The following is a 57,671-nucleotide window of genomic DNA, read 5'->3' on the forward strand; positions in this document are numbered from 1 at the left end:
TTTTGGGTTAAGTGTTTCATAGCGATCTAAATCACTTCCCAAAAGCCATTTGACTATACTTTGGCGATTGGCAACACTTTGTTCTGGACATTCCATAGCCAGCTGCTTTTGCCAATATTGCGCCAGTTTTTCCGCCGACAAAACCATAGTGAGATTGCGCTCCTCGAAGCCCTGTTTTAAAGTTTGCATCACAACCCCCTTTTATCCCTGTTTATTTTTTCACTAGCAGCTGCACCTGATTTGATGATGTCCATGATGACATTTGATGTGTTTCCACTTTTATTACGTTTTGGCTCACTAGATTTATGCAGGAAATTCTAAGTTTTGATGCATCCACACAATCAAAGAACTACAGAAAATTAATCTTTGTGAGCTATTCTCGCCACTCTCCCTAAATTTAAACTTTTGTAAACTAGGAGACGTTGTGTTAACGAGGTCAAAAGCGATTTCCCTTAAATTTACGGAGATGCTGGGTATTCTGGTCACAGGTTAGGAAAAACTAACATTTTGCACCTGATACCTGCTGGCTAATTTGATTCACCTGTTTAGACGTTGTTTTGCAAATGTATGTTTCACCCTCTAGAATTCCCTATCCGAAGTATACAGCATTGCAATTTTTGATACTAATACTTAAACGCTTACGTATATTTATGATCACTTGTCGCTGATAACTGGACTTTTGTCTTGACAAAAATTTCATGATATGCATTTTTCTTGACTCGATTTGCTGAAAGTCAGTTAAGCTTGGAAGCTAACCTTTGTGTATTCTTAAATAGATATAAGCAAAATCAACTTATGCACTTTTGGGATGTCTAAACGAAACAATGGCTACAAATCTCTCACAGACTCAAATCACGGTTCAGCCAACAAATATTGCGCCTTCAGTATCGTTTGACCAGACAACGACCGTGTAAAGTGCTTAAGTCTTAGGGGTCTACCATTTCGATGTTCAAACGCGGAGCAGATTTTCTTCTATAGGTTTTTATCCGCTTGTATCCGCATTGGAAATACTGGGTTGAAAGATTTACTAGTGCAGCACGGCAAAAATTGACTTATAAGGGTTTGTTGTCAGAATGAGTTTGCAAAGCACCACTTGTAGGAGTTTGGCAAATCCATCATCATAAAATCTCATGGTAAGTGTGGAAACTCAGTCACTTTTAGTGCTGAGAGGAAACACGACTCAAGCGACTTTAGTCGCAGTCAATATTTACCATTACCGCCTTGGGGCGTTGCCCTGAGCTTGTCGAAGGGTTACTCAATACCGTGTAGTATTGCAATCTACTTTCGTTCGGGCAATTACGAACTGACATTTTTCACCCTGTACGCATAACGGTTTTGCTCCGTAGAGCCTCCCTTTCGGGGTAATTGTAGCCACGAATGTTAACGGTCGGTAACTATATCAAGAACACGGGCTTAACCCAATAAACCTGTTTAATCCTTGATTTCTAGAGCTACAGACTGGCCAGAGCGTATCTGTAGGTAGGAACTTAAACACTTGCCGTTAACGTAGTCAGTTAAGACTTAGTCGGGTCAACTATGGTTTGAATGCTTAGGCGCTTAAGCCCAGTGTCTTCAGACCTGGGTTGTTGACATCAAACAAAATGGTATTGGTGAAAAATAAGAAAATGCAATAGACTTTATCATTTATTGATTTTTTTGTAAATGTAAAATATATGATTCCTCTTCACATTAGAAACAACAGTATACTATATTATTTTGAAAAAGCGACGAAAAATTTAGAAGTACCCATGAGGGTACTCTTATAATCTGCTGGATGTTGAAAAAGCTAGGTTAAGAGCGAACATCCTCATAAAACTGCTTCAGGTATTGTGGCGAAACGCCCAAACCCCAAAGAAAGCCAATATAAAGATATATGGCTGTGGCTTTCAGGAAACCCCAGTGTGCCACACGGCGATCGCTACTTAGGACAATGCGGTTCACCAGGTGAATTCGCCCCTGCTGCACCAGCTTCAGGCATAAGTCAGCCTCTTCCATGATTGGAAGATTGCTGTCAAAACCTCCAGATTTCCAAAAATCGGCACGGCGTGCAAAAATGACTTGATCCCCAAATAACAAGCGTAGTCCTTTAAAAAACAGGTGTGGGCGAAAAAGCAATGGCGCGTAATAACTTTTTACAAAGTTGTGCAGTGACACTCCCCAACGCGTGATTTGATCACCTGTCATTAAAGAAATAAAACCTCCAGCAGCAACAGTTTTGTCTACTAGTGTTTGTTCAATAATTGCCACAAGGTCATCTGGAACCAAGGTGTCTGCATGCAAAAAGCAGAGAATTTCTCCCGTTGCAACCTCCGCCCCTTGGTTCATTTGTGCAGCGCGTCCGCATTTTTTGGCAGCAATGACGGAAACTCGTGCTTTCTGGGCTATAGCGACAGTTTCGTCAGAACTGCCACCATCTATAACCAGCACCTCACGAGCAGGGGGTACCAGTATACTGAGATGGCGTAGTGTGCGTCCGAGACATTGAGCTTCATTGAGGGTGGGGATAATAATCGAGACACTAGACATAAATTAGTCACTAGTCATTAGTCATTAGTAAACATTAAAAAAAGTTGGTTATCATGTCCTTTTGACTGTGAACTACCGACTATTGACTAAACTACTAACTACCTGCGTACGATAGGATTTTCCACCGCTTGTCTGTACTCTTGCACTTGGTCTGTGTAACCGATAGGCAGAACGGCTTCGACGTTTTCGTGGGGACGAGGAATAATGACCCAAGATTCCAAGGTACCGCCATGAACTTGTTCTACTGCCGCAATACCAGCTTGCATGGCGGTTTTTACCTCAGATACATCTCCACGAATATTAACTGTAAAACGAGCGCTACCCACTCTTATATAACCTACGAGGGTGACTCGACCAGCTTTGACCATCGCATCTGCCGCTGCAAGCACGGCAGGAAATCCCTTTGTTTCTATCGATCCAACTGCCTGTAGTGACATTGCTTATCTCCTAAATAAATAATCAAGTAAGTAGATCGGGTAAGACAGGGATATCGCTCCCCCCTTCCCTATTAAATTTGAGGGTACAACTTTAAGAGCACTCGACTCAAGCAAGTCACTATGCTTACTGAAGAAGTAGCTTTATAGAAGGTGTCGCACCCATCGTAAGCGTATATTTTTTTTGATGGCAGTACAAGTAGCTCAATAAGTTGCTTCATAGTTGCTTGTGAATTGTCAGGACTCAAAGGCAGGTAAGAAATTAAGAAGAACGCAGAACACAGTAATCAGAATATCCCCATAAGGAGAATCCGGGGGATTTCATAAGGAAAGACTTTCTTTGTCTCTACAAGAAGAATCCGCTTTCTTGAGACCAAGACTCAGGTTGAGAACTCTTAATTCATGTAAGGGAGACCGCCTTGAATATTCTGACTCCGCGCGTTGCTACCCACATCTTCTTTTTTGGTCAAAGTATAAAAGCCTTCTAAGAAATGCTTTCCCATTCTTCCTGAGTTTATCAAATAAATAATATTGGCAATAGGTGTCGTTTTTGTCAAAAAATTTTACCTACGTAATTATCCGTATGTATCATGTTGTTAACTTAAGTTTAATCTTATCATCCTTGACAACCTAAATCATAAATTTTTAGACTAAATAAGTGTTTAATAAGTATATATTTATTAAAAGTAAAAAAAAATAAACCTAAAAAAATTGAAAATTGCAACTAGCACATCATCCGAAAGTTAAGTGCTGTGGCTGATATAATTTTGTGTTTTTACCTGCTTTGCACTAAGGTGATTTTCCTCTAATTAAAAGCAGTTATAAAAACTATAGCTAATATGAATTTCGCACTTGACTAATTTATTGATTTTGCTATTTATAGTGCGAAATTTTTGACAAATAACTGAGCGTAAGTTTTATTTTTGTTTGATATTATTAATGAAAAGATGCAATAACTAGATTTCTACTATTAGTAGGAGTCAATATCACTCGACAATAGTTCAGTAAAGTGGCAGAGCTTTGTCATTCAAATTCCTAACATAATTCTGGTATCAATGAGTGGAATTAAAGGGACAATTGAAGAGTTATTCTTAGGGGTTTGTGCTTGGTTGTTATAAGTTGAACACCACTTTCAGGTGTAAGTGGTGTGAGTGTTGCGGATTGATTAGTTTTGTCTGCTTAGTTGGCACGGTAGAGAGAAATTATCAGATTCATTGATTTGGCTCTATTGAAGTAATAGTAGTTGTTTCACTATTAATGCATATGATTTTTCATCATCCACTAGTTTCAGTCATTATTCCTGCATATAACGCAGAAAAATTTATTGCTGAAACACTAAATTCTGTGCTTTCTCAAACGTATAAAAATATTGAGGTATTAGTTGTTGATGATGGCTCCCAAGACCGAACTGCTGAAATTGTAGAATCTTTTGCCCAAAAAGACCACCGGATTATTTTTTTAAAACAAGTAAATGCTGGAGTGGCTGCTGCGCGGAATTTAGCCATTCAAAAGTCTAGTGGAGAATACATTGCACCGATAGATGCTGATGATATTTGGGATACTCTAAAAATAGAAAAACAACTGAAATTGATGTTGGAATCGGAATCATCAGTAGGGTTAGTTTATGCAAGATCAGTGTTTATCAATGAACACGGTTCAGTGATTGGTAAATACCACAAAGCTGATGATTTTTTCGAGAGTCAAATTGTAGAGGGAGAGGTTTACACAGCTTTGTTGTACTCCAACTTTATGGCAAATGCCAGTGTACCTTTGATCCGCCGTGCTTGTTTCGAGCGAGTTGGTTATTATAACTGCAAATTAAGAGAAAAGAATGCTCAAGGTTGTGAAGACTGGGATATGTACCTACGGATTGCTGAATTTTATCAGTTCCGAGTCGTGCCAGAGTTTTTAGTCGGATACCGTCAAGTAGTTGGAAGTATGTCTGCCAACTATTTGACAATGGCAAAGTCTTATGAACTAGTTTGGGCAGATGTCAAGCAACGACATCCAGAAATTCCCAATTATATTTATCAATGGTCTGCCAGTAATTTTTATATATTCTTGTCAAATAAAAGCTACACTTGCGGTAACAACTTAAGTTGTATCATATGGCTGCATAAAGCAATAACCAAAGATTCTATGCAGCTTCTCAATACGGGATTATATAGGGTATTGATTCCTTGTATTATAAAAATTTTCTTGAAACCAGTGACATCTTTAATCTGGAAAGACCATAAAGCTTGGTTGAATTTTAAGCAACAGTTTAAGCAGAAACAGCAAGGAATTAAAGTACTAGCAATTTCAGATATGAACGGGCAAATAAATATAGAAAGCCGACAAAGTAAGAAATTGTATGATACAGTTTTGCAGCACAGATGGTCTCAAGTCTTTCAGACTTGTCAGACTGTATTAACTCCAAAGACAACGATAAAACAAGCTTGAGGATTTCCTGCCAATATGTTTGCACCAGAGCAAAAGACAATGACAGAAGCAAAGGCAATGAAAAGTCTATTGCCACTGCTTCAACTGTATCCTTGGGCAATTCCAGCAACGATCGCTTTAGGAATTTTAGCCTCTTTGTCTGAAGGATTAGGAATTAGTTTATTTATACCTTTTCTCCAAAGTTTGCATACAACAAACTCGCAAGGGGGTAGTAACTTCTTAGTAGGTTTTTTGAATAGACTATTTATTAACGTTCCCCAGGACAATCGTCTAGTCATTATTCCGCTCTGTATTCTAGGATTAGTTTTCCTAAAAAATTGCCTTTCATATCTTAGCGGGCTTCTCAATTATTGGCTCTACTGGCATATCGGTCATCAGTTACTCTCGAGGGTTTTTCAGCAGTTTTTGAGCGTTAGTTACAGCTTTTTGGACTCTCATCAATCAGGTAAATTATTCAATACGCTAGATGTCGAGACTTGGCGAACCTGCGACGCTATATTTCTCATAGTTAATATTGCTATTAGTCTCTGTACAGTTTTTGTATTTGTGATTCTGCTTATGCTGACATCTTGGCAACTCAGTTTGTTAGTTGCTGTTGCCTTGGTGCTGATTTCATTGAGTATTCAACAAGTGACGCGCAAAGCAAAAAATTTGGGGAGACAGGCGGTAGAGGCAAATAATAAACTTGCCAACCGGGTGATGGAAGGGTTTTATGGTATGAGAGAGATTCGTGCCTTTGGTCATGAAGATTACGAACTACAGCGTTTTAAGCAGGCATCAACTCATCTACGTAGTATTTCTATAAAACTATCTAACTTCTATGCAATTACGGGTCCGCTGTCGGAATTTTTATCAGTTGCTTTATTAGTTTGTATTTTAATTATAGCTCTGCATTATCAATCTGATATTTCTACTTTATTAACATTTATTTTTATGCTTTATCGCCTCCAGCCAGTTGTGAGGCGGTTAGATAGTGATCGTGTTAATTTTCTTGGTTTATTAGGTGCTGTAGAGAATGTCATGTCCTTCTTGAACCGTTCTGATAAACAGTACATTGAATCAGGTGATATTCAGTTTCAAGGTTTACAGCGAGGAATCACTTTTGAGTCTGTTGATTTTCGCTACAACGCTTCAGAAAAACCTGCACTTGCAGATGTTTCGATTTATATTCCAAAAGGTAAAACAACTGCGATTGTTGGACCATCAGGTGGAGGTAAATCAACACTCATTCGCTTGATTTGCCGCTTTTATGACATTACAGAGGGAGAGATTTATGTTGACGCTCGCCCTCTAAAAAATTTGAATTTATCTTCTTGGCGTAGTCGAATTGCGATTGTTAGTCAAGATGTACACATATTTAGTACAACAGTAGGGGAAAACATAGCTTATGGTCGATTAGATGCTACAAAAGCCGAAATTATTGCTGCTGCTAAAAAAGCTAATGCTCATGAATTTATTAGTAAATTACCTGAAGGCTACGATACTGTAGTTGGCGATCGCGGAATTCGGCTCTCAGGAGGACAAAGGCAGCGTATCGCTTTAGCTCGTGCGATCGTTCGTGAACCAGAGATTTTGATTCTGGATGAAGCGACTAATGCTTTAGATAGTTTATCTGAAAATCTCATTCAGGAAGCTCTTAATTCCTTTAGTCAAAATCGTACAGTGATTGTGATTGCTCACCGTTTATCTACTATTGAGCAGGCAGACCAAATTATTGTAGTGCAAGAAGGACGGGTTATAGAACAAGGCAATCTCCAGTATTTACTCAAACTTAATGGATTATTTGCCAAGCTCTACAATCTGCAATCTGGTGGCGCTCAAGTTTAAATATTAAGACCTAATAAAATTAAAAAAATTGTAGAAAATGATGAAGAATCAGCCTCTAGTTTCTGTGATTACTCCCTTCTTAAATGCTGAAAAATTCATCCAAGAAGCAATAGAAAGTGTACTCGCTCAATCCTATGAAAATTGGGAACTATTGTTAGTAGATGACGGTTCAACTGATAAAAGTAGCGCGCTCGCCCAGCAGTATGCTTCCCTGTACCCACATAAAATATATTATTTCGAGCATGAGGCTCACCAAAATCGCGGCAAAAGTACTTCTCGCAACTTGGGGATCAGCAAAGCTCAAGGCGAGTACATTGCTCTTCTAGATGCTGATGACGTCTACTTACCACAAAAACTAGAACACCAGGTGGCAATTTTGTCATCTCAGCCTGAAACTGGTATGGTCTACGGACCTACTCAACATTGGCACAGTTGGACAGGTAAACAGGAAGATTACCAACGTGATAATATCAGACCACTTGGCGTTCAGCCGAATACTTTGTTTTATCCGCCAAGCTTGCTGACTCAGTATTTAAACATTGATGGGATCGTACCCTGTACCTGTGGGTTGCTGGCGCGAAAGAAAGTCATAGAAGCTGTAGGGGGATACGACGACACAATTCAGCATATGTTCGAGGATCAGGTGTTGCTGGCAAAAATTTGCCTACACGCACCCGTGTTTGTGGACGGGAACTGCTGGGATCGCTATCGCCAACACCCAGATTCTAGTTGTTCTCAGGCAATGCAAGCAGGAGAGTATCATTATTCAAAACCCAATCGACCACATCAGTTTTATTTGAACTGGCTGGAGAAGTACATAACTGCACAGGGAGTTAAAGACGCCGAACTTTGGAAGGGGCTGCACAAGGCTTCGTTCCCCTATCGCCATCCTGTGTTGTACTTCCTGTCGCGAGTCCAAAAGAAACTCAAGCAAATTGCACGCAAAAGATTACCCGGTTCCATCCACCGCTTTGTAGGAACGCGATTGCTTCGTGATAAATATATCCCCCCTACGGGAGATGTGGATTTTGGTAGTTTGCGGCGAGTTACGCCCATGAGTTACGTGTTTGGCTATGACAGAGGTCAGCCTGTTGACCGCTACTATATTGAAAACTTCCTGACGCTTTATCAAGATGATATTCGCGGGCGCGTGTTGGAAATTGGCGATGATGGCTATACAAGGCAGTTTGGTGGCGATCGCCTGACTCAAAGCGACGTCCTTCATGTCACAAAAGGCAACCCCAAGGCGACTATCATCGGGGATCTTACCGTTGGCGACAATATTCCATCAAATAGCTTTGATTGCTTTATTCTGACGCATACAATACAACTCATTTACGATGTCCGGGCAGCGCTTGCGACAGTCCACCGCATCCTCAAGCCTGGAGGAGTCGCCCTGGTGACAGTTCCCGGCATTAGTCACATTGGCGACTACCAATGGGCTGATTACTGGTGTTGGAGTTTTACTGCTTTATCAGTACAAAAGCTGTTCGAGGAGTTCTTTCCAAAAGAAAATATTGAGATTGAGACTCATGGAAATGTGCTAGTTGCTACTGCATTTCTTTATGGGCTGGCAACAGAAGAACTGAAGAGGGAAGAATTAGACTACCGCGATCGCAATTATCAAGTCACAATTACTATCAGGGCGGTCAAGCCACAGACACCATGAAAATACCAGGAGTAGGCAAACTGAAGCGAGTGGCTAAACGCGTGCGGGGGCGTTTCGCACCGGGAGGTCTGATTTTGATGTACCACCGCATTATTAAGCTGGAATCTGACCCTTGGTCAATCTGCGTCAGTCCCCGCAACTTTGCCCAACAGATGGAAGTGTTACGCAAGTTTGGCAAAGTTGTTTCGTTACAGCAATTAAACCAGACATTGCAACAGGGCAAAACTCCGCATTGGCAGATAGCTGTGACCTTTGATGATGGTTACACAGATAATCTGTATAATGCCAAACCTGTGTTAGAGCGTTACGACATTCCCGCCACCATGTTTCTCACCACTGGATATATGGAGCAAAAACGTGATTTGTGGTGGGATGAACTCTCTAGGTTGTTGCTAGAACCTGGGACTTTACCAGAAGTCCTGTGTTTAGAGATTAACGGGACTACCCATCGCTGGGAATTAGGTACAGCCGCCCATTACAGCGAGGAGCAATATCAGCAATATTGTTCTTGGAAAGCAATGGGGGAAGATAACCCCACCCCTCGCCATGCTCTTTACCGCACACTTTACTGGCTGCTATCGTCTTTGCTCCCAGAAGCACGACAAAACGTTATGGATGAACTACTGGCGTGGGCTGGTTCTGTCCCAATACTGCGCCCGAATCACCGCATTGTGAATTTAGAGGAAGTGTCTGCTTTAGCAAAGGGCGGATTGATTGAAATTGGTGCTCATTCTGTGACACACCCATTTTTATCTTTTCTACCTACCGCCAGACAGAGGGAAGAGATTCAAGAGAGCAAAACTCATCTTGAGGAGATTATAGGACAACCAGTGGTGAGTTTTGCATATCCCCACGGGAATTATTCAGAGGAAACAACAGCTTTAGTGCGGAAAGCCGGATTTACCAGTGCTTGCACGACTTATCCTCGTACTGTACGGCGGTGGGGTTGGGCAAGGAAGAGTGCCGGGAGCGATCGCTTTAAATTACCTCGCGTCGTTGTCGAGGATTGGGATGGAGAAGAGTTTGGCAAACAGTTGTTTGAGTGGAGAGCAAGCTGAATTAGGAATAATGTACGGAAAATTTCTATCAAGACATAGTGGGAGCGTGAGAACCCCTCTTATCATTACCTGAGTAACCCCACCCCGGTAAAGCTGCGCTTCACCTCCCCTCCCCGCAAGCGGGGAGGGGATTGAGGGGTGGGGTGCAGTTAACGTGGAAATCATAACTAATTAGCCGGACATGATATTACTGAGAGTCATTAACGAGTGTGAGCAAGATCTCGAACAAGGGGCGGTTGTGACAGTCGAACCAAGTCGAATTCGCGTCCGTCGGCTCCCGTTAGTAAATGAGGTATAACACTTTGTTCCACATACAGAAAGTTAGCTCGTTAACTTCATCGCCGTAAGTCCCCCACTATAACGGTAATCCGTTTAGTGGCGGGATATAAGGCGGGAGGCGACGAATCGCCCCTAAACGTCAACAACCGTAGGTTGTTCAGTACTAGGGGTGATGGAGGAGTCTCCACTCTCCAGGCTTGGTAACCTATCAACCCAATCTTCTATTAGTTGTGTCATTGTCTTTTCTTTTTTAGCCGCATACAGCTTCAGCTTATTGTATCGACGTTCAGACATCCTAAAACGCAAAGATTTTTCTTTCATTATGTGTACACAATGTGCCACATAAATGTTATCATAATGGTATCAGCTAACCACTGACCACTCGACACAAACGTACTAGAAACGCTAGGTGAACAGTGCGAACGTTGGGAACGGTCTTGAACCATGACAATTGGTATGGGGTTGCATTGAGAAAGATTGCGTATGCATGAAACCATCAATGCGTAAAACCAGTATGTAGGGTAGTACAGAACTTTGGTTCTTTGTACAACTCTCCGTGGGGCGTCAGGAGAGGATAAACTGCCTGTGGAGGTATCGTTCTCGGGGACAAGCATTCGCTCGTATTGTAAGTCTAGATGCGACCAATGAAGCAGGAAATTTCTGCGAGGCGACTTGTAGAAGCCCCCACCATAACGGTACTCCGTTTGGTGGTGGGAGAACGTCACGGTAATACGCTTGGTGATAAGACCAAAACCCTTATCAAAACGTCAATGTAGAGACGTTGCATCCGAAAGTTCTACACGTGTGCTCAAAACCTCACCCTCGCTTTTAGCATAGCTAAAATCTTTCCCTCTCCTTTATAAGGAGAGGGATGCCCGACAGAGCAGGGTGAGGTTCGGTGCGCGTACAAAAGGAATTTTGAGTCATTCGATGACTTGTGCGTACACCGTAGCCTTTTTAGGGGAGGGGAGATCAACCCTTATCTGAACCCGTATTGGCTTTTAATTTCCAATTGGTGGTGCTAAAGGTTGGCGTGGTGTACCGCCCCCACCAACGCTGTTCGATCCGTTGTTGTCCACAACCTTCACGGCACCAATGATTTTGGCGAAGTCAGCTTGGAGGGCTGCATCTCCATGAAGTTGATGCCCGGTGACTTGCTCGTACTCTTGCTCGGCGCTGCGCTCAAGGCAGAGGTAATTGTAGTCCCATCCGGAATCGTCAACAACGTAAGCACCATAATTTTGCATTGCTTCAAAGATTTTCTTGCCTGCTTTACTAGTCAGTCCGAGGCTTTGTGCTGTGACATTAGGCGGAATTGCTAGCAACGAACCCATAACCAGCGCCGGATTGGAGCCATGGTATTGGTTTGGTGCACCACCATCAGCCAGACGGGCAGGCCAGCGGCGACCGGGGGTTGACGATGAAGCATTGTAGTGCAACCATTTGCCCCAGATAACAATCTTGAGTGCATGACGAATAGGCTCGTCGTTGAACAACTCACCTTTGCGAATGCTACCGCCAATGCTCGACATTCCTGAGCCACCATGTCCACCGTCAATGCCATCGCCGTAAATATCCTGCTCTCCAAACCAAACGCCGTAAAGCGGGGCACCCTCTTGACAACGGGTGGTGACGTTATAAGACACCAAAGTTCTACCATCTGGCTTCAAAAACGCTGAGGAGTTGTTTGGAGTAAATCCTGGCTTTGCATCCTGAATGACAAGATCGTAAGGAACCTTCAACAATTGACCCGCTTCCGGATGCCATTGTGCTTGCTGCTGTGGGGTAGAGCCGGTGCAGCGACCTTCACCCCAGGCACCAGGCATATAAGTGGACACACCCGGATCGCTTTCCTTGCTTATGATGAACCAGTCGGTGTCAACTCCAACGCTCTTTGAGCCAATATAGGCATCAACATATTGGGCGTTTGATCCAATCGGCATATTCCAAATGCTGTCGCAGGCGAACGGCTGCGTGTACTTATCACGTGCTTGACCAGAACCGCATTTGCTAGTATCTGAACTGAATGTTGGAGTGCTAGCTTCAGCTATGAAAGTGGGAGTAGTAGGAGTTTGATGTGAAAGCCTTTTTGAGCTATTTGCTAGCTGCGAATCTGTTTGTTTACTCAGACTCAAGCTTGATTGATTTTTAATGCTAACGCCAATTACAGAAGCAGCATTGAGGGCATGGCTAATAGAACTCAAGGTACTAGGTTCAGAAATTATCATTTGCCTCTTCTCTCCTTATCAAGGTTGGCTAAAGCTCACATTTAATGAGTCTTCTTGCTCCAAGTTGGTAGAGGCAAAACCCTGAGAAACTGAAATTTTATTCCAAGGGATTTGACGCCCTGATCGGATTTGAGCTTACATAAACCCAGAGTGGAATTTAGCTTGCTTACGCAAGTAAGGGTTGCTCAAACTTTTCTAATGGTCATTTAATCAACGCAAACTTGTTAACAATATGTCAAAACCTATAAATATGTCAATCCGTAAGTTTTAGGATTGATATTTTATTGTCACTTAGTTATCTAATATCTTGCTCCTATCCGTAGAAACCATGAGAAAGCAAAAAGCCCCGAAATAAAGTTACATTTTTTCTGTTCCTTTTATCGAAAATAAGGCACTTTACGCTTAGTATTTAGTGCTTAAATAACATTCATAGGACTTACGCAAAAATCGCCAAAAAGCTTAATTTATCGAACCACCAAGCCTGCCCTCGAGCGAAGCGAAGGGACGCCAAGAACGCGCCCGAATTTGTAGACTATGCGTAAGTCCTAATTCATTTTTTCAGGTGCAAGATGCGAGCGCCTAACTAGCCGCGAAAATCGCCGCTAGCAATAAATGAAACATGCACCTGCATTCTTCACTTTCTAAAAGCCTTGCTATGTAAGCGTTATAAAATGTCCATCTTAGCAGGATATCCATAAAAATATCGCTAAACCACTGGTAGCGGTTTAAAAGTTACACGTAGTGATACTTTGCACATTTATGCACATTTATAAGTGTATAAGTAGATTTTTACAGAGTTTGCACGAAACTTCGGTATAACCCGTGTTGACATCAGATAACAGCTTCTCTAGCATTAGGCGAAGAAACGGTGTGGCTGGTAGTATAATCTGCTGCTTTGAAAAATGTAATAATATCTACTTTGCGCTTTTGAATTTCTGCACGCAGTTCTGGTGTCAGGATTCCTTCTGGGGCATTACAGCGAAGGCGATCGCCCTGAACAAAAATTTGAATATCTAAGCGGCGAAGATAAGATAAAAACTCAACTGTGTTCAAAATTACGCCCCTTCGCAACAGTTGTTAGTTGCTAGTTGTCAGTTGACCCAAGATGTTTGAACACACTAAGAACCCCATACAAATCATTCTCAAGGTTGAAAATATCAAACATTATTACTGTGAGCGTAGGGCTTGGACTGGGTCGATCTGGCTGGCTCGCAGGGCGGGAGGCAAACCAGCACCCACCCCCACCAGTAGCGCTGATCCCAACGCGAGCATTGCGATAGAAGTGTCAAACTCGTAGGGCAATTTAAAGGTATCAGTGACTACAACCGTCAATCCATGCACCACGCCAAGACCAACTGTTCCTCCTAGTACACTTAAAAGCGCAGCTTCCAGAATAAACTGCACTATAACCTGTTCGCCTGCATGCAAACCAGAGGTCACTTCTACGGTCACTAATCCCTCCAATCCTAAGTTAATGGTTCGTTTTTGTGCCTTATGTTGACTATCCTGAACCCAGACAAAGGGCTGGGGTCCAGAGCGTTGAATAGCTTCTGTATTCAAAAGGACTATGTTTTGCCGTTGTTCGATCGAACACAACAAGGCGACTGTTGTGCAAAATGCAGCGGAAATTTGAATTGAGATAATTTCTGAACTGAGAGTAGTAATCAAGCCACCAGAAGGCTGGCCAGCCAATGACCATAAAGCTTGCTCCGCAGTCGCGCATTCGTTCAAGTTCCCGGATGGCGGTTTCGTCATCAGATGGCGCTCCCCAGTACTGACCTTCATGTTCGAGGAAAGGAAGGGCATCGAATTCTGGAAAAATTTCTGCACCCCATTGATTTTCATCAACCAAAATAAAACGCTTCCCTGTAGGAATCACGGCTGCAATCTCCCGAATGGCAATTTCCAGCCGTTCTGACCAGTTCAGATTGAGTTTTGGTACAAGCTTATACGTAAATTCACTGCGGCGCATACTTATGTGCAACAGCCGCTCTGCCAGCCAGCGACGATAGGATGCATCTTCTGCACGCGGCGACTGTAGCAAATAAGCGATCGCATCAGTACGTTCTGCCATCACAGCAAGCGCTCCTGTTCCACTAAGAGAGTGAAAGCTAACCTGGGAATCCTGTTCAACGTGAAACCGGACTTGAGCCAACTGTTTGGCAATAAAAAAGAAATCGAATTGCGTCGCCATGCGCAAGTATAAGTTCAAGTCTAGCAAGTACTTTGAGTGCGTTATGTCGAATCCCCCAACCGCCCTGAGGGCAGAAGCGCGAAACATCACCGCACTGGTGCGCAAAATCCATTTCCGTCTATCAACAATTTGGTGGATGAACTCTAGACCGTCGATCAGCCCTTATGGCAAGTTGTCTGAAAATTCTGTGCCTTTGACCTGTAGTACAACACCGTTAGTGTCGATAAATTCAGCTTGGGCAGCCGATAGACCAGCATGAGGATGGTTGTCCAATCCTAAGACAGACTCGCGGATGAAGTTGGGCAGCAGTATGTCATCGTCCGATAAGATGCTCAGATAGGAGCTAGAATTTATCTCGATGGTTCGCTGCCAATTGCCAAATATTCCTATATTAGCATTATTGCGTACATAAGTGATTTTCTGTATCCTTGCCCGAAAGCGCAAGTTCGAGTTTCTGGGCACAGTAGCTTGGGAGTTCCAGCAGCGTCCGAAAATTTGCAAAGCGCTGTGCGTCCGGCTTTCCATCGCGTTAACATAAAGCCAGAGCCAATGTAAGAATCGGGGTTGGAAGTAGTTGCTGATAGCAACTATCCATGAAAATGTTGATAACTAGTTCATAGCTGACCTCAGATTCACAAAATTGATAAAAATGGCAACACTAATGCACCAATTCTTAACCTGACTAATCCACAAATAGTAAGAATTACTTGTTCATAAGCTCGGGACTGAAGTGGAAATCTTTGTTGAGCAACCCGGAATATTTTTACGAGTCTAATGACGTGTTCGATAAAAATACGCTTGCTGGAAAACTCTTTGTTTCGTGTCTTTTGTTCTTCGGTTAATTCTCCTTTACGTGGTTTCTTCTGAGGGGTGCTAATATTCTTTCCTCCTTGATATGCTTTATCCCCTTCAAACATTTGGTTGGTATCGAACTTTTCTTGTTGCTCTCGAAATAAGCTAACATCACTGGTCGGACCTTTTTCTCCTACTTCTACATCGACAATACCTTTGCCTTTTGGTAAGGTGACAAACTGGTTCTTAAATGTGTGCTGCCTCTTCTTACCTGAAAAATACTCTTTTTGCTCCTTCTGGTCTGAAGGTCTTTCCCGTGGCTGTTCCATGCTATCCACTATTAACTGAAATTCCGTCAATAGTTCTATAGCGATCGCATGCTCGCTATCATGTTCTTTAACTTGTTCGAGGAGACTCGCAGGTAAAATTTTACGTAATATCCTTAACCAATAATGAAACGTATCATTTGCCTCCGTTTTGGAAATGCCAAAATGTAGTCCTAAAACCTCAAATGTTGGCATTTGTCTCAAATCAAATAGGCTTAAACATATCTCCTCTATTATTTGTAGTTTTGGTTTACGCCCTCCCCCTTTCTGATTTCTACGTATTTTATTAGCTTCTATCTCTGCTTGGAGATGCTGATGATGCATTTCGGCTTGTCTCAACAAGTCTCGGAACTGGTCGTTGGTAATTCCCAGTATTTGCTTTGTGCGATGTGGTTTCTCTTGAATATAATGAAGTGGATTTTTCATTTTGGTAGACGGTCAAAATTCCGTTCTACCATTTTTTTTATACCCTGATAATATTCCGGACTGGTCTAATGGACTAGAGGTATTGCGATCGCTGCATTGTCAAATGTATGACGTGGTATTTATAGACCCGTCCTAAAACTTGTAACCCAGGATTTACAAGGCTTTGAGACCAATCCTTGCAGATTCTCTTTCAACGTAATAATTAGGGTTTGATACCGTTACTGATAGTTTAGACCAGAAAAATACAGTTTTACAATTCTAGGCGCTCGCTACTATTTTCTACTTTAATTCACAGCTAAAACCAAACTACCTATTCTCAGTCTCACCAACCCACAGACTGTTAAAATTATATCGTTGTAAACATCGCTGTGTTTAAGAATCGCTTTTGCTGTTAGCGAGCGCCATTGCTCGTAGCTAATCCCTAATACCTGCTTTGTACGTAGCGGATATTTTTCGATATAATCAGTCACTATACACATTTTAGTCTAAGTGGTAGATGTTACTTTTTCTCTTCTACCACTTTTTTGTGCCTAATTTATATTTCGGACGGGTCTATTGCCGACCGCATCGGCTCGGTACCCGAGCTTCTTCAAGATGAGCAGGGCAACCTGCTGGTTCACTTGATTGTCTTCAGCCAACAGAATCCGTAGGGGTAACTGTTCAGCTATTTGAGGTATCGCAACTCTTGACTCCACCTTAGGGGTATCCAGTTGGATGGGACTGGATTGGGCAATTAACGTGAAATAAAAGGAGGAGCCTTGACCCAGCGTACTCTCCACCCAGATCCGTCCTCCCATGATTTGGCTTAGCTGTTTACAGATGGCAAGACCCAGCTCCGTGCCTCCATAGCGACGGCTGATCGAAGAATCGACTTGGCTTACTTATTGCAATATTTTCTTGCCAAAGGAATTAATGTTCTGGGCATAGAACCAGCAGCTAATGTCGCTAAGGTAGCTATAAAAAAAGGCATTCCCACAGTTGTAAAGTTCTTTGGAAAAAACACAGCGAATGAATTAGCTGCTGATGGTACGCAAGCCGATTTATTAGTGGCTAATAATGTACTTGCTCACGTACCTGATATCAACGATTTTGTAGCAGGCGCTAAAATTTTACTCAAACCTCAAGGTGTCATTACTATGGAGTTTCCTCATTTAATGCGACTGATGGAGGGGAACCAGTTTGACACCATTTATCACGAACACTTTTCTTACTTGTCGTTGCTCACAGTAGAGAAACTTTTTGCAGAGCACGGTTTAACAATCTTTGATGTAGAAGAACTGTCAACTCATGGTGGTTCTCTAAGAATTTATGCAAGACAAGCAGAAGATACTTCTAAACCTATTAGTCAGCAGGTAAAGGAACTAAGAGCAAGGGGAAGAAGCTGCTGGATTTAGCAATCTAAAACATTATTTTTCCTTTGGTGAAAATTGGAATTGAAATTAAAGAATTTTTTGAGCAATTGAAGCAAGATTATAATCCCGATTTAATTTTTACTCATTCTCGTCACGATTTGCATCAAGACCATCGCTTAATTTATGATTTTACTTGGAATACATTTAGGAATCATTTAATTCTAGAGTATGAAATACCTAAATATGATGGAGATTTAGGAAACCCTAATTTCTTTGTGCATTTAGACGAGGAAACTTGTCAAGACAAAATTAAGAATATTATTGATAGCTTTCCCTCGCAAAAAGGCAAACAATGGTTTACACAAGAAACATTTTTATCAATTCTAAGACTGCGAGGAATTGAATCCAATGCACCCAATAAGTATGCTGAAGCTTTTTATTGCCGCAAAGTCGTTTTTTAGCTCGACTACTAAACTAGCAAGATGATGAGATGACAGCGCTTATTCTTATGATTATACTACAAATCGTAGGGTGGGCATTGCTCATAAAAGTTTCTGTGATGAACATTTGAAATATTCTGGGGCAATGCCCACCCTATAGAAAACTTTGCGTCTAGAGCGTAGAGCGCGAGCCTAAATTAATCTAATTCCTGAATTTGCAGACAGAACCTTGATTCAGCAATTAACTATTATCATAAAAGGTGAAAAACGTGAATCTTACTGATATTAAAGAGAGGCTTAACGCAAATGAAGTTAGCCAAGAAATGTACCAGTTTATATCACAATTGTATCCTATTTGCCGCTCTATTACTGGCAATGGTTTTCGAGAAACGCTGCATTGGATTAAAAAACATATTGAATTAACTCAGCATGAAGTTCCAACTGGTACTCAAGTCTTTGATTGGACAGTGCCTAAAGAGTGGAATATCAAAGATGCGTATGTAAAAAATTCCAAAGGAGAAAGAATTATAGATTTTAATAAATCAAACTTGCATGTTGTCAATTACAGCGTGCCCGTTAAGCAAAAGATACATTTAAAGGAATTAAAGAAACATTTGTTTACACTAAGCGATCGCCCTGATTGGATTCCTTATCGGACTTCATATTACAAAGAAAGCTGGGGCTTTTGTCTGAGTCACAAACAATTCTTGGAACTACAGGACGAAGAGTATGAGGTGTGCATCGATTCTTCCCTGGAGGACGGTCATCTAACGTATGGCGAGTATTACCTTAAAGGAGAGAAACCAGACGAAGTCCTCATATCATGCCATGCCTGTCATCCATCACTTTGTAATGATAATCTCTCTGGTATAGCGATCGCAACATTCCTGGCAAAATATTTGAGTCAAATAAATCTTTCGTACTCTTATCGATTTATCTTCATTCCTGGAACTATCGGTTCCATCACTTGGCTTTCTTTAAATGAAAATCAGGTTCACAAGATTAAACACGGTTTAGTTTTAACTTGTCTAGGCGATCCGGGGAAGTCTACTTATAAAAAAAGCCGTCGAGGTGATGCCGAAATCGACAAAGCCGTGACTCATGTCTTAAAGCATTCTGGTAAAGATTCTGAAATCATAGATTTCTTTCCTTATGGCTATGACGAACGGCAGTTTTGTTCACCAGGATTTAACTTACCTGTGGGTTGTTTCATGAGAACACCGCACAGTTGTTATCCAGAATATCATACATCTGCAGACAATTTGGATCTGGTACAAACCGAGTACCTTGCCGATTCATTCTCCAAGTGTTTGTCAGTTCTGCATATACTAGAAAACAACAAAAAATATCTAAACCAAAATCCAAAATGTGAGCCGCAGTTGGGTAAAAGGGGTCTATACGGCGCAATCGGTGGACAGACGGATACAAAAATGAGAGAAATGGCAATGTTGTGGGTTCTGAATTTGTCTAACGGGAACTATACTTTGCTGGATATTGCAGATAGATCCGGTATGAGTTTTGATTCTATCAATCAGGCAGCAGATGCGCTGCTGAAACATGATTTATTACAAGAGAAACCTGAGTAGTCTTTGAGTGCTAGTGTTGTGGAGTTAGTTGTAGAGACGCGCCATGGCGCGTCTCTACATTAGTTGTTGGTTATTCCACTAACCACTAACCACTCTCTACTAACCACTAACCAGTTCTGGGTATCACTAAATCAAAAAGTTATTAGACACGAAGTTGCCCACATTTGTGCCTACTTGCACCCCATCTACAGCGGCTGTGTCAATATGGATTCCACCGTAAATCCGGCTATCGGCATCTTCCCGGGCGAACTGCGTAAAGCTGCCGTATGAGCGATAAACACCAGGTAATTCCTGTGAAGGAATGTCAAAACTGATGTTGTCCGTGCCGTAGAATTTTCTGAGAACTTCGGCTGTTGCACCAGCAAATACGGAATGCCCTGATATGTAGTCAGGGAAGTTCGGCGTCGTTAGCAGTGGGTTCCAATTTGGATCGGCAATCGTGTCTGGATTGTTGTCCTGAGCGGCATTCTGGATTGCAGTAATTGGGCGCAATTCCTCGTAGGTGTACTTGGCATCCCACGCAGCAATGCCCGCATCAGCTTGAGCAATGCTATGCAGCGCAAACAAACGGGCGTTCTGTTCTAGCGTATTGCCCTTAGCTAATGCTACTTCTTCCACAGCCTCGAGCAACTGACCGGGTGGTCTGAAGGTGTCAGGGCGATCGTAAGCCCAGAATTGAGCGATTTCCGTCTGGTCTGCGTTGCGGACAGTGCTATTATCTTGACCAAGCGACTTGACTTGGTTAAAATCTCTCGCGTACCGAGGGCTAGCATACTCAGGGATAGTATCCGGGCGGAACTGGTTACCACTCGATAGACCAAAGGGAGTAACATTGCCCCACTGCGGCAATAATGCTGGCAAATTCTTGGGGGGAGTTGGCTGCCAATCGCCAAAGCCCTTTCCTGGTGTGTAGGGCACTTGAGCAGTAGCTGCACCATCATTTACCCGGTTAGCCAGTATTTCCTGGGCAACCTTTCCTCCTATAGCAATGCCCTTGGTTTTAGCATCGCCATTAGGGATTGCTGCGAGAGACCTGTTGAGTTGTTCGTCAAATGTGGCTTTTAATGTGTTTATTGTGTCTGAGCGTAGTCTATTTCCCTGTGGGTCTGGTGGGGAATATCGTGGGTCTGTGAACACAGCGACTAGTGTATCGTGTGCTGCTTGAACTGCCGCAGCTTCTTTCGACGCGCCAAGAGCTTCAGATGCGCTGATATCGTTCACTAGGTAAGGCTTGTGCGTCCGGTCAATTGCGTTGACGGCATCATAAATTGCCGTGTTCATTATCGCCAGATCGCGTGTTTGTAGTGGAGGTGATGTACCAATATCACCGTTTTTACCCGTAGTCTGTACAGCATTTAAGAAAACAGAATTCCATTGGATAACAGCGTCACCTTCAGTAATTAACTGGTTGGCTGTGTTGTTGGCTGTATTACTATCAATAACATTGTTACCCGGCTCCAGCTGTGCAAACAGATAATACAGTCCTGGGGACACAACACTCGCAGTACGGAAATCAGATCCAGCAAAGTCCACACTCAAGGTTTGGGACTGACCCGGCGCTAAGTTAACTGTTTGACTATTCAAACTACCCAGTAACTCATCTGTGCCTTCGAGGCGATCGCTTGCACCTCTTGTTGGACCAAGGGTATTTAGAATATTCGTGTCAAGGATGTTGTCGGTTGATGCATAAAGTTTAAGGTTTACAGGTCCGTTGAACTGTGCATCGCCCTGATTCTTAACAACAATGTTTAGTTTGCCTTGTTCTTGGGGAAAGATTGTGGGGTTTTGCAGTATGTCACCAAATTGAACTGCAATATCTGAAGCCATAAAGTTTTAATCCTTTCCTATGCAAGTAGGATTGAGCATGGTTTCCCAGCATGCTTGCGCTCAACCGAAAAGAAGCACAAAAGCTGAGATTTTGGTTTAGTACCTAAGTTAGAATTTCCAATCAAACGAAAGTGAATTGGTTGGTATTGGAAAGGCTGAGATTTTGCTGCGAAATTCCCTCGACAATACCAATAAGTTCATTCACATTTTGACCTTGGCTATAAAATATCCCTGTACCAGATACTGAGCTAACAGGAGATGCACCCAATGAATACCAGCTCTGTTCACCTGCCAGCTGGATTTTATCTACACCACGGTTAAAACTGTCGTTAACGAAGCCAAAGTCTTTAATCAGAGCGTAGTCTCGAACGCCATTGGCGAAAACATTGCCATCATCGTATAAAACGACATCCTGTACAACGGTATCATTACCGTTTGCATCCCTGGCATTTGCTTGTGCAAGTCCAAGGACGAATGTGTCGTTACCTTTCCCACCGGTTAAGGTATCAATCTCGCCTAAGCCAAATCCTAGTTGCCGTTGACCATAGAAGGCAGTGTCAGTACCAATCAATGTATCGTTACCGTCGCCGCCATCAAGGGTGTCGTTACCTTGTCCACCAACAACTAAATCTTTTCCAGCATTACCAAACAGGCTATCATTTCCCCGACCACCATAAATGCTGTCGTTGCCAGTCCCACCATAGATTGTGTCGTCACCGCTAACGCCGGAATTGTTCTCTATGTCATCACCGTAGAGTATGTCGTTGCCAGCCTCACCATAGATTAAGTCGATTCCTTTCCCACCCTCAATATAGTCATTCCCAGAACCACCAAAGATTTGGTCGTCACGGTCTTGACCAAAGATTTGGTCGTCTCCCTCATTACCATAGAGGATATCATTGCCACTTGCAATCAAGTCTAAATTTCCACTAGGATTAGAGTCCCCATAGATGATGTCAGCCCCAGCACCGCCACTGACGGTGTCACTTCCGCTTCCTCCGCTGATAGTGTCATTTCCATCTAGACCATAGACTGTATCATCGCCACCCAAAGCGGCAATGATATCTTTACCATTAGTGCCATAGATTGTTTCGCCGTTGGGAGTGCCTTGAATTTGATTAAAACCAGAAGAACCAGAAGTTGTGGATCTTCTATCATCAGTTGTGGAAGGTAGTTCAACTGCTGGTTGTCTGTCTACTGGTGTTTTGGATGTGCCTGATTCTAATGTATTTAGTACATCTATAGCAGATTGCTGCTCTGAAGTGAGTTGCGGTCTAGTTGGACTTGTTGTTGTTGATAGGTTGAAAACGGTTGCTTCTGGTTGTTCGAGTTCTTGAAGTGCTGTTCCTGCTGTTGATGGCTCGAATAAGTTTGTTTCTTTTTGGATTTCTTGCAATTCTGTTGATTCAACGTTGTTAAGTGCCGCGTCGCTAAGTGTTATGGCCATTGTTTTTACCTGGTTCCTTCAATAACTAATGCGAACAAACTCAACTGACTACTGGTAGTTCAGCTTCCAGCAGTAAGTTGAGAGAATTGAGAGGGTGGCATTGCAAAAACTTTTTGAGAACAAAAGAGTTGGAAGGTGCAATCTATTTCTGCAGCCATTTTAAAGAGTTAGGCAATGCATTTGACTTGCCCCTCAAAATCTCATTTGTTAACTTCCTGGATTTCTCCTTTGCGAATTATCTATATCGCATGGTAGATGTCGTCAAGCTTGATTGATACCACTGTTGATTCTCATGAATTTTGACTTCAATTTGAGAATCTTCATTAAGCAACTAAATTAGTTATTCAGCATTTCAAATGCTGAATAAATAGCTCAGAATATGCACGCACCCCTAAAAAATGGTCATCTAGCTATTTCTAGTTTCATCCAAAGATTTAGATAGAGATTAAACTGAGTTATTCAATCTACTTGATTTATATATTATGAGGGCAAAATAAGCACGTCAATAGTTTCAGTAAAGTTAATGAAACAAAACTAAAGTAGTAATGTTCAAATTTTTTTAGCTTTGAAATATGACTGAGACAAACAGTTTTATATTATAGGAAAGCTTTTTCAAGCTTCATTCGCTACAAAAAAAACAAAAAAGAGTAGAATAGAAAATTTTACTCTCTAAATATAAAAAAATATAAAATCCTCCTTAAGGAGGAATGCAATCGTCGCAGCATGACCAACTAGAGTCGCCCTTTATGACCATTACCCAAATTTTAATTTTTGTAACAAGCGGCATAATTCTAGGCTTAGATTCTGAGAAGTAAATAGAAGTTTTCATCTTGGCAATAAAACCCAAATGTTCAATTTTTACCCAAGGAGCATACTTGAGAATCTCAAGCTTAAGGATGCTTTAGCTGAGGTAATAAGGGCTATCAGTGAGATATGAAAACTAATTGGAAGCATCTACTGTTTAGTAAATATATCTGGTGGATAATCCGAAATGCTGCGACTTTAGTTTGTAGTTTGATGTGTTCCTGCACGCATTGAGATGTACCCAACTAATGAGGCTGTTCTACTTAAGTTATGCAAGAGGGAATTGCAGTGGAAAATCAAGGTCATTACTTAACAGCTTTTGAGCGCAAGCTTCTGCACAAGAGTCTAAAAGCCGATTTACGTCCGGAATATCGCCGTCGTATTGAAATCATGTTGCTTGCAGATGCGGGTCAATCTCAAGCACAAATCTGTGAAGCGCTCTTGTGCGCTCAAGAGACTGCACGATACTGGATTACTATGGCACAGACAGGTCAGGCTCACAAGTGGGATGAACGCCCGATGGGACGCCCCAAGGCAATTAATCAGCAATATCTTGAGCGCTTGAAAGAACTGGCAAGCCATAGCCCGCGTGACTATGGCTATGCATTTGAACGCTGGACAGCGCAATGGTTAGGGAAACATCTCGCGCAAGAATTGGGAATTAAGGTTAGCAATTACCACATTACCCGTCTACTTAAGTCAATGGGGCTTTCTACTCGACGAACAAGCAAGACTGTAGAGAAAGAAATAAAGGACGCCAAGGATTGCAGCATTACTATTACTATTAGCAGTCTGCTATTGCCTTTAAGCCTGTTTTTCTGTGGTAACTGAATTCGATCAAGACCAATAGCTATTTCTTTAAGTATTGCTTTTGATAAATTCAGTACAGCTTCACGACAGCGATGCTCGAAAGAAGCCGCGCAAGGCGCGATGGCGCTTTTCTGTGCGCTGTTGGGGGCGATCGCCCAAGGGCGCAGTACCCAAACGGCGATGGCACGGAGTGCCCGCCTTCGCAGCGATCGCACCTCAAATATTCTTCGTAGATTTCCTTAAAATTCCACCTCTTCTCGCTCTTGTCCGGTAGTTCCAGTCTTATCCACACCTTTCGCCGCCCAAGACATTGTTTCAATGTACCTAGCAAGTTGTGCCACAGTCGGTGCTTCAAACAAATTTAGGATTTCATCCTAGCTTTGTCTTCAAGGCTTCCGAGACACCGTGCAATAACAATTTCTCGCGCAAGAAATCTAGATTCTTTGGCTTTGATGACTCAGTCAAAGGCTCTGTTTTAAACTGAGTCGAATGAGGCTTTTGACTAGATAGAGTTGCTGCAAATTGCTTGTACAGCTCTGGGTTTATGGTAAAGTAAAAAGCTAGCTCTTGTCCCACCTCTTTCAATCGCCTTGGTAATTCTGTTTCTGTTGTCTGCAACAGTTCAGCAAGACTTGCTCGCAGCTTAGTATCATCTCGAACTACTCCGAGAAAATTATTTTGGGGTTGATTTTGTGATAATTGTTGCTCAAAGAGATGGGCGAAGGTGTCGAGTCTGCCGTTGTCTATAGACGGGTGTTGTTCTAAGGCAAACCCTGGTGCAATAATTGAACGAGTCACATTATCAGGTAGTGGTGCAGCAAGTACTTTCTCTGCATTCACGATACCTTCACCGAATTGATTGGGCTTCCATGTCGGAAATTTCTCACAACTGTCGCGTAGAATTTGATTAAAGATGAAAGGAATCTTTTCGGCTCCATAGCGTTCGATGAGTTGCGATCGCCCATGATATGATAGCCATAAAGCCGCTACACCCGCGACGAATGGTGCAGAAAATGAAGTGCCGGAGCCTTGCAGAACGTTATAGCTAATCTGACCATTGTTCTTCTCGACTTTTGCATACCAAACTGACTCACCAGGGGCAGTGACATCCACTTGACTTCCCCGCGATGCACCCCACCAAATCTCACGTCGCACATTACTGCCAGTCACAGCAATCACTTCCTCATAGGCAGCAGGCCAAACCACGTAGGGAACCATGGTACCAGATGCTGCAACGATGATTACGCCTCGTTTTTGGGCATAAGTTATCGCACTCCGCAGACGCGGGTTGAACAAACCAGCTCCCAGGCTAATTGAAAGGACATGGACACCATGATCTGCGGCGTACTCAATCGCTTCAGATAAATTACGTACGCTCAATAGTACAACTGAGTACGAGACTCGAAGGGGTACTAATTTGGCACCAGGTGCCACCCCCGCCACAGTTTTTCCGCTTGGGTACTTGCCTTGTCCCCCTCTTGGGCTGATGATGACACTGGCTGTAGATGTGCCGTGACCTGGATTGTTTATAACTTCGCCCCCAGATGTTTCGAGTTCGTCTTTTGGGTCTTTGTCACCCTTAAGAAAATCGTAACCTTGTTCAAGGAGCAGATTGGCAATAATTTCCGGATGTTCCGAATAGCCTGTATCAGGAAGCCCAACGATAATCCCATCCCCTGGTCGTTTTTTGGGGTCTGGGAAAAAGCGTGACCATGCCTCAAAGACTCGCAGCTGCTTGAGACTCCATTCTACATCACTGCTTTCGTCGAGATTTTTGGGCGCAAAGGTAGCCCTAGGCTGTGTTGACTCGTCATTCCAGGCGGGGTAGTTGGGTATAGGAACAGCAAACAGTGGCTGTGCATCTACAACTCCTGGCTGGGAACGCAGATAATAACTTTTGTCCCAAGCTTGTTTAACTGACAAAGCATCTTGCTTTTTGGTTACCTCAAACTCAGTAAAATTGTCACCAATCGGTTTAATCTTCCAATCTGAACCTAGTCCTTGGGTAACAATTTTCTGGACTCTCTGCTGTAGTCCTGGCATAACCATCTGGAGAAAAAACCCTTCAAACTTAGGAGCGAAGTTCTTTGGGTCACTCTGTTGCTCGCGAATATGCATACAATTCACCTTTGGTAAAATAGCAGACATCAGGAGTTACATAACTGTCAGTGGCGATTGGCTGCGCCAGTGCTGGGGCGGCGTGATAGCAAGGCGCACCCATAATTTCAAAGGGGACTGGAGGAGTTACGAAACGCAAACACACTTTACCCTGGATTCTCTCACTATATTAACTTTCGCATACCAGCCAAAACGATTTCTCCAAGATTACCGGATAAAGTTAGTAGTGGCTTTTGAAGTCCCCATTCGTTAACTTTACTTGCTGAAAGCGCACCATGAGCAGTAGCATTCCGAATTGCTTTAGCAAGTCTTACTGCATCTACCCGGGTAGAAACAGGAGTAGATTTAACAATCCATTCTTCGATTATTGTTTTATCTCCATTCTCAAGACTGAGGAAATCAGCAATTGCACTTTTTTCTTCACGAGATGGTTTGTTTAGCCATTTTTCAAGATTTACCCTTGTAGTCGCTGGCGGATTTAATGAACTGTAGTCCGGTAAGTAGCATTTATTTGTAAAGTCTTTGATAGTTTCTGGGGTTAGATATTTTTCTTTAATTAGTAATGTCTTTGTAATCATCTCAAATCCATTGTATGCCATCACAAGTCGCCACTGAATTCCACGCGCCTTATGTGTATCATTAGGTTCTTTAGTTGAGTTGTGACCTGCAGCAGGTTCCTGCCATTCTAACCCAGATTTAATAAGGTTAAATCCTCTTGATAAAGCTTGAATAACATCATCAATAGAGTCTGGCTCGGCTGAATGAAGAGAGTTGAAGTATGAGAGCCTGTGCTGTATATCTTTGCACTTAGCGTTCTCAGATGTCCAGGATTCTCTAGTGCCGAAAGCTTGCCATAAATCGCGCCATACGTCTTCAAGATGAGTGGTAAGATATTCCATGTGTTATGGTTCCTGCTGATAAGAGTTGAGGTGAAAAGTGGATTTTACTGAGGAGCAGCATGATTTAGAGTATAAGATCAATCATTCATGAGTTCTTCTTTTTATACATATCAGTCATAAATCTATCCGGATAAAACCCAACCATTTTTTATTTCAGCAATACCTTAGTTTTGATATGCCAGCAAGAGATATTTATCATGATGCTGTTAAAAATGCTTTGCTTAAAGACGGCTGGACAATTACAGACGACCCTCTACATTTAAAATGGGGGCAGAAAGATATGTATGTGGATTTAGGAGCACAACGACTACTAGCCGCCGAACAGGGAAATAAAAAGATAGCTGTGGAAATAAAAAGTTTTGTGAGTCCGTCGGAAATGCAAGACTTAAAAGATGCTATCGGGGGATTTGTCATGTACCGGGCTGTTATTGGGCGTCTTGAACCTGAACGGACATTGTATTTAGCAGTGCGCGACAATGTATTTACAGCTTTATTCGAGGAACCAATTGGTAAACTTTTGATAGAGAGCGAGAATCTCTACTTAGTCGTGTTCAATCCTGACAGTGAGACGATTGTGCAATGGATACCTTAAATACTTATCGTCGCATTATTAAAGACGTATTAGTTCCATATACACAAATTCCTTACTCGCACGGAGACATTCAGTGTAAAACAGTCTTCGATAGCGAAAATGATAGCTATTTACTTATTACTTTCGGATGGGATGGTGTTAAGCGGATTCACGGTTGTTTAGTCCATATTGACATTATTGATGGCAAGGTATGGGTGCAACGGGACGATACAGAAGATGGCGTAACCTATGAATTAGTAACCGCAGGAATTCCTAAAGATAGGATTGTGTTGGGATTTCATCCACCTAATGTTCGTCCCCATACCGGATATGCTGTTGCTTAAGATTAGATAAATTGGTGTTCTAGATACCAATATTGCTACGGTGGAGGTATTTCCAAATCTTTACAAATTTTCACAGCCAAAATATCAGCTATCTCAGTATGTCTTGGAACTGCTGATGTTCTATTGTTTGATGGATTATAGTAAATCGTGTGTTTTCCACCCTCAAAGAAGCAAAAGACAACCGTTAGCTTCCAGATGGCGAATCAATTCACGTCTCTTCACGATATTTTGACTGTAATCTTTTCACGTACAAAATCTTTACCGGATAGTTGTTGCTCTGCAAGTTCCCGATTCGATATTATAATTAGCTCGATAGCTTCGCGCAGGCTTTCCCTTGCTTCTTCCAGAGTTCTTTCTTGGACATTTGCACGCCTGTAACTCTTGGACGTAGCCAATATACCAGTCATCGACTTTTTCAAATATTGCAGTGAAAGAGTTTTCCATATAATTTGCTGTCTGACTCCGAAAGTGTAATCATTTGAAGACATCATAGCCTCAAAGGTGAGTTTGTGTGGTGCCGTACTCTCGGCTAACCCACCCTACCTGTCTAAACTGTCACCCCTTCAAGTTCCTCATCCGTTAACTCATACAACTCGCGTAACTTCTGCAACTTCTCCTCACCCGCTTGCCAAAAACCACGCCCATGCGCCTCTAACATCCTTGCCACAATATTACGGAAAGCTTCCGGATTCGCCTTACGCAACTTCTCTGCCATCTCTGCATCCAAGGCATAAGTATCAGCCGCTTGGTCATATACCCAATCATCAGTAAAATCCGCAGTACCACCCCAGCCAATCAACGCCGTCATGCGTTGGGAAATTTCAAAAGCACCGCCAGAACCTTGATTTGCCATTGCATCCGCCCATTTAGGATTCAGCAACTTGGTGCGATATTCCATCCGCAGCAAATCATCTAAATTGCGCGGTGTCGTGTCTTTCGAGAAACTTTCCACAAAGCTGGTTGTCACTTTTTTACCGCGTTGTTTTTCCGCTGCTTTCTTCAACCCCCCAGTATTGGCATAATATTCTTGAATATCAGTTAAACCGTATTCCACTGAGTCAATTTCTTGGACAATGCGACTGGTACTTTGCAAAAGTTTATTCAGCACTTCTGGTCTAGCTTGACCTTTATCTTGTCTACCATAACTAAACACATTGCGACCTTGCCAAGTATCCCCCAACTCATCGCCAGATTCCCAGTTACCATCAACCACGCGATCATTCACCAAAGAACCAAAATCACCCGCAGGGTTAGAAAACAACCTCGCTGCCACATTTTCCACCCCTTGCGCCTTCAAAGCCAAAGCGTGTTTTCTAATAAAATTCTGGTCTTCGGGTTCATCAGCCTCAGCCGCCCGCCCAAACAAATCATCCAACAACTCAATAATATTCACAAAACTATCCCGGAAAATCCCCGACAAATTCCCCAACACATCAATCCGGGGATGTCCCACCTCAGCCAACGGCTTCAGTTCATACCGGACAATTCGCCCCGTCCCCTCCTTCACAGGTTCCGCACCCACCAACTCCAACAGAATACCAAGAGATTCCCCCTTAGTTTTAATCGCATCCAAACCCCACAACATCACCGCCACCGTCTCAGGATAACTCCCATGTTCTTGCAGATGCTGCGCGATAATTTTTTGACCAATTTCCCGTCCCCGTTCATACGCCGCAGGCGAAGGCATACGATAAGGATCTAAAGCATGAATATTTCTCCCCGTAGGCAAAACACCCGCACCATCCCGCAACAAATCACCACCAGGCGCAGGCGGAATATACTCCCCATTCAAACCCCGTAACAAATTCGTCAACTCATCAGTCGTTTGCATCAACAAATCTCTAACTAACCTCTCCTCCTCTTGGCGTTCTTGGCGTCTTGGCGGTATGTCCTCCGGACACGCTGCGCGTTCGCAAAGCGTCTCCGCAGGAGATACGTTTCCAAAATAAGCCTCAAGGTAAGACTCCATCTCCTCCTGATTCGGCGCATCCCCCAAAATATGCAACCCAGAAGAGAACAGACGATTTTCCAACACCTGCAAATACTCGTACAACTTCACGAGATAATCATTAAAAGCGCGATCGCTAAACATGCGGACATTCTCCGGCGTAAACCCAATCCCCAAACGCTTCGCATCCTCAAACGGACAATCAGCATCCAAACCCGTATCCACAATCTTTTTACAAATCGCTTCCTTAAGGGCATAATTCTTTTCTGGGTCTTCTCGATACTCCGAGATTAAATCCCGCAGCGCCACCAACTCCTTATACAAACCCGCACGACCATAAGGTGGTACATTGTGAGAAATTAACACCCCATAACCGCGACGCTTCGCCAAAATGGATTCCGAAGGATTATTCGCCGCATATATATATAGATTAGGCAAATCTCCCAACAAAATATCAGACCAAGAATAACCCGTATTCCCCAAAGGAGAACCCGGCAACCATTCTACAGTGCCGTGCATCCCCAAAATGAACAACACCATCAGCTTCAAACTCATTTTGCAGCCATTTGTAGAAAGCAGCGTATTGGGGATGCGGCGTTAAATCGCGTTCAAACATCAACCGCATCGGATCACCTTGTATTCCCAAAGGTGGTTGTACACCTATCCAAACATTCCCTAGCTGCACACCGCCAACCTGAAATTCATCGCCATAGGTTTTAATCCCAGTACCCGTCAGAGATTTCCATTGTTTCTCAATGCGCGATGTGCGGAGATATCCCAGCCATTTTTCTAGGGTGCGGACGTTGACAGTAGAACCCCCCTAACCCCCCCGTTCACAGGGGCATTCAACTCCCTCCACCTCGTGGTAGAGGGTAGGGGTGGGGTTCTCATCCGCCTGTTTCACTAGGCGAATCAACTCTTCCCCATCTTCCGGCAAATCCCCGACAGTGTAACCTTGCTCTTTAAGCGCGTGGAGAAATTTGAGAAGACTTCGCGGTACATTTAACAAAGCAGCTGTTCCCACAGCACCGTAACCAGGCGGGAACCCATAACAGAATAATTGCAATCTTCCGTTCGGATGCTGGTTTTTGTTTGATGTTAATCCAGCTTTTTACCCTACCAATTAATCGCTGTACCCGTTCGGGAACTAAATAAATCTTTTCTCCCACCAAACCACCGAGGGGAACCGTGTCAATTGCCCCATCCAGTTCTGGCAAAGCGTATAACACAACACTTTGCAAGCCACCGATACCCGGCGCGTCCAAGAGGAAATATCTTGAATAAGCAGTGGCGCGGCGACAATGTATGGTACATTTTTAGCATTGAGGATGCGTTTTGCGACTTCCACCTGACGCCCTGCTTCCATTGAACCAGCAGGACCACCCACCAGAGGAAAGCCGATGGTTGAGACAATGGCATCAATCTTGACTGCTTCGGGAGAAAGCGAAGCAATTTCTACATTTCCTAGTTGTCGTTGCTGAGTTTCGTAGTCGGTTGTCATCCAATCACGCACCGCCACATGACCTTCTACACCGTTGATGAAGATGGGTAATGGTATCAAACCAGCTTCTTCAAAACGGCGAATGAGTTGGGGTATGTAAGGTTGTTTGGTGATAACGTGCTTGCGATAAAGGAGAATTCCGATTCCCCCCTCTTCCCCCCTTGGTAAGGGGGGATGAAAGGGAGGTCTGGTTGTTTCCCCCTTGGTAAGGGGGGATGAAAGGGGGGTCTGGTTGTGTTGATACCATTCCAGGTATGCCCGTGGCGATTCAAAATAACCTAGATAATCGGGATGCAGTAACCCCATATTGGGGGTTTCGACTGGCGGGGGAATCTCGCCAACTTTTAAACCTAAGTATTTTTCGGCTAGTGTCCAGAATAATGCGGCAACGTTTTCTGATCCGCCGGCATTCCAGTAACCATATATAATCAGCCAGTTGCGTAAGTCTTGCACCTTTTGCACTGGCACATATTTCAATAACTTTGGTCCTATCTTTAAAAAGCTAATATAACCTGCGAGTTTATCTTCCTCTCGTCCGTTGCTGAATTTGTCCAAGATGAATTTAACTGGTTTGGGCATTCCTTTGGGTTTATCGCCAATGGCAAAAGCGCCCAGTTTGGTTAAACTCAGCAATTCTAATGCTGACTCGAACACGAGGCGGATGGGGATGTGGGAGACGTAATCGCGCAACCACAACACTTGATCATAATCAAATAGCAAGCTGCCAAAAAACACATCAGCATCTTTCAGTGCTGCTTCTACCTCAGCACGTTTGGTGGTGATGTCGCGATCGCTAAATACGCGAATATCCAAATCACTGACACGAGAAGTCGCCAAAAAAGCTGCTTTTCGGTATAAGTCAGCGTTGAACGATTCAAACCCTGCAATCAGGACAATGCGTTTCATGCCTTGAAATTGAAAGCCTGCTTAACGTTTTACATCTCTTATTGTTACACTCTTAACTGCTTTTAAGGGGCTTGAAATGAAAGTGCCGTATTTTTTGAATTTGCTCGCTTCATGTAACCGATTTTCGCGCATCGAACCGTAACTTCTCGAACGGTGGTGTTTTCCAGCGACGCATTTAATTAGGTGGATGTATCCTGGTTTTTTCTGAAAAAATGAGTGATTATCCGAAGATAGGAGACTTCTCTAAATACTAAATTAGGACTGACGCACTCAAGTCTATTAAGACTAAGTACTGGCAATATCCAGAAACTCTTAATTGGCAGCATATGAAAAACTCATCAACTAAACTTGGCACTTACAACTAGACATTTTTCAAAATAAGTATCACAATTATCTGAGGTTTATCCGATGAAATTTGGAATTGATATTGGTCATAATTGTCCTCCTGATACTGGAGCTAGAGGGATACAAATTGAGGATAATTTAACTTTAGACCTAGGCAATCGAGTGATAGCAAAGTTAAAAGGTTTAGGGCATGAAGCAATATCATGTAAACCATCAAAAGCTGATACAGTCAAAGAATCTCTAGGAAAAAGATGTGATACAGCTAATGCGGCTGATGTTGATGTTTTTGTCTCCATACATTTCAATTTTTTTAATGGTCAAGCACATGGAACAGAAGTCTTTGCGATTAGCGAAAAAGGCAGTAAAATTGCTCATTCTGTCTTAAATGAAATCGTCAGGCTAGGATTTTCTAATCGCGGCGTTAAGAGTGGTAACCACTTATTTGTCCTCAAAAATACAAAGATGCCTGCGATTCTTATAGAAAGTTGTTTTATTGATTCGCAAAAAGATATGAATTTATACAATGCAGAGGCAATGGCAAATGCGATCGTCAAAGGCTTAACGAGTTAATTGTCACTTGAGAAGAACCCAGAATTCACAATAACCCCACAGACAAAGTGGTTTCCTGTAATACCAAGCGTGAAAAATGATTGCGACTTTCTTAGCGCTAAAAGCGATTACGAATAACTCTTTGACAATCCAAAATCTCAAATCTAAAATCCAAAATGGTATGAGGTGGGCATTGCTCACCAATATCTCAAATGTCCATTACATTGGCTCTAAGCAATACCCACCCTACGATTTGTGGTTTAATCATAGAATAAGCGCTCTCCAATCTTGGGGCTTGGAACTTGTGACTTGTGGGGTGGGCATCTTGCCCGCCCAAATAATGTAAGCTTATTTATAGAACAGCTTACTCACCAGTTAAAGCCTTACATTGGATGCATTATTGTTAAATGAAATCCTTGTCTTGTCTCAGCTTTCAGATATCGCTGCTGTAATGGTTGCCACTGCTGCCATAACTTGTAACGATTTTGAGCTAACAAAGAAGCAAGGGTAGGAAGCTCTTGGTGGATTTCTGACTTGAAGACATCTGCAACCCACTCGGCTAAAACTACACTATCTTGCATTCCTCCCAAAATTTCTTGGATACTTTTTACGTCTGCAAGACAAGCCGTATAAGACTCGCCGTATAAGTCAGTAAATAACTCCATTTGGTAGCGCAAGCGTTTGGCTTGTTTGCGTAAACTGTGGAGAGTGTCCCCATTCGTTGCTAATTCTTGCTCTACCTTCTGGGAATCCCACTTTCTAGAAATAACAATCTCTGCTCCCTCTACTTGGCTACCAATCAGCCAACCTGGATGCAGAAAGAATTCACTCACCTCTGGTAAAAGTAAATCTGGTAGCACTTGCTGAATTGGTAAAGATGCCAGTGGTTGATAAGATGGTTCCTCCAACCACTCCTTTAATGTCTGTTTGAGAGACTTATAACGCTCATCCTTGAATGTTGACTTCACATCTGCCAGAACTTCTTCACGTTGTTTACTTAACGCATCCAAAGCTGTTTCTAGAGACTCCTGTTCTTTACGAGGTAAATGGGATTGCTCAAAGTTTTCCAAAGTCTCTTTGAGCACGTCTAAATCCCGGAGATTACCAAGACGACGCGCAATTTTACCGATATTTTTATCACTTGCAGCCTTTGGCAGATCTAACGCTGACGAAAACCCAGTTACAGCCGTGCGTAGGCGACGCATCCCCACTCGCATTTGATGCAGTGCTTCTGGATCTTTATCTTTTTTGACTGCTGTTTCCCACTTTAAGGTTTTCTTAAAGTGTTTTTGAATCGCGTCACAAGCGTAATGTCCTAGAGTTTCGACCTTCGGTTTTGTAGCTAATGTCATTCTGATTGATACACCTTGAGATACTAACACCTAACTAAATGAGGTTATTGAATGGTAGCATTAGTTAAACAATTTCATCTATGTGTTGTTATTTTTTATCTTATCTAATTATTAAGAAATATATTCCCGCTGAAAGTTAGATCTTTCTACTATCTATAATGACAGACTATGATGAGATAGCGTCATGGCTTTGCGGGAAACACTGATTTTTTAAGTTATATTAATAACGCTCACATTTTTGATATAATTTTCTTTGGGGTTATTTGCAATGCACAATTCATCTCTCATAAATCAAGTTTTTCTAAGTTTTACTGATAGCTTTAAAGAACATCGTAAAGATATCTCAGCAGTACTGCTAACTCCGGAGAAGCATTTGTGGTTGGGGTCAGATGAAACCTCAACTATTGAACGTCTATCTTTTGTAGATGCCAAAAATTTCGCAGAACATAAACAATTCCACGTAGCCGAATTTATCTCTTTACCTGCACCAGAAGAAGAGGAAATTGATATTGAAGGGTTAGCATATAGTGATTATTACCTGTGGTTGATAGGTTCTCATAGCTATAAACGTAAAAAACCTAAACCCAAACATTCTGATGAAAAAAATATTAAAAGACTAGCAACAATTACATCAGAACCTAATCGTTATATCATCGGACGTATTCCGCTGGTGGATGGTGAATTATTTCCATCATGCCCACATCCAGAAAATCCTGATGTACAATTGAGGGCTGCCAAAGTTGAGGTGACGCAACAAGGTAACTTGCTTATGGAAGCTTTGGCAGATGATCCACATTTGGGCTTTTTTGTGAAAGCTACAATTCCAGGTAAAGATAATGGCTTTGACATTGAGGGAATAGCCGTTTATCAAAACCGAGTTTTTCTAGGTTTGCGCGGTCCGGTGTTGCGAGGTTGGTCTGTGATGCTGGAAATAGAGTTAGAAAACTCTAGTCCCGAACTGCTGAGATTGAAGACAATTGGAGAGGAAAATAAGAGATACAAGAAGCATTTTATCTTCTTGAATGGCTTGGGAATTCGGGATTTATTTTTAGATGGAGAAGACTTATTGATTTTAGCAGGACCAACAATGGATTTAGATGGTCCTGTGCAAGTTTATCGTTTGAAGAATGGTGTTAATTTACGAGAAAATGTTCTCAATCACCCAGAGGTTGTGCTTGATATCCCATATGGAAATAGAGACGACCACGCTGAGGGAATGACTCTATTTCAAGATATAGCTGGGGTACCTTCACTACTGGTAGTTTATGATTCTCCGGCAGAGCATAAGCTAGTAGGAGATGCTGGTGTACTAGCAGATGTCTTTAAGCTGAATTCATAAAGAGAGGAGAACTGGTTACAGTCTCGCTCTCATTTGATCAGGGTTTACCCAACCCAACGTTTTGTTGCCTCTGCAATGCGTTGCCCAAAGCGTTCTGAGGTCAGGCGATCGCCTGGATCTATTTCTGCTTCCTTACCGCTCATATCGAGTTGGCTTTGACCCATAACGCCCAAAAATCCCCCTAGTCGATTTACCCCATCATCCTTCCCAAACAAAAAGCTTTGCAAATCTCCCACATTCACCCAAATCATACCGTGCTGAGCTGCGTTTGTTGCCAAATATAACAGTGTTCCCTGTTTATCGCCGCTGGGAGAACTAGAGTGCGTAAAGCCAGCAGCGATTTTATCTTTCCATCCGTGTTGGAACCAAATTCCGCTAGCTGCATCAATAAATGCCTTAAACTGAGCCGCTGCACCACCCATGTAGGTAGGTGTACCAAACACAATCGCATCAGCACCGTTCAGCTTTTCTATCGTTGCATCATCTTTCCAGCGACCATTGACAATCTGCTCGCCAATAATCCGCAAAACCTCAACAGTCGTACCCTCTACTTTGCTTGCGCCTTCAGCAACGGCTTGAGCCATAAGATGAGTATGACCAGCACCGGAAAAATAAACAATCGCTACGGTGGGCATAGGAAACCTGCTTAGTGGATTGATGTCAAATGACCGAGTAATATCATAGGGGCTCTCAGTCATAAAGTGAAGTCGCAAATTTTCACTATTTATGAGTCAATCCTGTGAGTTACCAGTTTTAAAGGTTTGTCGAGATTGCCTCCACAGGACAAGTGGGAATACACTGTTCGCAAACAATGCAGCGCGATCGCGTAAATGTCAGCTTATCCGTTTGGGGATCGATTTTTAAGGCTTCTGTTGGGCAAACTCCTGTACACAAGCCACAGTGGACGCAGACATCTTCATCAATGATAATTTCCCCTAATGCTTGGGAGACAGTGATGTTTTGCGATCGCATCCACTCAATCGCTGCATCCAATTCATCAATATCTCCCGAGAGTTCCACGACCAGTTTACCAATTTGATTCGGCGCAACCTGAGCGCGAATAATATTGGCAGCAACGTTAAAATCTCTTGCCAATCGGTAGGTGACTGGCATTTGAACGACGCGTTTGGGGAAAGTGAGGGTGACTCGTTTTTTCACAGTTGTATTTGGTAAATTCCCCAAGCATCTGGGGATAGATTTTTATTCTATTAGTTTTGCGAACCGCTCTACGCCGTACCCGAAGGGAGCGCTCTGCGCTCAGGCGCATGCCCGGAGGGCTTTAGACGCATTAGAGGCTAAGGACGAAACAGAGCAGGTTAAACTGAAGAAAGTAATACTTAATAAGTTGTAATAAATCTGTTATGAGTAGCGATTCACCTGTTCATTCTCCAGAAAAATCCGAAGCTAAGGTTGGGGCGCGCTTGAGAAATTTCTTAATTGCAATAGTGGCGATCGCCCTAAGCGTTGCTCTAGTTTTGGGACTACGAACTCAGACAACCTCTCCAACTCTTGCTCAGTTAGGTGAGCAGTCTACACCAATAGATGTCGCTTTAACCAATAGTAAGCCATCACTGATGGAGTTCTATGCTGATTGGTGTACTGTCTGCCAGAAAATGGCACCAGATATCGCGCAACTGGAACAGCAGTATGCTGACAAGGTGAATTTTGTCATGCTGAATGTGGATAACACCAAGTGGTTGCCAGAGATGTTGAAATATCGGGTAGATGGCATTCCCCATTTCGTGTATTTAAATAAGAATGGGGAACCTGTCGCGCAGGCAATTGGTGACCAACCTCGCACCATTCTATCAAGTAACGTGGAGGCTTTGGTTGCTGGTTCGCCTTTGCCTTATGCTCAAGCAAGTGGGAAAGTCTCCCAATTTAATGCACCAGTAGCACCAACAAGTAGTCAGGATGATCCCCGTAGTCATGGTAGTCAAGTGGTCAATTGATTTTGAACCATACTAGCTAACCACAACTTTCCATTCCCATATTTGGGAAACAATATGCTACAGCTTATTATCCTAGTGCTTGTTGTTATTTTAGGTTCAGCGGTTTGTTCTAGTATAGAGACAGCGCTGTTTTCTGTTTCTGTGCTGAGAGTCCGACAATTAGCTCAGTCAAAAAACCCATCAGCAGTTGCACTTTTGGCGATTCGTGAAAAAATGAATCGACCTATTGCGACCATTGTCATTCTCAACAATACTTTCAACATCATTGGCAGTATTCTCACAGGTAGTATTGCTACTAAAGTATTAGGAGACACGTGGCTAGGTGTATTTTCAGGAGTATTGACCTTCCTGATTATCATCTTTGGTGAAATCATTCCGAAGACAATTGGAGAGCGTTATGCCGAACAAATAGCCACACTTGCAGCTCTACCTGTTACTGCACTTTCTATTGCCTTCACACCTTTAGTTTGGATTCTAGAAAATGTGACGGCACCCTTTGCCAAAGGCAAAAAAAGACCGACAACCAATGAGGCTGAAATAAAGCTATTGGCGAATATCGGTCACCAGGAGGGGATTATCGAAAGCGGTGAAGCAGAAATGATTCAACGGGTGTTTCGATTGAATGATTTGATAGCGGCTGACGTAATGACACCCCAAATCATGCTGACATACATACGTGGCGATCTGACTCTTGCCGAGGGGAAAACAGATATTATCGCCTCCCAACATACCCGAATTATTGTAATTGATGACTCTATTGATCAAGTCATTGGGTTTGCTTTAAAACAGAACTTGCTGACAGCGTTGGTTGAAGGAAAGGACAATCAAAAAATCGCTACTCTGACTCGGAAAGTTCACTTTGTTCCTGAGACAATTCGGGCAGATAAACTGCTTAAAAGCTTCCTAGAAGCCCGTCAGCATCTTGCAGTAGTAGTGGATGAATATGGTAACGTCTCTGGTGTTGTGACCTTGGAAGATGTACTTGAGGTAATAACTGGTGAGATTGTAGATGAAACTGATAGAACAGTTGACCTGCAAGAAATTGCACGTAAGAAGCGAGAAAAAATGTTGCAGTCGATGGGTTTTGGCAATCCATCTTTAGACACAAACAAATGATTTGATGCATCTAAACATTCATCTCAAACCTCCAGGAGACTCCCGGTGTAATCGTTTGGATTCAGCGGTGAGAGGAATGGAGGAGGAATTACGAAACGTTTTTATCGAAAATTTGGGTCTAAAACCCCGTCCTTTTAGGACGGCTTTATGTAAATGTGCTAACATAAATTTTGTGTTGGTTAGGTCGAAACCAGTGATAATTTACGAGTTCAAAGTCAAGGGAAAAGACAGGCAGTATAGAGCAATAGACGATGCTATTCGCACTAGTCAGTTCATTCAGAACAAGTGTTTGCGTTACTGGATGGATAACAAGGGTACTAGTTTGAATAGATATGATCTAAACAAACATTGTGCAGTACTTGCTGCCGAGTTTCCCTTTGCGGATGAACTCAATTCAATGGCTCGCCAATCTGCGGCGGAACGTGCTTGGAGTGCGATAGCTCGATTTTACGACAATTGCAAAAAGAAAATTAAGGGTAAGAAGGGATTTCCACGATTTAAAAAACACTGCCGTTCTGTTGAATATAAGACTAGTGGTTGGAAATTTTCAAATACCCGAAAAGCCATAACTTTTTCAGATAAAAAGGGAATAGGAACCTTGAAATTAAAAGGAACCTATGATCTTAATTACTACAACATTAAACAGATTAAGCGTGTTCGATTGGTACGTCGTGCCGATGGGTACTATGCTCAATTTGCAATTGATGTTGATATTAAGGTTGAGACTCGACCAACAAAAGAAATGGTTGGCATTGACCTGGGGTTGAAATATTTCATTGCTGATGATAAAGGCAATGTAGAACAGTCTCCCCAGTTTTATCGCAAATCTGAAAAGCAATTAAATCGTGCTAACCGTAAAAAATCCAAGAAGTACGACCCCAAAAAGAAAAAGGCGAAACAACCACAATCAACCAACTACCACAAAGCCAGAAATCGATATGCCCGTAAACATTTAAGAGTAAGTAGGCAACGAAAAGAGTATTGCAAACGTGTTGCATACTCCGTCATCCAATCTAACGATTTGGTAGCCTATGAAGACTTGAATGTCAAAGGCTTGGTACGTCATCGTCATCTGGCTAAGTCAATATCTGACGCTGGCTGGTCAACTTTCCGATCATGGTTAGAGTATTTTGGTCACAAATATGGGAAGGTGACTGTTGCAGTCCCGCCTCATAATACGTCTCAGAACTGCTCTAGTTGTGGTCAAAAAGTTAAAAAGTCCCTATCTACTAGAACTCATGTTTGTCCACATTGTGGATTTGTAGCGGATAGAGACGTGAACGCAGCCATCAATATCCTTAAATTGGGACTCAGTACCGTGGGGCACACGGGAACGTCGCGCAGGCGTGATTTGCCCTCTTGGGCGATTGGTGCAAACCTGTCGTCTAACGGCGAGTCAATGAACCAAGAATCCTCGCGGCTTTAGCCCGAGGAGTGTCAAACTGTATCCTGCTCAGATTCCAAAATGCCACTGCTGATAACGAGTTTGGGCCAGATGATCAAAAAGAAACCCATCCATGTCAATACAGGCACACAGACAAGAACCGTCAACCAAACTGTCTGAAATATTACCCAGCTACCACTTATCAGCATCACACCTGTGAGAAGAATAGACCAAGGCTGACACCACCAGGGTTTGTATTTCCAAGGACTCATAGCTTCTTTCTGAGACATTTCTTGTTTGGTAATTGCCAAGGATGTTCCACATATTATTGATAATACAGCACAATTCAGAACTCAGAACTCAGAAGTAAAAAGGGTTTAGTGTCTCGGCTTTTAGACAAAGCGCGTTGTACTTCATTTACTTGCAAGGTGCTGTAATAAATGAAAACTCTTTTCATTCAACTAAAATCTAAATTAGAAATTTTTAATGATTCAACTATAATTTAATATTTTTTCGTACTAACTTTTGTCTAATATTCTTTTTCAAAAACTTGACAAGTGGAAAATGTATTTTTAAAAAGTATATGTTATAACATTTTATTTTAACATTTTAGTCTCTTGTTATTTGTTACAAAATATAAAAGGTATTTTTGCTCTATTGAAAATTGAGCATATTAAATTTTGTGAAAAATCTTAGGGAGATGAATTTGAATACCCAACTCATTATTATAAAACAAATAAAAAAGAAAAAAATTGCTGTGGGCATTGCTCCAAGAGCAATTTCTGGCTGTGTTAGAACAAATCAACAACACAGTTGATTTTTGGTAGCAAAAACGGATTGAGATCTTTTTCTTAGCTTTGAGTCAAATAAAAAAAGACTTACTGATCTGAGCCAGCCAAAAAACTTGAACCAATTATTTTACTACAAATGAATAAACGTGTTGGTCAATTTGCAGTAGCCTTTGTTACCCTCATGGGGTGCGGTGTCTTGCTGGGTTGGCTGCTTGACGTTCGTCTACTTAAGTATGGCTTCCCTGGCAGTCCTTACACAATCAAGCCAAATACAGCTGTGTGCCTCTTGTTAATAGGCGTATCGCTAGGACTGTTGCAGCGACGACTTCCTCGGTGGCTCTATCTCATTGCCCAAGGATGCGCAATGCTGACAGTAACCATCGGTTTACTCACTCTTAGCGAGTATGTTGTTGGATGGAATTTCGGCATTGATGAATTGCTGTTTGATGATGGAATCCCAACTTTTACCTCTCCCTACCCAGGGCGAATGACGGAAATTACAGCATTTAATTTTGTGCTCCTGGGGATTGCCCTTTTGTTGCTAGCACAAAAAACTAGGCAGTGTCATTGGCTTGCTCAGAGCCTAAGTTGTGTTGTAGGTTTGAGCGCAACATCAGCACTGGTTGGTTACCTGTTTGAAGTAGGCGTTTTATATAAGTTTGACGTTTCCACAACGGCAATACCGCTGATGGCTGTGACATTCATTGTACTGTGTGTGGGGATTTTATTTACTCATCCAAACAAAGGGCTAATGCAGACCGTGAACAGCTCCTCAATCGGTGGGGCGATCGCACGTCGCTTATTACCCTGGGCAATCATTGTGCCGCCTGCAATGAATTGGTTAACTATTTGGGGGCTTGAGAACAAGAATTATGACCAGATATTAATTCACGCTTTGCAAACCGTGTTCATAATCGTCATACTCTCGATTCTCATCTTCTCGAACGCTAAGTCAATCAACCAGGTAGAAGCCCAGCGTCAAAAAGCAGAGCAAAAACTACGGGAATCAGAACAGCAATTCCGACGTGCTGTGATGTACTCTCCACTGCCCATTATGATTCATGCAGAGGACGGAGAGGTTGTGCAAATTAATCATGCTTGGACACAGATCACTGGATACAAGCCTGAAGATATCCCGACTATTGCCCAGTGGACAGAACGAGCCTACGGAAAGCGTCAAGAATTTGTCACAGAATTGATTGACCGCTTATACAATTTGGATTGCCGTGTTGCAGATGGAGAATACACTATCCGCACGCGTAACAGGAATCAGCGCGTTTGGGACTTTTATTCTGCCCCTTTAGGCAAAGATCCAAATGGCAGGCGATTGGTGCTTAGCACTGCAATTGACATCACCAAACGCAAACAAGCTGAAGAAGCTTTAGTGCAGATGAATGCCACTTTGGAATTGCGCGTCAGGGAGCGGACAGCAGAACTTGCAATGAGCAATCAGCGATTGCAGCAAGAACTTTATGAACGCCAACGAGTCGCACAAGCACTCCAAGAAAGTGAGCGCAAATTCCGAGCCATCTTTGAACAGACATTCCAATTGATCGGGCTTCTCACTCCTGACGGTACAGTGTTGGAACTGAACCAAGGAGCGCTGGATTTTATTAAAGCGCGACGAGAAGATGTGATCAACCGACCTTTCTGCGAGCTTTCTTGCTGGAGTAGTACAGTAGAAATTCAAGAGAACTTGAAAGCAGCGATCGCCCAAGCAGCAGCAGGACAATTCATCCGCACAGAAGTCACTTTACCAGATGCTGATGGCGTCATGACAGATTTTGACTTTTCGCTCAAGCCAGTGCGAGATGAATCAGGTGAGGTGGTGCTGCTGATTCCAGAAGGACGAGATATTACCAACCTCAAACGGACACAATCAGAACTGTGCGAAGTTCGCGATCGCTTAAAGTATCTACTTACAGCTAGCTCAGCAGTTATTTTCAGTTGCAGACCTAATGGGGATTATGGAGCTACCTTTATCAGTGAAAACGTTACTGCAATTTTAGGACACCAGCCACAAGACTTTTTAGATAACTCTGATTTTTGGAGAAGTCACGTCCATCCAGAAGATATCGAACGCGTCTTGAAAGAGATACCGCAAATTTTTGAAACGAATTATAACTCCCACCAATATCGGTTCTTGTGTGCTGACGGCACATATTGCTGGCTCGAAACCCACATGAAACTCGTCCGAAATAAAAATGGCAATCCTGTGGAGTTTGTGGGCTATTTAATAGACATTAATGAGCGCAAAGCAGCCGAAGCAGCCCTGCGGGAAAGTGAAGAACGCTTCCAAGCTTTTATGAACCACAGTCCAGCTTCCGCGTGGATAACAGATGCAGATGGCACAATACTGTACGCCAGTCAAACCTACCTCCGGACAATCCAGCAAGCGACTGACAGTATAATCGGGAAAACTATATTTGATTTGTATCCTGCGGAGTTTGCCCAGCAGTGGATTGATAATATCAAAAAGGTTGCCGTATCCAATCAGGTTTTGGAAGTCATTGAAACTGCTCCCCGACGAGATGGTACCGTAGGCGATGTTTTGGTGTACAAGTTTCCCATTAAAAGTTTGTCTGGGCAACAGCTAGTGGGGGGTGTCGCCGTTGATATTACCGAGCGCAGGCGAACAGAACTAGCTTTAGCAGAGCGGGAGACACTGCTGCGTTCTATCGGTGATAACCTGCCTAATGGTGCAATCTACCAAGTAGCCCGTGAACAAAATCGCAGCTACCGCTTACACTACATTAGTGCAGGCATAGAAAATATTTGTGAAGTCAAAGCAGAAGATGCCTTAAAGGATTTGAGTCTCCTCCTCAACCAATTTGTAGAGGAGGACTACCCAAAGTTGCTACAAGTAACTTATGAGACGATAAGAAATTTATCAGTTTTCAACATTCAACTGAGAATACGAACGCCTAGTGGCAAACTCAAGTGGTTGCATTTTCGTTCATCACCCCGTAGTTTCGATAATGGACGGATTGTTTGGGATGGGCTTATTGTAGATGTCACTGATATAAAACAAGCAGAAGAAGCATTACGATTGCAGGCAGAAAAAGAAAAAGCTTTGAATCGAGTCATTCATACAATTCGTAACTCACTCGACTTGCAAACTATCTTCAACACCGCTGCGACTGAGACTGCTCAACTCTTGCAAGCTGATCGAGTAGAAATTGTTCAGTACATACCAAGCCAAAAACTTTGGAAGCACGTAGCAGAATATCTTCAAACTCCTGACTTAGCAAGTTTTTTGGAAATGGATATCCCAGATGAGGGCAATAAAATTGCTGAGCAAATCAAAAAATTAGAAGTTGTGCGTATTAACGATACTACTACAACTATGGATGATCAAATTAACTCTAAGTTTGCTCAGCTCTTTTCGGGAGCATTGCTGATGGTGCCAATCCAAATCGATTCAACACTTTGGGGTAGCCTGACTTTAGGAAAAAACAAACAATCTACATGGCAGGATTCAGAAGTAGAAGTGACTATGACAGTCGCTGATCAATTAATGATTGCCATTCAGCAATCGGAACTTTACCAGCAGTTGCAAATAGCCAATCAGGAACTGCAACGCCTAGCTAACCTTGATGGACTCACTCAGCTTGCCAATCGACGACGTTTTGATCAATACCTTAAAAAAGAGTGGCTACGGTTAGCAAGGGAGCAAAATCCTTTATCGCTCATTTTGTGCGATGTCGATTATTTTAAGCTTTATAACGATACGTACGGTCATCCAGGTGGTGATACTTGTTTAATCGAAATTGCTCAAGCAATTAGTAGTGCTGTTAAGCGTCCAGCCGATTTAGTCGCTCGTTATGGTGGCGAAGAGTTTGCGGTGCTTTTGCCAAATACGGACAGTAACGGAGCAATACAGGTTGTTCAATTTATCCAAAAAAAGGTCAGACAACTTAATCTCCCACATATCGCTTCTTTGGTAAGGCAATATGTCACCCTCAGCTTTGGCATTGCTACAGTTTTCCCTTCTCACAATGGTTCTGTACAAGCTTTGATTAATGCAGCAGATAAAGCATTATATCAAGCAAAAGAGAAAGGACGAAATTGCTACCAAAGCATCGATATATAAATTAGCATCATACGTGTCAGCAGTATAGACTAGGGCTGACACAATAAGGTTTGCATTTCCAAGGATTTACAGGATTTGGTTCAGGCATTTGTTTGTTCAGAATCTGCCCTAAGATTACACAGATTATTTCGCACTCCGAGGGACCTAAGAATTTTTCACCATCAAAATGGATTATATGATCGGGTGCGTCGGCAATCCAAACCTCTGTTTCCCAGGCAATTTCAGGTGCAAATTGACGAAATGTGTTGCGCTCAAGAAAAGCTGTAACGAAAATGATCTCTGCTTCACATTGCTCTGTGAGCTTTTTCAGTTCTAGAAGGCGTATAGGAGAAATTGGACCTGAACTGTGAACGGCTTCTATCAAATACAACCAATTTTTTTGCTGTGAGTTGTTCTGGTTTATTTGATGTGGAAAGATACTGAGGTACTTGAGACATTAAAGAACCTAGAATGGTAGCGATAACTGTATCGGTGATTGACGTTGTTCTATCTCGCTTGGAGACAATCTGCAACTAGATTGTAAATAATCTCTAACACTTCCTGCTAGATGAAATGCAAATAATGGTGGTACTGCATTACCTACTTGATTAAAACAACTTGTTTCTGTTCCTACAAATTCAAACCAATCTGGAAAGCTCTGTAATCTAGCAGCTTCTCTTAGAAATAAACGTCGCCGCCTACCATCAGGAAGTTTAATTCTGTGCATATCACCTGTTGCACCAGCTAAGTTTCTACAAGTCAAAGTTCTTGCTGGTTTATCTAAATGAAGGTCTCGGGGACGTTTGCAAAAGGATGCTTTTTCATACTTTGCTACATATTCATCCATGCTAGGTGTAAGAAACTTCGATTCTGAAGGTGACAGGAAAGCAAGTTCTCCTAAAGCTTCGCCTGGACTAATTTTTCTCTCAAATATCTTAGGAAATCTGAAGTTTCCTTTGTGTCCCACTACTATAAGACGCTCTCGGTTTTGAGGAACACCAAAATCAACTGCATTTAATAATTTCCATTCTACTATAAACCCTAAATCCTGTAATGCTTGAACAATTTCATCTAAGTACCACTTGTTTTTATAAAGAAGCCCACGAACATTTTCAAATAAGCAAATTTCAGGACGAAGCCTCTTTACTGCACTAAGAAAAATTGGAAATCCGTCCCGTGAATCTTGTAAACCTTTTTGTTTTCCTCCCACACTGAAAGGTTGACAGGGCGGTCCTCCTACGACTACTTCAGCTGGTGGTAATTCTGTCTCAGGTGTGAGGAGAACTTGAGTACAGTTTCCCTTTAAGTTTTTTCTATGCGTAGCACAGGAATCAGCATCCATTTCAAACCCGTGTGTTGCGAAACCCTGTGCCTCAAACCCAACAGATAAACCACCACAGCCAGCAAATAGGTCTAGCACTAGCGGGCTGCGGGAAAATGCACTCTTTAGCTTCTTCGCCGTAAGCCCCGCACTATAACGGTACTCCGTTTAGTGCCGGGATATAAGGCGGGCAAGACGAATTGACATCCGACCTATGTTGACGCCCCGGTCAACGCGGAAGTGATGTCGATGAGGAGTTGCCTATCTCCGTGTTGAAAACTAATAATCGAAGTTTAATCTGGTTTGTTTTGAGACTCCACATATTTCTTCAACGTTTCAACGGTTACGCCGCCACAAGAAGCAATAAAGTACGACCCGTTCCAAAGTACGTCCTTATGGTAGAACCGATTAACTCTGTCAGGGAATTCTTTGCGTAGATAACGGCTGGTTACAGTCTTAAGATTGTTAATAAATTTGGGTAGTTCAGTTTGAGGAGTGTAACGGAACAGGAGATGTACGTGGTCTTCCTCACCGTTAAAATCAACCACTTCGCAGTCCCATTTTGATAATAATTCGTTCAAGATTTCTTTCAACCTATTAATCATTTCACCTGTAAAAACAGGTTTTCGGTATTTTGTAGTTAACACTAAATGAGCCTTTAAATCTGAAAGCCCTCTGGCACGAGAGATAAAAGCGTTTGACATCCTTGACACTATGTATGCGGCTGGTTAAAATAAATATAACACTAAAACATATCAAGGAAGTGATTTCGAGCGTGCTGCTTAACTATCAATACCGCGCTTACCCCGACACTAATCAAAAACACCAACTAAATAGTTGGTTGCGTATTAGTCAGTATTGGTACAACAAGCAGCTTGGGGACAGGTTTGATTGGTGGCAGAATAACCGCAGTGATATTAATTCATGCGCGTTAACTTGCTCGTTGCCGGACTTACGAGAAAACCCAGACTTTTACTCTCAGAAAAAGCAGTTGCCAATCCTAAAAAAAGATTTGATTACTGTTCAACACTCTGGTGAATTGCTAGATTTTACTAGTGTGCCGTCTCAAACACTACAAGATGTGTCAAAGCGTGTAGACCTGGCATTTAAGCGTTTCCTCCAAGGAGACAGCAACGGAAAACGGAGTGGACGCCCACGTTTTAAAAATTCAGCGCGTTACCGCACTTTGAGAGTTGAGGGACAAGCCGTAACCATTCAAAGAACAGAAAAAGATTGGTTATTTTTGTCAATTTCAAAGTTAAAAGGCTGGCTGAAGGTAGGTTTACATCGTCCTTTACCAGATGGGTTCACGCTCAAAAATATGTTGCTTACCAAAAAATCTGATGGGTGGTATGCAACAATTTGCTTAGAAGATCCAAGTGTTCCAACATTCAACCCAGATGAAGTTACTCCCACTTGGGAGAACACATTGGGGATCGACGCGGTATTGCATGAAGAAGACTATTTAGCAACTTCACAAGGGACTAAATTACCTTCTTTGAAGTGTTTCAGGAAGTCTGAAAAGCGCTTGGCGTCTGTGTCGCAACGCAAAGAGAAGAAAAACAAGGGAAGTAGGTCGCGACGCAAACTTGCCAAACGTCAAGGACGCGAACATCAACGTATTGCTAGAGCGAGAAGAGACCACGCTTTCAAGACTGCCCATAAATTGATACGGACAGGCAAGAAGGTTTTTGTTCATGAAGACTTAAACCTTAAAGCGTTGTCAAAACGCAATAAAGCAAAACAAGACGAGGACGGTAAATTTTTACCCAATGGTCAGTTCCGCAAGTCTGGCTTAAACAAATCCTGGAATGATGCTGCCTTTGGACAGTTTTTTAACATCCTAGAATACATAGCCGCGAAAGCTGGGACTAGGACGATTGCAGTAAGTCCTGCATACACCTCTCAACTATTGGCGTTTCGCGACGAGATAGTCTTTACTGACTGCGATATGCGCCAATATTGGGACGACAAAGAATTGCTTTGGGTTGATCGTGATCTGAACGCATCCATCAACGTCAAGCGCGTTGGGCTGGGACTATTCCCAACGATAAAACGCCGTAAAGGGAATCCGGTAGTGGGTGACTCTACTACTAATAGTACCTTGAAGGAAGTTCTGGAAACGTTACGAGCGTGCCAGAAGCCTACACCTTGTCTGTACTCAGACAGGTGTAGGTAGTTCACAGTGAAAGTATATCCTCACAACCACACAGTTGGAGCGGAAGTCTTACAAGGCATTTATGGTCGATCGCACATGAAGTATCGTTTCAGCCAATGGTTGTCTGGTATTAATCCCAATTCACCAGAAGCGGCATTATCTCTCATGTGTGTCGCCAGACGCAATGCCTAAAGCTCAAAACTTGCATTCTGCTAAACCTAAATAACGCACACCTTCTGGGTTAACTTCAAAACGGCAAGGTAAAACTTCTAAACCAAGATCCATGCCAGACCTTAACAGTCTTCCATACATAGGGTCAGCACTATCACCAGGAGCAAACTCAGTGCAATCACCTCGATTTATAAAGTAAAGCATGACTGCACGACTTTCGGGTAAGAGTGCTGTCAGTTCTCGCAAATGCTTTTGTCCTCGTCTTGTTTCCGTGTCTGGAAATAGTGCCAACTTGGTCTGCGCCCAAGTTGTATTTTTTACTTCCAGATATATATGACGGCTATTTTCAGTTAATACCAATTTACCACTATTTAGAAACAAATCGCTAGATGGGATGTTGAAGTTTGTATGAGGAAATAACAAAAAGTCCACCCGACTTGATTTATTTTCCCCGTAGGGAACTTCAGTGCGAATTTGGCTATATCCCAATTCTGGAAAAAGGTATTTTTCTAAAGCTAATTTGATAATCCTATTGGGTAAATTAGTATTTATGCCTACCCAAGTGGGTTCATTATCGTGTACCTGAATCATCTCCCAGGTATAGGGAAGTTTGCGGTTAGGATTATCACTATAAGACAGCTGCACTGCACTCCCAGGAGTACAAAGTCCTGTCATTGGTCCTGTGTTGGGGCAGTGCGCTGTTACAATTCCCCCAGAAGCAAGTTCAACATCGGCAAAAAATCGCTTGTAGCGTCTTAGCAAGACACCAGGATACAGGGGTGGGTAGCGGTAAAGGTAGTCATTAGTCATTTAGTCATTTTCATGAACAATTTGAAATGAGTCAACTCAAGGCTGAAGTATGAAGTGTAAAGTATGAAGTATTTCCCCCTTCAACCTTTATCCTGACTTGCTCCTGCAAATAAATGCCATGAATGACGAATTTTACAATAAAGGATTGGAAAAAGCCCAGCAAAAAGACTATGCTGGAGCGATTGAAGAATTTACTCGTGCTTTGCAGCTAGCACCTTACTTGCCTGAAGCTTACTATCAACGGGGTTTAGCATACTATGATTTAGGAGAAATACTCAATGCTGTTTCTGACTTCACAGAAGCGCTGAAGCTAGATCCCCAAAGTGTGGAAGCTTATTACTGTCGCGCGTTGGCACGAGTGGCGCTGAAAAATCTGCCAGGGGCGCTTGCAGATGTGGAACAAGTGATTCGTCTCAATGTAAATTATGCGGCGGCTTATAATTTACGGGGGACGGTGTGCCGTAAACAAGGGTATATTCAAGATGCGATCGCCAACTTTAAAAAAGCGGCAGAATTATATCTACAGCAAAAGGACACAGAGAACTGTCGCCAGTGTCTAGAAAAAATTAAACAGATCCAACCAAAGGAACAACCTGCGGCAATTGTGCAAGCAACTCCCACAATTGCGCCAATCAAATCTGAAAAAGAATATTTCGCGCAGTTACTGGAAAAAGCAGAAAAGGGAGACACCCGCGAGGCGATGGAGGATTTAAACTGGGCGTTGCGCGTTGATCCACAAGATGCACAAGCCTACTGCTGTCGAGGGGTGGTGCGTTGCAAACAGGGAAATTATCGAGAGGCTATCTCCGACTTTAACCAAGCGCTGCGACTGAATTTTGATGATGCCATAGTTTACCGCAACCGAGGAAAAGCGCGTTCTCAAATAGGGGATCATACTGGGGCGATCGCCGATTTTAACTCTGCACTCCAGATGCAACCCCAAGATGCAATGCTGTATGTTGCTAGAGGCAATGCCTATCGAGTCATGGGGAATTATCTTGGTGCAATTAACGACTATACCCAAGCACTGCAAATAAATCCCGATGATGCAACAGCTTACTACAATCGTGGCATTGCCTACACTTGCTTAGAAGAAATGGAACGCGCTGTTGAAGATTATCAGCGTGCAGCAAGTATCTTTTGTGAAAAAGAAGACTGGGGAAATTACCAAGAAGTCTTAGATAGCCTAAACAAAATCAACTCCCCTAGCTCTAACTCAGGAAACGCCAGGTATAAGTTACTACGACAGCGTCTGTTGAGACTGGTTGGAGGATATTGGGAAATAGCCCAAAGATTGATTGATCAGGCGAAGTACGACTATCCAGGAATGTCAGAGGAATGGTATTTGCAAAAAGTGATTGGTGATTGGGAACGCGATAGAGGATAGATAAGATTTAGTGATGCGATGATTCCTATATCAACTGCAATATTCGCCGCTATGCCGATAACGCCCGATTACCAGAATTTCAGGATATGCGATCGCATGGAGGAAGTCCCTATGAATGTAACCTTACAATTACCCCCAGTTCTCAAACTTACTGATGAGCAATTTGAACAACTCGCCGCAGCAAACCAAAATTTGCAACTCGAAGTTACTGCCAAGGGAGAATTAATTATCATGCCGCCCACTGGGGGAGAAACAGGAAACCGAAACTTCGATTTATCAGGTCAACTTTGGTTCTGGAACCGTCAAAATGTATTGGGAAAAGCTTTTGATTCCTCTACAGGTTTTCGGTTACCTAACGGTGCAACTCGTTCCCCTGATGCTTCTTGGGTAAAAATGGAACGATGGGATGCTCTCACTGCGGCGCAAAAAAAGAAATTCTTGCCTTTATGTCCCGACTTTGCGGTAGAACTCGTTTCAGAAAGCGATGAACTAGAAGATGTTCGGGAAAAAATGCAGGAGTACATTGCCAATGGGTTGCGTTTGGGTTGGTTGATTAATCCTAAAGATAAGCAAGTAGAAATTTATCGCCCTAACCAAGAACTTGAAATTTTACAATCTCCCCGCACTGTTCAAGATGAAGATGTTTTACCAGGATTTGTTTTAGATTTGCAGCCGATTTTTGAATAAAAGCAAGCCCCTAGAACACCAATTCAGTCATCCACAGAAGAACCTCTGCCCCAACCCCTCACGCCAGTTGCTTCAACGGGGGGAACCCCAACGCCAGATACCTCTGTCGGGAAACCCTCATCAAGTACTGGCTCCGCAACGCACTGGCTCCCCTATGAGGGGAGGGAAGTTTGGCTCCCCCTTCCAACAAAAAAAGTTTTTCCGCTTCCCTCTCCTTTTAGGAGAGGGTTAGGGAGAGGTGGGAATGGGGGCTGGGGGGTTAGGTTTCTTGGCGTAATCTAATTAACTGAAAATTGCTGTCAGTATTAAAAAAGGAAGAACAATGAAACATTGAGGTGCTGGAAATGGCTTATAGTGACTTTACATTAAGTAAATTTAAAAAGGTTTTCAATATCCGTATTGATGAAGAAGCTGACTTATTCGCCAACGTAGAACCTATAGAAGTCAGTGAGAAACTAACAAGCTCTTTAGAAGAAACTACTGAACTCGCCTTAGCAATTAATACCGAAAAGGCTCGTTCAGAAATGATTATCACACCGATCTTGTTAGAGGTAAGACGCAAAGCTAATTATCAGATTAGTTTATTTTCAGGAACAGATTTTAATGTTGATGCTGAGAAGGGACTGAATGGTTATTGTGATTTTGTCATCAGTCATTCTAAAGAACAATTAACAATTAATGCACCTGTAGTGATTATTGTAGAAGCTAAAAATGAAAATATTAAAAATGGATTAGGTCAATGTGCAGCAGCGATGTTGGCAGCACAGTTATTTAACCAACAAGAAGGGAATGAAATTAAAACCATTTACGGCGCGGTAACAACGGGGGATATTTGGAAGTTTTTGAAGTTAGAAGATACTGATATATTTATTGATTTAAATAATTACTATATTAAGGAGATAAATAAGATTTTGGGAATTTTGTATCAGAGTATTCAGTGTTGAGTGAGTTTTTGCAGGCTTTTGGTTTCCGGAACCCCACCCCGGCTTTGGCTAGCGCCAAAACCGCCCCTCCCCTTGGCAAGGGGAGGGGTAAGGGGTGGGGTCAAATTAACATGGAATAAAGGTTTGAACGTGATTGTTGACACATATGGCATCTTGCACGCCCAGTTGATAGGATGGGCGACGGAGTGCGGCACGCAGTGCGACGCCTGTCGGATAAGAAAATTAAGACTGTACTGCATTCAATTGAGAACCACTATATTATCTTTCAACCCAAGATTTCTCTTGGGTTTGTTTTTTCTGATTTTTTCTCAGGTAATAACAAAAAATAACGAAGAAAAAAGACATAAATGTTTTACTATATCGCCACAGATCAAATACTTTTTTAAAAGCAAATACCTATTTTAGGTTTTGGCGAATAAGAAAGCAGTTTCTTTGATAATGTAACAGGCAAAAACTGTAACTATTATGTCCATTCTACAGTGATACAACCCTTGAAATACCAGGAGAAATAACAGATTAGAGTTAACAGGAAGAGACAAGAAAAAGTCGAATTCCAAAGAAAACCACTTGACCAAGGAGTACATTTCAAATGGCTAAGATTACAATTGCTCAACTGCAAACCTCTGACAGCTACATCAACGAACTAACTGCTACTGAGTTGGATGCAACAAAAGGTGGATTGTTGGATCGTGCGCTGAATAAGCTTACTGCTCAGGTTGGAATTGTTAACGTTGACGACACCTTAAATCACAGCTTGAATAACAACTTGAATCACAACGACATATTGAATGGTAATGACGTTGATGTTGACCTGTAAATCTGGTGATTTAGAAGTGATACTAAAATAATTTGTATCACACTCATAAATAAAGCTAAGGTGATAAACTTCTTCTAAAGAATCACATTAGCTTTATTTATGAAACCCCACATCAATTTTTCCTGCATCTTATTTATTAAGATGCAGGATATTCCTAATAACCAAGTGCAACTCTCTAAGTTAATTAGACAAAAAACAGCGCAATTATCTAGATGAGAATTCTTGAACTATTTCCATCTGATATATTTGTTGTTTGAGCCATTCAGCAAAAAAATCTGAAAGGATTTTACTGCGTAGCTTATCATCCAATTCTGGTTGAAGTATTTCCTCCACCAAAATCAGATGTATTCCTGAAGATGTCACAATTGGCTTAAGAAGCTGAGGCGGCTTAGCAGCAAAGACAGCAGCAGAAATTTCAGGCTTCAAATCTTTGCGGTACACTATCCCGCGATATCCACATTTTCGACGTAATTCTATATCTTGAATATATTTGTGAGCAACATCATAAAAGCTCATCTCACCTTCTTTAATAATATAGTAAAGTTCTATCGCTAAGTCTTCATCATCTAAAATAACCTCATACATCACTGCACTAAAGTAGTTTAGTTGGTTTTCATAAAAATAAGGTTCAACTTTATCTGCAAACAGATGTTGTGCCAACTGTCCAGAAAGGAAACTGGTGTATACGATTTCTTCAAAATCATCTATAGAAAGGTGATGTTTTTGTAGCCATTGCCAAGTCCCTTCAGCACTGACGAGGTTGTTCTTTAATCGAAAGGTGTCTGCCGTTTTCTGGAGTGCTTCATCTTCTACCTCAATGCCTAGTTCTTCAGCAGCAGCAGCAACAAGCTTACGAGTCAGCGTCTCTTGGACAATCTCAGGAATTTTACAAGAGAGTTTGACTTGGTGAAGAATATCTTCACTGGTAAGAGTAACAGTTTTTAACATGATATTTCTCCCAGTTTGGTAAACGAAATTAAAGGTGAAATATAGCGGTTCTGGTGTTGAGTGCAATACATCAAGAAATAAGAACCACAGATGGACAATAAATAAAAGTTTTTCCTCTGTCTTCCCCACTCTTGTAGGGGGGAATGAGGGGGGGTGGGCACAGATGAATAATGACTTCATCCAAACGAGAAGCGCTATATACTCCTGGAACGCACGGGAGTACTTTAGTCTTTAGGGTGAGCGTTTCAAGGGCTAAAGCCCTTACTACAATTTCAAATTTCCTTTCTGCAACTGCTTAAACGGATCGAGGAGAAAATCAATAATCCGACGTTGTCGTACAATCACTTCAGCTGTCGCCGTATCGCCAGGGCGTAAGGGAGTACATTTATCTTCCTTGGGAATACAATTCTGTTTCAGCTTAATTTCCAAGTTGTAAGCTGCCACTTTTCCATTGGCTGTTTCCACTTCTGTAGTCGTAGGAGAAATCTCTACTAACTCTCCTTCTATGACTCCGTAATCTTGAAACGGATAAGCATCAAACTTTAACTTGACTGGCAATCCTTTCTGCAAAGAACCGCTTTCTGATATCGCCATCTGTGCGCGAATGACTAATGGCGCACCTTCTGGAGCAATTTCTGCAACCATTGTTCCCGACTGTACCACAGCCCCGGCTCTTTGGATTGGTAACTGAAACACTCTACCAGCTACAGGAGATCTTAAGACTCTTTGCCCTAACTGTAACTGCAAGGTTTTCATTTGACTTTTAGTTTGAGCAATTTCTGCATTCAGCGTCGTCATTTCTGTTTCTAGATTCTTCAGTTGTTCCTCACTTTTTAAGACGGCTAGCTTACTAGAATGAGTCAGAGTTTGATAACTTCTTTGCTGTTCCTTCAGTCGCAAGTAAGCCTGTTCAATCTCTGCCTTTGCTTTGCGAATAGTTCGCTCATAATTACTTTGTTGTTCTGCTAAGCGTAGTTTAGCTTGCTGGATATCTGATTGACTTTGTGCATACAATTTTTGCTTTTCTTGAGCTATATCTTGTTTGGCGACAACTTGAACTTGTGCAACAATTCCTTCTTGGCTTAATTGGCGATAGCGTTCAACTTCCTGCTGGGCGCTCGTTAAACTACTCTTTACAAAATTAGTGGCAGTTTGACTATACTGAAGAGTTTGCTTTGCCTGATTGACTTGGGTAATTTTTTCTTCTTTTTGTAGTTCATAGGAATTCTTAAGAGCAGTTAGATTCTGCTGCGCCTGCTCAACTTGAGCCTGTTTTTCTAACTCTTGTGCTTGTTTTTGTTGTTGCTGAGTTGTCAAACCTATGACTAACTGTTTTTTCAAGACATTCAACTGCGATACTCGATTTAATTGCCCTTCTAATTTATCCTTTCCTTCACGCAATTCGCTATGAAGTAATTCCGAATCCAATATCAACACAGGCTCTCCTGGTTTGACTGATTCACCTTCTTTGACCGGAATTTTGGCAACAGTCCCGGCGACAAGAGTATCTAACTTAACTGTCTTACCTTTAGGCTCAAGTCTTCCCCTGGCACTGCCTGTTTCATCGACTTTAAACAGCATTGCCCAAGGTAAAGCGATAGACGTAAAAGCCAAGAGAAAATACAATAGTCCTCTCGTCCAAACTTCAGGTAAGCTATCAACTAAATCTTGAGTGACTTCAGACCAATCATCTGTTGGCTGAACTGGAAATGAGATTTGAGAGGTTGAAATCTGGGGAGAGTTTTCATTTTCTTGAGTTCGAGTGTGAACCTTTCCATTCAACGTATTCGTCATGATTTCTCCTTAGAAAATTTTGGATTTTCAACAGCAGGAAGTGGGGAGGAGGGACAATAGGGTATGGGTAAGATAATTTACCTAGTCCCACCCGTGTAGAGACGTTACATGTAACGTCTCTACAGTGATTGTGCATAGAAGGAAATAAGCTGCCCGATTGTGCATAGAAGGAAATAAGCTGCCCTTGCTTTTAACTTGCATTGTTTGGACGGGCAAGATGCCCCGTTCGCGCAGCGTGCGCTTTGCGCTCAGTTTGCAAGGGCGGGGGGAACCCCCCTTCGGGTTCGCAGTCCCCTACGGCGGGAAACCCGCCTGCAGGGCTGTCTCACCGCACGCAACTTCTCTCCATCCCACAAGAATGTTACCTGTCGCAAATGCTACTTGTAGGCGCGACAGCTTAGCCTTGGTATTTTCTCTTCCTGCTTCCCCTGGTTTGGCTTGCCGTCTTTACGCCGCCATATTCAACTGCTGCTGTTGATTGAGATAAAAATAATGCCCCCGCTTTGCCATTAATGCTTCATGAGTTCCACTTTCAATCAACACACCCTTGTCTAACACCAAAATCAAATCTGCATTTCGCACAGTTGAGAGGCGATGAGCGATAACCAAGGCGGTTCGTCCCTTAAGAATTGTGTTCAAATTCCTTTGGATAATCCGTTCTGATTCTGTATCCAAATGGGAAGTCGCCTCATCAAAAATTAATAACCGGGGATTACCTAATAATGCTCTGGCGATCGCAATCCTTTGGCGTTGTCCACCAGACAACAAACCCCCACCTTCTCCAATCTGAGTTTCATAACCCATCGGCAACTTTTTAATAAACTCATCAGCACCCGCTAAGTGCGCCGCCTCCATCACCTCTTCTAAAGTTGCCCCTGGATGTCCTAAACTGATATTTTCTCGAATGGTGCTACCAAACAAAAAGGTGTCTTGGTCAACGACTCCAACTTGCTGACGTAAGGAACGCAAGGAAATACTGG

General features: G+C 42.5%; 48 protein-coding genes and 4 pseudogenes (1 of these 52 running past the window's edge). 25 read left to right on the forward strand and 27 right to left on the reverse strand.

The window, feature by feature from the left end:
- The 3 genes and pseudogenes from V5G28_RS12695 to V5G28_RS12705 all read right to left on the reverse strand — a co-directional run.
- Window positions 1-189 (reverse strand): annotated as a pseudogene (locus V5G28_RS12695) (hypothetical protein); the annotation flags it as partial.
- A gap of 1,602 nt (window positions 190-1,791) precedes the next feature.
- Window positions 1,792-2,526 (reverse strand): TIGR04283 family arsenosugar biosynthesis glycosyltransferase, encoded by a 735-nt coding sequence (locus V5G28_RS12700; RefSeq protein ID WP_332992116.1) that lies wholly within the window; start codon window positions 2,524-2,526, stop codon window positions 1,792-1,794.
- Window positions 2,527-2,624: 98 nt separating this feature from the next.
- The gene (locus V5G28_RS12705) at window positions 2,625-2,963 is read right to left on the reverse strand and encodes a carbon dioxide-concentrating mechanism protein CcmK (RefSeq protein ID WP_073634867.1); all 339 of its coding nucleotides are present in this window, start codon (window positions 2,961-2,963) and stop codon (window positions 2,625-2,627) included.
- A gap of 1,254 nt (window positions 2,964-4,217) precedes the next feature.
- On the opposite strand from V5G28_RS12705, the gene V5G28_RS12710 reads away from it, so the two are divergent.
- The 5 genes from V5G28_RS12710 to V5G28_RS12730 all read left to right on the forward strand — a co-directional run bounded on the left by V5G28_RS12710 (window position 4,218) and on the right by V5G28_RS12730 (window position 11,011).
- The gene (locus tag V5G28_RS12710) at window positions 4,218-5,402 is read left to right on the forward strand and encodes a glycosyltransferase family 2 protein (RefSeq protein WP_332992120.1); all 1,185 of its coding nucleotides are present in this window, start codon (window positions 4,218-4,220) and stop codon (window positions 5,400-5,402) included.
- Between the two features lie 39 nt (window positions 5,403-5,441).
- On the forward strand, window positions 5,442-7,229 hold the full coding sequence (locus V5G28_RS12715; RefSeq protein WP_336230508.1) for an ABC transporter ATP-binding protein: 1,788 nt from the start codon (window positions 5,442-5,444) through the stop codon (window positions 7,227-7,229).
- Between the two features lie 37 nt (window positions 7,230-7,266).
- On the forward strand, window positions 7,267-8,898 hold the full coding sequence (locus V5G28_RS12720; protein WP_332992125.1) for a glycosyltransferase: 1,632 nt from the start codon (window positions 7,267-7,269) through the stop codon (window positions 8,896-8,898).
- Window positions 8,895-9,956 carry a polysaccharide deacetylase family protein gene (locus tag V5G28_RS12725; RefSeq protein ID WP_332992128.1) on the forward strand — a complete coding sequence of 354 codons (1,062 nt, stop codon included), beginning with the start codon at window positions 8,895-8,897 and terminating at the stop codon, window positions 9,954-9,956. The genes V5G28_RS12720 and V5G28_RS12725 overlap by 4 nt, the downstream gene beginning before the upstream one ends.
- Before the next feature lie 923 nt (window positions 9,957-10,879).
- The gene (locus tag V5G28_RS12730) at window positions 10,880-11,011 is read left to right on the forward strand and encodes a hypothetical protein (RefSeq protein WP_332992131.1); all 132 of its coding nucleotides are present in this window, start codon (window positions 10,880-10,882) and stop codon (window positions 11,009-11,011) included.
- A gap of 225 nt (window positions 11,012-11,236) precedes the next feature.
- Here V5G28_RS12730 and V5G28_RS12735 read toward each other — a convergent pair whose 3' ends face one another.
- From V5G28_RS12735 to V5G28_RS12765, 7 genes are all read right to left on the reverse strand, one after another.
- Window positions 11,237-12,463 carry a hypothetical protein gene (locus V5G28_RS12735; RefSeq protein WP_332992134.1) on the reverse strand — a complete coding sequence of 409 codons (1,227 nt, stop codon included), beginning with the start codon at window positions 12,461-12,463 and terminating at the stop codon, window positions 11,237-11,239.
- 831 nt (window positions 12,464-13,294) lie between these two features.
- On the reverse strand, window positions 13,295-13,516 hold the full coding sequence (locus V5G28_RS12740) for a hypothetical protein (protein ID WP_332992137.1): 222 nt from the start codon (window positions 13,514-13,516) through the stop codon (window positions 13,295-13,297).
- Between the two features lie 114 nt (window positions 13,517-13,630).
- A complete protein-coding gene (locus V5G28_RS12745; protein WP_332992139.1) occupies window positions 13,631-13,915 on the reverse strand; it encodes an ABC transporter permease in 285 nt (94 codons plus the stop codon).
- Between the two features lie 49 nt (window positions 13,916-13,964).
- Window positions 13,965-14,657: a hypothetical protein gene (locus V5G28_RS12750; protein ID WP_332992142.1), complete on the reverse strand. Its 693-nt coding sequence runs from the start codon at window positions 14,655-14,657 to the stop codon at window positions 13,965-13,967.
- 162 nt (window positions 14,658-14,819) lie between these two features.
- Window positions 14,820-15,182 carry a glycosyltransferase family A protein gene (locus tag V5G28_RS12755; RefSeq protein ID WP_332992144.1) on the reverse strand — a complete coding sequence of 121 codons (363 nt, stop codon included), beginning with the start codon at window positions 15,180-15,182 and terminating at the stop codon, window positions 14,820-14,822.
- A 107-nt stretch (window positions 15,183-15,289) separates the two neighbouring features.
- A complete protein-coding gene (locus tag V5G28_RS12760) occupies window positions 15,290-16,201 on the reverse strand; it encodes a transposase family protein (protein WP_336230512.1) in 912 nt (303 codons plus the stop codon).
- A 530-nt stretch (window positions 16,202-16,731) separates the two neighbouring features.
- The gene (locus V5G28_RS12765; protein WP_332992258.1) at window positions 16,732-17,061 is read right to left on the reverse strand and encodes an ATP-binding protein; all 330 of its coding nucleotides are present in this window, start codon (window positions 17,059-17,061) and stop codon (window positions 16,732-16,734) included.
- A gap of 12 nt (window positions 17,062-17,073) precedes the next feature.
- Here V5G28_RS12765 and V5G28_RS12770 point away from each other — a divergent pair, with 12 nt between their 5' ends.
- The 3 genes from V5G28_RS12770 to V5G28_RS12780 all read left to right on the forward strand — a co-directional run bounded on the left by V5G28_RS12770 (window position 17,074) and on the right by V5G28_RS12780 (window position 19,579).
- Window positions 17,074-17,595 (forward strand): class I SAM-dependent methyltransferase, encoded by a 522-nt coding sequence (locus tag V5G28_RS12770; RefSeq protein WP_336230513.1) that lies wholly within the window; start codon window positions 17,074-17,076, stop codon window positions 17,593-17,595.
- A 26-nt stretch (window positions 17,596-17,621) separates the two neighbouring features.
- Complete coding sequence (locus V5G28_RS12775) at window positions 17,622-18,014, forward strand: PIG-L deacetylase family protein (protein WP_332992156.1); 393 nt, start codon at window positions 17,622-17,624, stop codon at window positions 18,012-18,014.
- 248 nt (window positions 18,015-18,262) lie between these two features.
- Window positions 18,263-19,579 (forward strand): DUF4910 domain-containing protein, encoded by a 1,317-nt coding sequence (locus tag V5G28_RS12780; RefSeq protein WP_332992158.1) that lies wholly within the window; start codon window positions 18,263-18,265, stop codon window positions 19,577-19,579.
- 126 nt (window positions 19,580-19,705) lie between these two features.
- Here V5G28_RS12780 and V5G28_RS12785 read toward each other — a convergent pair whose 3' ends face one another.
- Window positions 19,706-21,406 carry a CARDB domain-containing protein gene (locus V5G28_RS12785; protein WP_332992161.1) on the reverse strand — a complete coding sequence of 567 codons (1,701 nt, stop codon included), beginning with the start codon at window positions 21,404-21,406 and terminating at the stop codon, window positions 19,706-19,708.
- A 121-nt stretch (window positions 21,407-21,527) separates the two neighbouring features.
- Window positions 21,528-22,853 carry a calcium-binding protein gene (locus V5G28_RS12790; RefSeq protein WP_096563093.1) on the reverse strand — a complete coding sequence of 442 codons (1,326 nt, stop codon included), beginning with the start codon at window positions 22,851-22,853 and terminating at the stop codon, window positions 21,528-21,530.
- A 1,074-nt stretch (window positions 22,854-23,927) separates the two neighbouring features.
- On the opposite strand from V5G28_RS12790, the gene V5G28_RS12795 reads away from it, so the two are divergent.
- Both V5G28_RS12795 and V5G28_RS12800 read left to right on the forward strand, forming a co-directional pair.
- A complete protein-coding gene (locus V5G28_RS12795) occupies window positions 23,928-24,488 on the forward strand; it encodes a helix-turn-helix domain-containing protein (protein ID WP_332992166.1) in 561 nt (186 codons plus the stop codon).
- Between the two features lie 99 nt (window positions 24,489-24,587).
- Entirely contained in the window at window positions 24,588-24,710 is a 123-nt protein-coding gene (locus tag V5G28_RS12800; RefSeq protein ID WP_332992169.1) for a hypothetical protein, read from the forward strand.
- A 126-nt stretch (window positions 24,711-24,836) separates the two neighbouring features.
- Here V5G28_RS12800 and V5G28_RS12805 read toward each other — a convergent pair whose 3' ends face one another.
- A complete protein-coding gene (locus V5G28_RS12805) occupies window positions 24,837-26,585 on the reverse strand; it encodes a S8 family peptidase (protein ID WP_332992171.1) in 1,749 nt (582 codons plus the stop codon).
- 164 nt (window positions 26,586-26,749) lie between these two features.
- Window positions 26,750-27,484, reverse strand: a complete 735-nt coding sequence (locus tag V5G28_RS12810; protein WP_332992173.1) for a hypothetical protein — start codon at window positions 27,482-27,484, stop codon at window positions 26,750-26,752.
- Window positions 27,485-27,659: 175 nt separating this feature from the next.
- Here V5G28_RS12810 and V5G28_RS12815 point away from each other — a divergent pair, with 175 nt between their 5' ends.
- Together V5G28_RS12815 and V5G28_RS12820 are read left to right on the forward strand one after the other, a co-directional pair.
- Entirely contained in the window at window positions 27,660-28,076 is a 417-nt protein-coding gene (locus V5G28_RS12815) for an element excision factor XisH family protein (RefSeq protein WP_073630161.1), read from the forward strand.
- Window positions 28,064-28,399, forward strand: a complete 336-nt coding sequence (locus tag V5G28_RS12820) for a XisI protein (RefSeq protein ID WP_096563097.1) — start codon at window positions 28,064-28,066, stop codon at window positions 28,397-28,399. Before V5G28_RS12815 ends, V5G28_RS12820 begins: the two co-directional genes overlap by 13 nt.
- Before the next feature lie 218 nt (window positions 28,400-28,617).
- On the opposite strand, the gene V5G28_RS12825 is transcribed toward V5G28_RS12820, so the two are convergent.
- A complete protein-coding gene (locus V5G28_RS12825) occupies window positions 28,618-28,890 on the reverse strand; it encodes a type II toxin-antitoxin system HicB family antitoxin (RefSeq protein ID WP_332992178.1) in 273 nt (90 codons plus the stop codon).
- A 56-nt stretch (window positions 28,891-28,946) separates the two neighbouring features.
- A pseudogene (locus V5G28_RS12830) lies at window positions 28,947-32,754 on the reverse strand (cobaltochelatase subunit CobN); the annotation flags it as partial.
- 408 nt (window positions 32,755-33,162) lie between these two features.
- On the opposite strand from V5G28_RS12830, the pseudogene V5G28_RS12835 reads away from it, so the two are divergent.
- A pseudogene (locus V5G28_RS12835) lies at window positions 33,163-33,663 on the forward strand (N-acetylmuramoyl-L-alanine amidase); the annotation flags it as partial.
- Window positions 33,664-33,745: 82 nt separating this feature from the next.
- The gene (locus V5G28_RS12840; protein ID WP_332992180.1) at window positions 33,746-33,994 is read left to right on the forward strand and encodes a hypothetical protein; all 249 of its coding nucleotides are present in this window, start codon (window positions 33,746-33,748) and stop codon (window positions 33,992-33,994) included.
- 37 nt (window positions 33,995-34,031) lie between these two features.
- On the opposite strand, the gene V5G28_RS12845 is transcribed toward V5G28_RS12840, so the two are convergent.
- Window positions 34,032-35,000, reverse strand: coding sequence for a CHAD domain-containing protein (locus V5G28_RS12845; RefSeq protein WP_332992183.1), 969 nt, complete (start codon window positions 34,998-35,000; stop codon window positions 34,032-34,034).
- A gap of 268 nt (window positions 35,001-35,268) precedes the next feature.
- Here V5G28_RS12845 and V5G28_RS12850 point away from each other — a divergent pair, with 268 nt between their 5' ends.
- Window positions 35,269-36,339, forward strand: coding sequence for a DUF3616 domain-containing protein (locus tag V5G28_RS12850; RefSeq protein ID WP_332992185.1), 1,071 nt, complete (start codon window positions 35,269-35,271; stop codon window positions 36,337-36,339).
- A gap of 44 nt (window positions 36,340-36,383) precedes the next feature.
- On the opposite strand, the gene V5G28_RS12855 is transcribed toward V5G28_RS12850, so the two are convergent.
- Both V5G28_RS12855 and V5G28_RS12860 read right to left on the reverse strand, forming a co-directional pair.
- Window positions 36,384-37,037 (reverse strand): flavodoxin family protein, encoded by a 654-nt coding sequence (locus tag V5G28_RS12855; RefSeq protein ID WP_332992187.1) that lies wholly within the window; start codon window positions 37,035-37,037, stop codon window positions 36,384-36,386.
- Window positions 37,038-37,092: 55 nt separating this feature from the next.
- Window positions 37,093-37,497, reverse strand: coding sequence for an NIL domain-containing protein (locus V5G28_RS12860; RefSeq protein WP_041033365.1), 405 nt, complete (start codon window positions 37,495-37,497; stop codon window positions 37,093-37,095).
- Window positions 37,498-37,700: 203 nt separating this feature from the next.
- Between V5G28_RS12860 and V5G28_RS12865 the strand changes: the two genes are divergently transcribed.
- From V5G28_RS12865 to V5G28_RS12875, 3 genes are all read left to right on the forward strand, one after another.
- A complete protein-coding gene (locus tag V5G28_RS12865; RefSeq protein WP_332992189.1) occupies window positions 37,701-38,291 on the forward strand; it encodes a thioredoxin family protein in 591 nt (196 codons plus the stop codon).
- A 54-nt stretch (window positions 38,292-38,345) separates the two neighbouring features.
- The gene (locus tag V5G28_RS12870; RefSeq protein ID WP_096563107.1) at window positions 38,346-39,407 is read left to right on the forward strand and encodes a hemolysin family protein; all 1,062 of its coding nucleotides are present in this window, start codon (window positions 38,346-38,348) and stop codon (window positions 39,405-39,407) included.
- A gap of 193 nt (window positions 39,408-39,600) precedes the next feature.
- Window positions 39,601-40,833, forward strand: coding sequence for an RNA-guided endonuclease InsQ/TnpB family protein (locus V5G28_RS12875; protein WP_332992261.1), 1,233 nt, complete (start codon window positions 39,601-39,603; stop codon window positions 40,831-40,833).
- Between the two features lie 11 nt (window positions 40,834-40,844).
- Here the strand turns inward: V5G28_RS12875 and V5G28_RS12880 are convergent, their stop codons facing one another.
- Window positions 40,845-41,081 (reverse strand): DUF6737 family protein, encoded by a 237-nt coding sequence (locus V5G28_RS12880; RefSeq protein ID WP_332992193.1) that lies wholly within the window; start codon window positions 41,079-41,081, stop codon window positions 40,845-40,847.
- Window positions 41,082-41,718: 637 nt separating this feature from the next.
- Here V5G28_RS12880 and V5G28_RS12885 point away from each other — a divergent pair.
- Entirely contained in the window at window positions 41,719-45,675 is a 3,957-nt protein-coding gene (locus V5G28_RS12885; RefSeq protein WP_332992195.1) for a PAS domain S-box protein, read from the forward strand.
- Window positions 45,676-45,691: 16 nt separating this feature from the next.
- Here V5G28_RS12885 and V5G28_RS36700 read toward each other — a convergent pair whose 3' ends face one another.
- The 3 genes from V5G28_RS36700 to tnpA form a co-directional block, all read right to left on the reverse strand.
- On the reverse strand, window positions 45,692-46,093 hold the full coding sequence (locus V5G28_RS36700; protein ID WP_442994259.1) for a BsuBI/PstI family type II restriction endonuclease: 402 nt from the start codon (window positions 46,091-46,093) through the stop codon (window positions 45,692-45,694).
- 27 nt (window positions 46,094-46,120) lie between these two features.
- The gene (locus tag V5G28_RS12890) at window positions 46,121-47,074 is read right to left on the reverse strand and encodes a DNA cytosine methyltransferase (RefSeq protein WP_332992197.1); all 954 of its coding nucleotides are present in this window, start codon (window positions 47,072-47,074) and stop codon (window positions 46,121-46,123) included.
- 194 nt (window positions 47,075-47,268) lie between these two features.
- Window positions 47,269-47,679 carry an IS200/IS605 family transposase gene (tnpA, locus tag V5G28_RS12895; protein WP_332992199.1) on the reverse strand — a complete coding sequence of 137 codons (411 nt, stop codon included), beginning with the start codon at window positions 47,677-47,679 and terminating at the stop codon, window positions 47,269-47,271.
- Between the two features lie 71 nt (window positions 47,680-47,750).
- Between tnpA and V5G28_RS12900 the strand changes: the two genes are divergently transcribed.
- Both V5G28_RS12900 and V5G28_RS12905 read left to right on the forward strand, forming a co-directional pair.
- Complete coding sequence (locus tag V5G28_RS12900; RefSeq protein WP_332992201.1) at window positions 47,751-49,154, forward strand: RNA-guided endonuclease InsQ/TnpB family protein; 1,404 nt, start codon at window positions 47,751-47,753, stop codon at window positions 49,152-49,154.
- Between the two features lie 6 nt (window positions 49,155-49,160).
- Entirely contained in the window at window positions 49,161-49,325 is a 165-nt protein-coding gene (locus V5G28_RS12905; protein WP_332992203.1) for a hypothetical protein, read from the forward strand.
- A gap of 3 nt (window positions 49,326-49,328) precedes the next feature.
- On the opposite strand, the gene sfsA is transcribed toward V5G28_RS12905, so the two are convergent.
- Complete coding sequence (sfsA, locus tag V5G28_RS12910; protein ID WP_332992205.1) at window positions 49,329-50,114, reverse strand: DNA/RNA nuclease SfsA; 786 nt, start codon at window positions 50,112-50,114, stop codon at window positions 49,329-49,331.
- A 118-nt stretch (window positions 50,115-50,232) separates the two neighbouring features.
- On the opposite strand from sfsA, the gene V5G28_RS12915 reads away from it, so the two are divergent.
- The 4 genes from V5G28_RS12915 (at window position 50,233) to V5G28_RS12930 (ending at window position 53,949) form a co-directional block, all read left to right on the forward strand.
- Window positions 50,233-51,501, forward strand: a complete 1,269-nt coding sequence (locus V5G28_RS12915; protein WP_332992207.1) for a tetratricopeptide repeat protein — start codon at window positions 50,233-50,235, stop codon at window positions 51,499-51,501.
- A gap of 111 nt (window positions 51,502-51,612) precedes the next feature.
- Window positions 51,613-52,188, forward strand: coding sequence for a Uma2 family endonuclease (locus tag V5G28_RS12920; RefSeq protein ID WP_332992263.1), 576 nt, complete (start codon window positions 51,613-51,615; stop codon window positions 52,186-52,188).
- Window positions 52,189-52,532: 344 nt separating this feature from the next.
- The gene (locus tag V5G28_RS12925; protein ID WP_332992209.1) at window positions 52,533-53,132 is read left to right on the forward strand and encodes a hypothetical protein; all 600 of its coding nucleotides are present in this window, start codon (window positions 52,533-52,535) and stop codon (window positions 53,130-53,132) included.
- 589 nt (window positions 53,133-53,721) lie between these two features.
- On the forward strand, window positions 53,722-53,949 hold the full coding sequence (locus V5G28_RS12930; RefSeq protein WP_332992211.1) for a hypothetical protein: 228 nt from the start codon (window positions 53,722-53,724) through the stop codon (window positions 53,947-53,949).
- A gap of 204 nt (window positions 53,950-54,153) precedes the next feature.
- Here the strand turns inward: V5G28_RS12930 and V5G28_RS12935 are convergent, their stop codons facing one another.
- The 3 genes and pseudogenes from V5G28_RS12935 to V5G28_RS12945 form a co-directional block, all read right to left on the reverse strand.
- Window positions 54,154-54,897, reverse strand: a complete 744-nt coding sequence (locus tag V5G28_RS12935) for a peptidylprolyl isomerase (protein ID WP_332992213.1) — start codon at window positions 54,895-54,897, stop codon at window positions 54,154-54,156.
- A gap of 264 nt (window positions 54,898-55,161) precedes the next feature.
- On the reverse strand, window positions 55,162-56,691 hold the full coding sequence (locus V5G28_RS12940) for an HlyD family efflux transporter periplasmic adaptor subunit (protein WP_336230519.1): 1,530 nt from the start codon (window positions 56,689-56,691) through the stop codon (window positions 55,162-55,164).
- A gap of 447 nt (window positions 56,692-57,138) precedes the next feature.
- Window positions 57,139-57,671: pseudogene (locus V5G28_RS12945) on the reverse strand (peptidase domain-containing ABC transporter); its annotated part runs 1,591 nt beyond the window's last position; the annotation flags it as partial.

This window comes from Scytonema sp. PRP1 (assembly GCF_036697665.2).
Classification (GTDB): Bacteria; Cyanobacteriota; Cyanobacteriia; order Cyanobacteriales; family Nostocaceae; genus Kalymmatonema; species Kalymmatonema gypsitolerans.

Excerpts from the sequence above, each read along its gene's own strand:
- V5G28_RS12700 (WP_332992116.1), bottom strand. The coding sequence starts at position 2,526 with ATGTCTAGTGTCTCGATTATTATCCCCACCCTCAATGAAGCTCAATGT.
- V5G28_RS12705 (WP_073634867.1), bottom strand. The coding sequence starts at position 2,963 with ATGTCACTACAGGCAGTTGGATCGATAGAAACAAAGGGATTTCCTGCC.
- V5G28_RS12710 (WP_332992120.1), top strand. The coding sequence starts at position 4,218 with ATGCATATGATTTTTCATCATCCACTAGTTTCAGTCATTATTCCTGCA.
- V5G28_RS12715 (WP_336230508.1), top strand. The coding sequence starts at position 5,442 with ATGACAGAAGCAAAGGCAATGAAAAGTCTATTGCCACTGCTTCAACTG.
- V5G28_RS12720 (WP_332992125.1), top strand. The coding sequence starts at position 7,267 with ATGATGAAGAATCAGCCTCTAGTTTCTGTGATTACTCCCTTCTTAAAT.
- V5G28_RS12725 (WP_332992128.1), top strand. The coding sequence starts at position 8,895 with ATGAAAATACCAGGAGTAGGCAAACTGAAGCGAGTGGCTAAACGCGTG.
- V5G28_RS12730 (WP_332992131.1), top strand. The coding sequence starts at position 10,880 with ATGAAGCAGGAAATTTCTGCGAGGCGACTTGTAGAAGCCCCCACCATA.
- V5G28_RS12735 (WP_332992134.1), bottom strand. The coding sequence starts at position 12,463 with ATGATAATTTCTGAACCTAGTACCTTGAGTTCTATTAGCCATGCCCTC.
- V5G28_RS12750 (WP_332992142.1), bottom strand. The coding sequence starts at position 14,657 with ATGGCGACGCAATTCGATTTCTTTTTTATTGCCAAACAGTTGGCTCAA.
- V5G28_RS12755 (WP_332992144.1), bottom strand. The coding sequence starts at position 15,182 with ATGGAAAGCCGGACGCACAGCGCTTTGCAAATTTTCGGACGCTGCTGG.
- V5G28_RS12760 (WP_336230512.1), bottom strand. The coding sequence starts at position 16,201 with ATGAAAAATCCACTTCATTATATTCAAGAGAAACCACATCGCACAAAG.
- V5G28_RS12785 (WP_332992161.1), bottom strand. The coding sequence starts at position 21,406 with ATGGCTTCAGATATTGCAGTTCAATTTGGTGACATACTGCAAAACCCC.
- V5G28_RS12790 (WP_096563093.1), bottom strand. The coding sequence starts at position 22,853 with ATGGCCATAACACTTAGCGACGCGGCACTTAACAACGTTGAATCAACA.
- V5G28_RS12795 (WP_332992166.1), top strand. The coding sequence starts at position 23,928 with ATGCAAGAGGGAATTGCAGTGGAAAATCAAGGTCATTACTTAACAGCT.
- V5G28_RS12800 (WP_332992169.1), top strand. The coding sequence starts at position 24,588 with ATGGCGCTTTTCTGTGCGCTGTTGGGGGCGATCGCCCAAGGGCGCAGT.
- V5G28_RS12805 (WP_332992171.1), bottom strand. The coding sequence starts at position 26,585 with ATGCATATTCGCGAGCAACAGAGTGACCCAAAGAACTTCGCTCCTAAG.
- V5G28_RS12810 (WP_332992173.1), bottom strand. The coding sequence starts at position 27,484 with ATGGAATATCTTACCACTCATCTTGAAGACGTATGGCGCGATTTATGG.
- V5G28_RS12815 (WP_073630161.1), top strand. The coding sequence starts at position 27,660 with ATGCCAGCAAGAGATATTTATCATGATGCTGTTAAAAATGCTTTGCTT.
- V5G28_RS12820 (WP_096563097.1), top strand. The coding sequence starts at position 28,064 with ATGGATACCTTAAATACTTATCGTCGCATTATTAAAGACGTATTAGTT.
- V5G28_RS12825 (WP_332992178.1), bottom strand. The coding sequence starts at position 28,890 with ATGATGTCTTCAAATGATTACACTTTCGGAGTCAGACAGCAAATTATA.
- V5G28_RS12840 (WP_332992180.1), top strand. The coding sequence starts at position 33,746 with ATGATTGCGACTTTCTTAGCGCTAAAAGCGATTACGAATAACTCTTTG.
- V5G28_RS12845 (WP_332992183.1), bottom strand. The coding sequence starts at position 35,000 with ATGACATTAGCTACAAAACCGAAGGTCGAAACTCTAGGACATTACGCT.
- V5G28_RS12850 (WP_332992185.1), top strand. The coding sequence starts at position 35,269 with ATGCACAATTCATCTCTCATAAATCAAGTTTTTCTAAGTTTTACTGAT.
- V5G28_RS12855 (WP_332992187.1), bottom strand. The coding sequence starts at position 37,037 with ATGACTGAGAGCCCCTATGATATTACTCGGTCATTTGACATCAATCCA.
- V5G28_RS12865 (WP_332992189.1), top strand. The coding sequence starts at position 37,701 with ATGAGTAGCGATTCACCTGTTCATTCTCCAGAAAAATCCGAAGCTAAG.
- V5G28_RS12870 (WP_096563107.1), top strand. The coding sequence starts at position 38,346 with ATGCTACAGCTTATTATCCTAGTGCTTGTTGTTATTTTAGGTTCAGCG.
- V5G28_RS12880 (WP_332992193.1), bottom strand. The coding sequence starts at position 41,081 with ATGTCTCAGAAAGAAGCTATGAGTCCTTGGAAATACAAACCCTGGTGG.
- V5G28_RS12885 (WP_332992195.1), top strand. The coding sequence starts at position 41,719 with ATGAATAAACGTGTTGGTCAATTTGCAGTAGCCTTTGTTACCCTCATG.
- tnpA (WP_332992199.1), bottom strand. The coding sequence starts at position 47,679 with ATGTCAAACGCTTTTATCTCTCGTGCCAGAGGGCTTTCAGATTTAAAG.
- sfsA (WP_332992205.1), bottom strand. The coding sequence starts at position 50,114 with ATGACTAATGACTACCTTTACCGCTACCCACCCCTGTATCCTGGTGTC.
- V5G28_RS12915 (WP_332992207.1), top strand. The coding sequence starts at position 50,233 with ATGAATGACGAATTTTACAATAAAGGATTGGAAAAAGCCCAGCAAAAA.
- V5G28_RS12920 (WP_332992263.1), top strand. The coding sequence starts at position 51,613 with ATGAATGTAACCTTACAATTACCCCCAGTTCTCAAACTTACTGATGAG.
- V5G28_RS12925 (WP_332992209.1), top strand. The coding sequence starts at position 52,533 with ATGGCTTATAGTGACTTTACATTAAGTAAATTTAAAAAGGTTTTCAAT.
- V5G28_RS12930 (WP_332992211.1), top strand. The coding sequence starts at position 53,722 with ATGGCTAAGATTACAATTGCTCAACTGCAAACCTCTGACAGCTACATC.
- V5G28_RS12935 (WP_332992213.1), bottom strand. The coding sequence starts at position 54,897 with ATGTTAAAAACTGTTACTCTTACCAGTGAAGATATTCTTCACCAAGTC.
- V5G28_RS12940 (WP_336230519.1), bottom strand. The coding sequence starts at position 56,691 with ATGACGAATACGTTGAATGGAAAGGTTCACACTCGAACTCAAGAAAAT.